Annotated in this window: 56 protein-coding genes (2 of these 56 only partly in view); 44 read left to right on the plus strand and 12 right to left on the minus strand. The window is 57.3% G+C overall.

What is annotated here, in order from left to right:
• The 3 genes in view from GQF03_RS11185 to GQF03_RS11195 are tightly spaced (at most 5 nt apart) and all read right to left on the minus strand, a layout consistent with a single transcriptional unit that may run on beyond the window.
• Positions 1–1200, minus strand: the 5' portion of a protein-coding gene (locus GQF03_RS11185; RefSeq protein ID WP_161339352.1) for an SAM-dependent methyltransferase. The gene continues 48 nt to the left of window position 1, outside the view; 1200 of the gene's 1248 nt are visible here — the first part of the coding sequence; it begins with the start codon at positions 1198–1200; its stop codon lies beyond the left edge, outside the window.
• A complete protein-coding gene (locus tag GQF03_RS11190; RefSeq protein WP_161339353.1) occupies positions 1201–2001 on the minus strand; it encodes a DUF1365 domain-containing protein in 801 nt (266 codons plus the stop codon).
• Between the two features lie 5 nt (positions 2002–2006).
• On the minus strand, positions 2007–3338 hold the full coding sequence (locus GQF03_RS11195; RefSeq protein ID WP_161339354.1) for an NAD(P)/FAD-dependent oxidoreductase: 1332 nt from the start codon (positions 3336–3338) through the stop codon (positions 2007–2009).
• A 161-nt stretch (positions 3339–3499) separates the two neighbouring features.
• Here GQF03_RS11195 and GQF03_RS11200 point away from each other — a divergent pair, with 161 nt between their 5' ends.
• The 28 genes from GQF03_RS11200 (at position 3500) to GQF03_RS11335 (ending at position 31745) form a co-directional block, all read left to right on the plus strand.
• The gene (locus tag GQF03_RS11200) at positions 3500–4093 is read left to right on the plus strand and encodes a sigma-70 family RNA polymerase sigma factor (protein ID WP_161339355.1); all 594 of its coding nucleotides are present in this window, start codon (positions 3500–3502) and stop codon (positions 4091–4093) included.
• Positions 4090–4761 (plus strand): ChrR family anti-sigma-E factor, encoded by a 672-nt coding sequence (locus tag GQF03_RS11205; protein ID WP_161339356.1) that lies wholly within the window; start codon positions 4090–4092, stop codon positions 4759–4761. The genes GQF03_RS11200 and GQF03_RS11205 overlap by 4 nt, the downstream gene beginning before the upstream one ends.
• Before the next feature lie 185 nt (positions 4762–4946).
• The gene (locus tag GQF03_RS11210) at positions 4947–5399 is read left to right on the plus strand and encodes a cache domain-containing protein (protein WP_161339357.1); all 453 of its coding nucleotides are present in this window, start codon (positions 4947–4949) and stop codon (positions 5397–5399) included.
• A gap of 77 nt (positions 5400–5476) precedes the next feature.
• Entirely contained in the window at positions 5477–7258 is a 1782-nt protein-coding gene (locus tag GQF03_RS11215; protein ID WP_161339358.1) for a methyl-accepting chemotaxis protein, read from the plus strand.
• A 179-nt stretch (positions 7259–7437) separates the two neighbouring features.
• The gene (locus tag GQF03_RS11220) at positions 7438–8931 is read left to right on the plus strand and encodes a thymidine phosphorylase family protein (protein ID WP_161339359.1); all 1494 of its coding nucleotides are present in this window, start codon (positions 7438–7440) and stop codon (positions 8929–8931) included.
• The gene (locus tag GQF03_RS11225) at positions 8928–9821 is read left to right on the plus strand and encodes a ribose-phosphate diphosphokinase (RefSeq protein ID WP_161339360.1); all 894 of its coding nucleotides are present in this window, start codon (positions 8928–8930) and stop codon (positions 9819–9821) included. Before GQF03_RS11220 ends, GQF03_RS11225 begins: the two co-directional genes overlap by 4 nt.
• Complete coding sequence (locus GQF03_RS11230) at positions 9818–11404, plus strand: MBL fold metallo-hydrolase RNA specificity domain-containing protein (RefSeq protein ID WP_161339361.1); 1587 nt, start codon at positions 9818–9820, stop codon at positions 11402–11404. The genes GQF03_RS11225 and GQF03_RS11230 overlap by 4 nt, the downstream gene beginning before the upstream one ends.
• Before the next feature lie 249 nt (positions 11405–11653).
• Positions 11654–12640, plus strand: coding sequence for an HlyD family secretion protein (locus GQF03_RS11235; protein ID WP_161339362.1), 987 nt, complete (start codon positions 11654–11656; stop codon positions 12638–12640).
• Entirely contained in the window at positions 12637–15393 is a 2757-nt protein-coding gene (gene rbbA / locus GQF03_RS11240; protein ID WP_161339363.1) for a ribosome-associated ATPase/putative transporter RbbA, read from the plus strand. Before GQF03_RS11235 ends, rbbA begins: the two co-directional genes overlap by 4 nt.
• A gap of 2 nt (positions 15394–15395) precedes the next feature.
• Positions 15396–16526 carry an ABC transporter permease gene (locus GQF03_RS11245; RefSeq protein ID WP_161339364.1) on the plus strand — a complete coding sequence of 377 codons (1131 nt, stop codon included), beginning with the start codon at positions 15396–15398 and terminating at the stop codon, positions 16524–16526.
• 142 nt (positions 16527–16668) lie between these two features.
• Positions 16669–17076 (plus strand): lipoprotein, encoded by a 408-nt coding sequence (locus GQF03_RS11250; RefSeq protein WP_206376131.1) that lies wholly within the window; start codon positions 16669–16671, stop codon positions 17074–17076.
• A 64-nt stretch (positions 17077–17140) separates the two neighbouring features.
• Positions 17141–17821 carry a beta-ketoacyl synthase chain length factor gene (locus GQF03_RS11255; RefSeq protein WP_161339365.1) on the plus strand — a complete coding sequence of 227 codons (681 nt, stop codon included), beginning with the start codon at positions 17141–17143 and terminating at the stop codon, positions 17819–17821.
• A complete protein-coding gene (locus GQF03_RS11260; RefSeq protein WP_161339366.1) occupies positions 17766–18587 on the plus strand; it encodes a lysophospholipid acyltransferase family protein in 822 nt (273 codons plus the stop codon). Before GQF03_RS11255 ends, GQF03_RS11260 begins: the two co-directional genes overlap by 56 nt.
• Positions 18580–18849 carry a phosphopantetheine-binding protein gene (locus tag GQF03_RS11265; RefSeq protein WP_161339367.1) on the plus strand — a complete coding sequence of 90 codons (270 nt, stop codon included), beginning with the start codon at positions 18580–18582 and terminating at the stop codon, positions 18847–18849. Before GQF03_RS11260 ends, GQF03_RS11265 begins: the two co-directional genes overlap by 8 nt.
• Positions 18846–19091 carry an acyl carrier protein gene (locus tag GQF03_RS11270; protein WP_161339368.1) on the plus strand — a complete coding sequence of 82 codons (246 nt, stop codon included), beginning with the start codon at positions 18846–18848 and terminating at the stop codon, positions 19089–19091. The genes GQF03_RS11265 and GQF03_RS11270 overlap by 4 nt, the downstream gene beginning before the upstream one ends.
• Positions 19072–19650, plus strand: coding sequence for a COG4648 family protein (locus tag GQF03_RS11275; RefSeq protein ID WP_161339369.1), 579 nt, complete (start codon positions 19072–19074; stop codon positions 19648–19650). Before GQF03_RS11270 ends, GQF03_RS11275 begins: the two co-directional genes overlap by 20 nt.
• Positions 19651–19653: 3 nt before the next feature.
• Positions 19654–21021 (plus strand): AMP-binding protein, encoded by a 1368-nt coding sequence (locus tag GQF03_RS11280; RefSeq protein ID WP_161339370.1) that lies wholly within the window; start codon positions 19654–19656, stop codon positions 21019–21021.
• 12 nt (positions 21022–21033) lie between these two features.
• Positions 21034–21414: a 3-hydroxyacyl-ACP dehydratase FabZ family protein gene (locus GQF03_RS11285; RefSeq protein WP_161339371.1), complete on the plus strand. Its 381-nt coding sequence runs from the start codon at positions 21034–21036 to the stop codon at positions 21412–21414.
• On the plus strand, positions 21411–23111 hold the full coding sequence (locus GQF03_RS11290; protein ID WP_161339372.1) for a glycosyltransferase family 2 protein: 1701 nt from the start codon (positions 21411–21413) through the stop codon (positions 23109–23111). Before GQF03_RS11285 ends, GQF03_RS11290 begins: the two co-directional genes overlap by 4 nt.
• On the plus strand, positions 23108–23518 hold the full coding sequence (locus GQF03_RS11295; RefSeq protein WP_161339373.1) for an acyl-CoA thioesterase: 411 nt from the start codon (positions 23108–23110) through the stop codon (positions 23516–23518). The genes GQF03_RS11290 and GQF03_RS11295 overlap by 4 nt, the downstream gene beginning before the upstream one ends.
• Positions 23512–24120 (plus strand): LolA family protein, encoded by a 609-nt coding sequence (locus GQF03_RS11300; RefSeq protein ID WP_161339374.1) that lies wholly within the window; start codon positions 23512–23514, stop codon positions 24118–24120. Before GQF03_RS11295 ends, GQF03_RS11300 begins: the two co-directional genes overlap by 7 nt.
• On the plus strand, positions 24117–26441 hold the full coding sequence (locus GQF03_RS11305; RefSeq protein ID WP_161339375.1) for an MMPL family transporter: 2325 nt from the start codon (positions 24117–24119) through the stop codon (positions 26439–26441). The genes GQF03_RS11300 and GQF03_RS11305 overlap by 4 nt, the downstream gene beginning before the upstream one ends.
• A 1-nt stretch (position 26442) precedes the next feature.
• Positions 26443–27675: an NAD(P)/FAD-dependent oxidoreductase gene (locus tag GQF03_RS11310; protein WP_161339376.1), complete on the plus strand. Its 1233-nt coding sequence runs from the start codon at positions 26443–26445 to the stop codon at positions 27673–27675.
• Positions 27666–28172 carry a DUF3261 domain-containing protein gene (locus GQF03_RS11315; protein ID WP_161339377.1) on the plus strand — a complete coding sequence of 169 codons (507 nt, stop codon included), beginning with the start codon at positions 27666–27668 and terminating at the stop codon, positions 28170–28172. The genes GQF03_RS11310 and GQF03_RS11315 overlap by 10 nt, the downstream gene beginning before the upstream one ends.
• Positions 28173–28174: 2 nt before the next feature.
• On the plus strand, positions 28175–29350 hold the full coding sequence (locus tag GQF03_RS11320) for a beta-ketoacyl-[acyl-carrier-protein] synthase family protein (RefSeq protein WP_161339446.1): 1176 nt from the start codon (positions 28175–28177) through the stop codon (positions 29348–29350).
• The gene (locus GQF03_RS11325; protein ID WP_161339378.1) at positions 29350–29769 is read left to right on the plus strand and encodes a hotdog family protein; all 420 of its coding nucleotides are present in this window, start codon (positions 29350–29352) and stop codon (positions 29767–29769) included. The genes GQF03_RS11320 and GQF03_RS11325 overlap by 1 nt, the downstream gene beginning before the upstream one ends.
• An 18-nt stretch (positions 29770–29787) precedes the next feature.
• Positions 29788–30513 (plus strand): 3-ketoacyl-ACP reductase FabG2, encoded by a 726-nt coding sequence (locus GQF03_RS11330; RefSeq protein ID WP_161339379.1) that lies wholly within the window; start codon positions 29788–29790, stop codon positions 30511–30513.
• Positions 30510–31745, plus strand: coding sequence for a beta-ketoacyl-ACP synthase (locus tag GQF03_RS11335; RefSeq protein WP_161339380.1), 1236 nt, complete (start codon positions 30510–30512; stop codon positions 31743–31745). The genes GQF03_RS11330 and GQF03_RS11335 overlap by 4 nt, the downstream gene beginning before the upstream one ends.
• A 2-nt stretch (positions 31746–31747) precedes the next feature.
• Here the strand turns inward: GQF03_RS11335 and GQF03_RS11340 are convergent, their stop codons facing one another.
• Positions 31748–32149: a PilZ domain-containing protein gene (locus GQF03_RS11340; protein ID WP_338401311.1), complete on the minus strand. Its 402-nt coding sequence runs from the start codon at positions 32147–32149 to the stop codon at positions 31748–31750.
• Positions 32150–32233: 84 nt separating this feature from the next.
• On the minus strand, positions 32234–32863 hold the full coding sequence (locus GQF03_RS11345) for a DUF6134 family protein (RefSeq protein WP_161339382.1): 630 nt from the start codon (positions 32861–32863) through the stop codon (positions 32234–32236).
• Positions 32864–33196: 333 nt separating this feature from the next.
• On the opposite strand from GQF03_RS11345, the gene GQF03_RS11350 reads away from it, so the two are divergent.
• From GQF03_RS11350 to GQF03_RS11365, 4 genes are all read left to right on the plus strand, one after another.
• Positions 33197–34963 carry an autotransporter assembly complex protein TamA gene (locus GQF03_RS11350; RefSeq protein ID WP_161339383.1) on the plus strand — a complete coding sequence of 589 codons (1767 nt, stop codon included), beginning with the start codon at positions 33197–33199 and terminating at the stop codon, positions 34961–34963.
• Positions 34963–39309: a translocation/assembly module TamB domain-containing protein gene (locus tag GQF03_RS11355; protein WP_161339384.1), complete on the plus strand. Its 4347-nt coding sequence runs from the start codon at positions 34963–34965 to the stop codon at positions 39307–39309. Before GQF03_RS11350 ends, GQF03_RS11355 begins: the two co-directional genes overlap by 1 nt.
• A gap of 84 nt (positions 39310–39393) precedes the next feature.
• On the plus strand, positions 39394–39537 hold the full coding sequence (locus GQF03_RS11360; RefSeq protein ID WP_161339385.1) for a hypothetical protein: 144 nt from the start codon (positions 39394–39396) through the stop codon (positions 39535–39537).
• A gap of 96 nt (positions 39538–39633) precedes the next feature.
• Positions 39634–40425, plus strand: coding sequence for an enoyl-CoA hydratase-related protein (locus tag GQF03_RS11365; RefSeq protein ID WP_161339386.1), 792 nt, complete (start codon positions 39634–39636; stop codon positions 40423–40425).
• 24 nt (positions 40426–40449) lie between these two features.
• Here the strand turns inward: GQF03_RS11365 and GQF03_RS11370 are convergent, their stop codons facing one another.
• Positions 40450–40860 carry a lipocalin-like domain-containing protein gene (locus GQF03_RS11370; protein WP_161339387.1) on the minus strand — a complete coding sequence of 137 codons (411 nt, stop codon included), beginning with the start codon at positions 40858–40860 and terminating at the stop codon, positions 40450–40452.
• A 97-nt stretch (positions 40861–40957) separates the two neighbouring features.
• On the opposite strand from GQF03_RS11370, the gene GQF03_RS11375 reads away from it, so the two are divergent.
• From GQF03_RS11375 to GQF03_RS11385, 3 genes are read left to right on the plus strand one after another with little or no spacing between them, the layout of a single operon-like run.
• Entirely contained in the window at positions 40958–41365 is a 408-nt protein-coding gene (locus GQF03_RS11375) for a VOC family protein (RefSeq protein WP_161339388.1), read from the plus strand.
• Positions 41366–41367: 2 nt separating this feature from the next.
• A complete protein-coding gene (locus GQF03_RS11380) occupies positions 41368–41844 on the plus strand; it encodes a hypothetical protein (RefSeq protein ID WP_161339389.1) in 477 nt (158 codons plus the stop codon).
• 21 nt (positions 41845–41865) lie between these two features.
• On the plus strand, positions 41866–42495 hold the full coding sequence (locus GQF03_RS11385) for a DUF2238 domain-containing protein (RefSeq protein WP_161339390.1): 630 nt from the start codon (positions 41866–41868) through the stop codon (positions 42493–42495).
• Here the strand turns inward: GQF03_RS11385 and GQF03_RS11390 are convergent.
• From GQF03_RS11390 to GQF03_RS11405, 4 genes are read right to left on the minus strand one after another with little or no spacing between them, the layout of a single operon-like run.
• On the minus strand, positions 42461–42949 hold the full coding sequence (locus GQF03_RS11390; RefSeq protein WP_206376122.1) for a GNAT family N-acetyltransferase: 489 nt from the start codon (positions 42947–42949) through the stop codon (positions 42461–42463). The genes GQF03_RS11385 and GQF03_RS11390 overlap by 35 nt on opposite strands.
• A complete protein-coding gene (locus GQF03_RS11395) occupies positions 42946–43581 on the minus strand; it encodes a LysE family translocator (RefSeq protein WP_161339391.1) in 636 nt (211 codons plus the stop codon). Before GQF03_RS11395 ends, GQF03_RS11390 begins: the two co-directional genes overlap by 4 nt.
• Positions 43582–43584: 3 nt before the next feature.
• Positions 43585–43965: a nuclear transport factor 2 family protein gene (locus tag GQF03_RS11400; RefSeq protein WP_161339392.1), complete on the minus strand. Its 381-nt coding sequence runs from the start codon at positions 43963–43965 to the stop codon at positions 43585–43587.
• A 27-nt stretch (positions 43966–43992) separates the two neighbouring features.
• On the minus strand, positions 43993–44847 hold the full coding sequence (locus GQF03_RS11405) for an alpha/beta hydrolase (RefSeq protein ID WP_161339393.1): 855 nt from the start codon (positions 44845–44847) through the stop codon (positions 43993–43995).
• A 160-nt stretch (positions 44848–45007) separates the two neighbouring features.
• Between GQF03_RS11405 and GQF03_RS11410 the strand changes: the two genes are divergently transcribed.
• Both GQF03_RS11410 and GQF03_RS11415 read left to right on the plus strand, forming a co-directional pair.
• A complete protein-coding gene (locus GQF03_RS11410) occupies positions 45008–46039 on the plus strand; it encodes a TAXI family TRAP transporter solute-binding subunit (protein ID WP_161339394.1) in 1032 nt (343 codons plus the stop codon).
• 20 nt (positions 46040–46059) lie between these two features.
• Positions 46060–47874: a sensor histidine kinase gene (locus GQF03_RS11415; protein ID WP_161339395.1), complete on the plus strand. Its 1815-nt coding sequence runs from the start codon at positions 46060–46062 to the stop codon at positions 47872–47874.
• Position 47875: 1 nt separating this feature from the next.
• Here the strand turns inward: GQF03_RS11415 and GQF03_RS11420 are convergent, their stop codons facing one another.
• Entirely contained in the window at positions 47876–48508 is a 633-nt protein-coding gene (locus tag GQF03_RS11420; protein ID WP_161339396.1) for a LysE family translocator, read from the minus strand.
• Between the two features lie 114 nt (positions 48509–48622).
• Here GQF03_RS11420 and GQF03_RS11425 point away from each other — a divergent pair, with 114 nt between their 5' ends.
• Complete coding sequence (locus GQF03_RS11425) at positions 48623–50008, plus strand: aminotransferase class I/II-fold pyridoxal phosphate-dependent enzyme (protein WP_161339397.1); 1386 nt, start codon at positions 48623–48625, stop codon at positions 50006–50008.
• A 6-nt stretch (positions 50009–50014) separates the two neighbouring features.
• Here GQF03_RS11425 and GQF03_RS11430 read toward each other — a convergent pair whose 3' ends face one another.
• On the minus strand, positions 50015–50407 hold the full coding sequence (locus GQF03_RS11430; RefSeq protein WP_161339398.1) for a YbaN family protein: 393 nt from the start codon (positions 50405–50407) through the stop codon (positions 50015–50017).
• A gap of 461 nt (positions 50408–50868) precedes the next feature.
• Between GQF03_RS11430 and GQF03_RS11435 the strand changes: the two genes are divergently transcribed.
• The 6 genes from GQF03_RS11435 to GQF03_RS11460 all read left to right on the plus strand — a co-directional run.
• Complete coding sequence (locus GQF03_RS11435; RefSeq protein WP_161339399.1) at positions 50869–52119, plus strand: branched-chain amino acid ABC transporter substrate-binding protein; 1251 nt, start codon at positions 50869–50871, stop codon at positions 52117–52119.
• 112 nt (positions 52120–52231) lie between these two features.
• The gene (locus GQF03_RS11440) at positions 52232–53182 is read left to right on the plus strand and encodes a branched-chain amino acid ABC transporter permease (RefSeq protein ID WP_161339400.1); all 951 of its coding nucleotides are present in this window, start codon (positions 52232–52234) and stop codon (positions 53180–53182) included.
• A complete protein-coding gene (locus tag GQF03_RS11445; protein WP_161339401.1) occupies positions 53179–54477 on the plus strand; it encodes a branched-chain amino acid ABC transporter permease in 1299 nt (432 codons plus the stop codon). The genes GQF03_RS11440 and GQF03_RS11445 overlap by 4 nt, the downstream gene beginning before the upstream one ends.
• Complete coding sequence (locus tag GQF03_RS11450; protein ID WP_161339402.1) at positions 54474–55226, plus strand: ABC transporter ATP-binding protein; 753 nt, start codon at positions 54474–54476, stop codon at positions 55224–55226. The genes GQF03_RS11445 and GQF03_RS11450 overlap by 4 nt, the downstream gene beginning before the upstream one ends.
• Complete coding sequence (locus GQF03_RS11455; RefSeq protein ID WP_161339403.1) at positions 55226–55921, plus strand: ABC transporter ATP-binding protein; 696 nt, start codon at positions 55226–55228, stop codon at positions 55919–55921. The genes GQF03_RS11450 and GQF03_RS11455 overlap by 1 nt, the downstream gene beginning before the upstream one ends.
• Positions 55922–55964: 43 nt before the next feature.
• On the plus strand, positions 55965–57671 hold the 5' portion of the coding sequence (locus GQF03_RS11460; RefSeq protein WP_161339404.1) for an indolepyruvate ferredoxin oxidoreductase family protein. The gene runs 1785 nt beyond the window's last position; 1707 of the gene's 3492 nt are visible here — the first part of the coding sequence; its start codon is at positions 55965–55967; its stop codon lies beyond the right edge, outside the window.

Genomic DNA, 57671 nt, shown 5'->3' on the forward strand with positions numbered 1-57671 from the left:
GCCGGCCTCGCAATATTGCAAATAGAATTCCCACATGCGCTTGAACCGCTCATCGAAGCCGAGTGGCTCGATCTGGTCCCATTTCTCAAGGAATTTCTCTTTCCAGATTTTTAGCGTTGCAGCGTAATCCGCGCCGAACTCCTCCGCAATATGTGCAGTAAGTCCATTCCTCGCGGCTGCATCGATGAAGGCGGTCTTGGACGGCAGCTGACCGCCCGGAAAAATATATCGCTGTATAAAATCAGCTGACTTTCGATAATTTTCGTAGCGGTCATCGGCGATGGTGATCACCTGGACGACGGCGCGTCCGCCGTCCTTGAGGTTGCGTTTTATTGTCTGAAAATAGCTGTCCCAGTTTTCTTCGCCCACCGCCTCGAACATTTCAATCGAGACAATGGCATCGAAACTTCCAGCCTGGTCGCGATAGTCGCGGAAATGGAATCTGGTTTGATCTTCCATTCTTAAATGGCGGGCTTGTGCTTTGGCGTAGCCGAGCTGTTCTTCGGAAAGCGTAATGCCATCAATCGTCGCGCCATAGTCCGTCGCGGCGAGACGGGCAAACCCGCCCCAGCCACATCCGATTTCGAGAATTTTCGCGCCATCACCGATGTTCGCGAGATCGGCAATGCGCCGATATTTTTGCAATTGTGCCTCTTCAAGCGGCTGGTCCGGATGATCGAACAAGGCCGCCGAATAGGTCATGGTCCCGTCAAGCCAGTGACGGTAGAAACTGTTCCCAAGGTCGTAGTGATAGGCAATATTTCGTCGGCTGCCCGAGCGGCTGTTGCGCGCGCGCAGATGCCGCATGAAATTGACGAAACCGGAGAGCCATTTGCCGACCATCGCGGATTTCAAGGCGGCTTCATTCCGGAGCGCCAGCTCTATGAGGCCCGTCACATTATCGCAAGACCAGTCACCGTCAATATAGCTCTCGCCAAGTCCGATCCCACCTGACTGAAGAATCCGCTTGGCGGCACGGGCGCGGTGAAGTTGAACCGAGACTTCCGGCAAATCGTCGTCTTTCTCGCCAAAGCAAATCTGCTGGCCCGAGGGCAGGGTAAGCGCTAGGCGGCCGACCGCGAGCCGAGACAGCGCCATCGTCAACGCCTTCAGCCACGGATCGCGCAATCGCAGTTGCGCAGAAATTCCATCCTGTTGACCGCTCCCTATGAGGCGGGTTTGCGACGTGACGTCAGTCATTCATTTCTCCTGAGTCTTTTCGATCAAAGGCGGGTTGACTTCGGGCAAGCGTATCGCATTCTCCGTTGATCGCTTCACAAGCTTCACTCCTTTCAGGAAGAGTTTTAACGCCTCCCAATGGATGCCGGCGATCACTTTGAGGCTGTTGAACGGCAACCTTACCAAGGCGGCGGCAAGATGGCGGCGATCAAGGGGGGCGCGGTCGCCGACGAAGGACGCGTTCAGGATCGGTTGTTCCTCGGTGAACTGGCGGATTGAAAGGGCAATCGTTTCGCCCGGCGGCAGGACGGAAAAGTCGTAGCGGCAGTTCATGGGCAGGAAGGGGGAGACATAGAATTCCTTCCGGCATGTCTGCCGTATCAGGCCATTTCTGCCTGCCGTACAGGCGGGAAGGACATAGCTGTGTCGCTCCCCAAAAGTGTTGCTCACCGCATAGACAAGGGCGACAAGATTCTCGTCCTTGTCGAAGCAGTAATATGTGCTGAGGGGGTTGAAGGAATATCCGAAAATTCGCGGAATGCAGAGAAGCCGGACAGAAGCAACCGCGCCATCGAGCCCGTTCTGCAGCAGGCTGTCGAGGACATATGCTTTCAGATCAGCGGGACTCCGGGCGCCGAAATCCTTCTCGGAAAAGGAAACAAGATTGCGGCGGTTTATCGAGAAAAAGGGAATATGCTCACTGATTTCCCCGAGTTCGTCGAGGTCTATCAGCAGATAGAAGATCTTGTAATTCAGGCTATGCCCCACAGGCTGAAGACGGCGGTGGCTGACGGTTCCGTTATAAAGGGCACTCTTTCGCATTGTCGTTACGCGACCTGTGAAAACGGAAGGCCGTTTCCATCCTTCGGAAGGTAGATGCGCGACGCTGCGGGATCACTTTGCCAGGGGCGCTTCTCTCCGCCCAGGGCTTCGGCGGCGGCAAGACCGGACTGGATGCCGTCTTCGTGAAAACCGTAGCCGAAATAGCTGCCGCAGAACCAGAGGTTCTTCTGACCCTGCAAATTCCACAGCATTTTCTGTGCGGCCATTGCGGCATTGTCGAAAAGCGGATGATCATAGGGAAAACTGCGAATCACGGTTCCCTCGCGAGGCTCATGGGCCGGGTTGAGCGTTACAAAATAGTCGGTGCCGGTCTTCAGGTTTTGCAGCAGGTTCATCCAGTAGCTGACGCATAGGCTTGCTTTGCCGCCCGGTTGGGCCGGCTGCGCACCAAGATAGTTCCAGCTCGCCCATGCCTTCCTCCGTTTCGGCATCAGGGTAGGGTCGCGATGAAGGATTGCAAGATTCTTCTCATAAGCGAAGGCGCCGAGCAGCTTCCGGTGCGCCGGCGTCGGTTCCGCCAACATCGCCAATGCCTGATCAGCATGGGTTGCGATCACCACGTCGTCAAATTTCTGAACATGGCCGTCCCGGCATTCGACGAGAACGGAATTTATGTCCGTGTGGATTTTGGCGACGGCACTATTGAGACGGATATGCCCCTTCAGAATGTCGGCTATGGCCATCACATACTGGCGGCTGCCGCCGGTCACGGTGCGCCATTCCGGTCGATCCTTCAGCTGCAGCAGGCCATGGTTGCGGCAAAACCGGATAAAGGCCGCCGCCGGATAATCCAGCATGTCGGCGGTCGGCGTCGACCAAATCGCTGCCCCCATGGGCAGCAGATGCTGGTCCGTAAAGGCCTCCCCGTAATTGCCTTTCGCAAGAACGTCGCGAAGTGTCCAGTGGTTGTTTTCCGCAAGCTCAAGCAGGTCCGGGGCCTCGCGGTAAAATCTGAGGACGTCGCGGATCATGCCCCAGTAGGCGGGTTTGAACAGGTTTGTCTTCTGGGCGAACATGGTTGCGAGTGACGTTCCGGCATATTCCGTCGCCCCGCCGTTCAGCGACACGCTGAAGGACATGCCCGTCGCCTCGGTTGCGATCCCGAGATGATCGAAGAACGCAACAAGGTTCGGGTAGTTCATCTTGTTATACACAATGAAACCGGTGTCGATCGCCACGCCTTCAACGTCAACAGTATTGCTGTGGCCGCCCAGACGGTCATCCTTCTCGAACAGCGTCACGTCGTGGTTGCGGGCGAGCAGCCAGGCCGCCGACAATCCGGAAATTCCGCTTCCGATCACTGCAATTTTTTTCATCTATCCATCCAGTGGCACATCTTTATTGTCCAATCCTACGCTGTTTGCGCCGGTGTGGATCACAAAAAGTTCGCCTGGAATGATCCGATTACGAGAATCGGCCGTAATAGGGTAAACTGAAGCGTGAAAGACAAAGGCGGCTGGAGTTGTTAAAGGCAAGCATGACGTCAGCGGACGGTATCAGGCAAGACGCGGCAGCGGACAAGGCTCGTTCAGAAGAACTTGAACGGGACCTTCTGGCTGTGGCGAACACGCGGGATTTGCAGGCATTCAAACGGCTGTTTGCGAATTTCGCGCCGCGTCTCAAGTTTTTCCTGGTGAAACGGGGAATGACCGAAAATACCGCTGAAGACGTTATGCAGGAAACCATGTTGAAGGTCTGGCGCAAGGCCATGCTGTTCGACGGGACCAAAGCGTCTGCGTCAACCTGGATCTATACGATCGCGAGGAATGTCAGAATAGACAGGCTGAGGAAGGAGCTGCGTCCAGAGCCCGATCCGAATGACCCTTGTTTCGTTCCGGATGATCCGGAAACCGGTGAGCAGGCGATGAGCCGCAAGCAGGACCGGGAGCGCATCAGGAAGGCGATGTCTGTTCTGCCGCCAGATCAGATGACGATTATTAAAATGTCTTTTTTTGAGGAAAAATCGCACGGAGAAATCAGCAGCGAGCTGAATATTCCCCTCGGCACCGTCAAGTCCAGAATGCGACTTGCCTTCGGGAAAATCCGTGCGGAACTGGAGGTCACATCATGAACATACGGCACCATGTTGGCGACGATACGCTGATGGCCTATGTCAACGGAACGCTTCCCGAAGCGCTCTCTGTGGTTGTCGCCACGCATCTTGCAATTTGCCCGGATTGCCGGCGAAGCGTTGCGATGATGGAAGATATGGCGGGACTTCTTTTAATGGAGTCCGAACCAGCGGAACTTTTGGCCGCCGAAAAGTCGCTCGCCGAGATATTCGAGGGCGGCGAGGAACAGGCCCCGGCCAGTGACGACAAGGCTGTGTCTGCCGACCGTTATCATACCGGTGTGCCCCGGCCGCTTGCGGACCGGATGCCGACGTCGCTCGATAATATTCCGTGGCGGTCGCTCCTTCCCGGGATAAGCCATTATCCGCTTGCGCGCGGCAGTGCCGGTAAGGGGAAGGGGACACTTCGCCTGCTGAAGATTGCGCCGGGCAAGACAATTCCGGTGCATAGCCACACAGGGCAGGAATTGACGCTGATTCTCCGCGGATCCTACATCGACGACCTCGGCCGGTTTCAGGAGGGCGATATCGCCGATCTTGACAGCGATATCCAGCACCAGCCGGTTGCGGATACGGCAGCCGATTGTATCTGCCTGATCGCAACAGATGCGCCGCTCAAATTCTCGGGCTTTTTCAGCCGCCTCCTGCAACCGGTTTTCGGCATTTAACCGAACCCTGAGCGCCAAATTTCACCTCGGCAGGCCTCTCTGAGGCCGCCCTCTTATACTCCTTTTTCGATAAGTTTTGCAGAAATGACAAATTGTCAATTTCATTAGCAATCTTTTAATAAATTTCTCTCTATTAATGATTTGTCCTCGCAAGGATCAATTAAATCTAGAATTAGGAGTGAAGCATGTTCCGTGTAATGTCTCTCGTTTTGAGTCTCGGTGTTTTTCTCGTTGCCGGCGTCGCGAATGCCGCTGACAAGAAAGAGACTGTCGTCGAAATGATGAACGGCGCAGTAGCGCATTATGAACAGGTAGGCCAGGATCAGGCCTTCCAGGATTTCGCAGTCAAAGGTAGTGACTACAATAAGGGCGAATATTATGTTTTTGTCACTGAAATCAAAGACGGTAATCTGATTTTCCATGGCGCCAACGAAAAGCTGGTCGGCAAGAATCTCGAAAAGCTGAAAGACACGGACGGCAAACCGTTTGTTGTTGAGATGCGTGAAGTTGCCGAGGGCCCGGGCGTCGGTTGGGTTGACTACAAATGGACCCATCCGGAAACCAAGAAAATTGCCCAGAAGCATACCTATGTTAAGCGCTCTGGCGATGTCTATTTCGGCATCGGCTACTTCGACTAACAGACATTTTTCTTAGTGCGGTCGCGTCACGCGGCCGTACTAAACCTTTCATTCGCGAGTTGAGAAGGTAGAGGCTCATGAGCGTCCAGAATCTGAAAATATCCACGAAACTATTTATTGCGCCGATGATTTTCGTCGCCTCCCTGATTGTGCTGGGCGTCGTCGCTTACGTCGGTTTGAAGGATACGCAGTCCACCATGGTTGACCTGCACAAGCAGGACACCCAGAAGATTGGCGCGGCCCTCCGCTTTCAGCGCGACCTGCAGGCTTTCAATGGTGGCCTGTTTCGCCTTATTTCGGAAACCACTGCCGGCGTAGACGAAGAAAAGCTCGCCAAAGAACGGGAAACCGACCTGGCAACGCTCGCCAAATTGACAGATGCCTTCAACGGTGCCGTTGAAAATGGCCGGTTTACCGAAGCTGAACTGGAAATCCTGACGAAAGCGCAGAAAGAGTTGAAAAGTTACAGCGTCGCTGCCGCTGAAGTTATCGAGATGACAGAGCTCGATACTTCGACGTCTGTGATTATGATGGTCGATACCGACCAGCAATTCCGCACGATGTACAAGACGCTGGACGAAATGACAGCGCTCTGGAGTGCCGCGGGTGAGGCGTCGATGGCACATGCCGTGTCCACGGTCGACAACACAGTTATCACCTTCATTATTATCGCCGCGATTGCGCTGGCGATCTCCGGGGCGGTTTCCTATGCCACGATGCGCATGATCACCCGGCCTATCGGCGGAATTACCCAGGTTATGGCGAAGCTCGCCGAAGGCGACAATACGGTTGAAATTGATGCCCAGGACCGGAAGGATGAGATTGGCGAAATGGCGCGGGCGGTCCAGGTGTTCAAGGACAACGCGCTTGAACGCCAAAGGCTGGAAGCAGATGCGAAACGCGCGGCCGAGGAACGGGCGGAGCATGAGCGTCTTGAGCTTGAGCGCAACGCCAAGCGAGAAGCCGATGAACGCGCCCGCGAGCAGGCAGAGAACGCGGCCAAGCAGGCTCGGGCCGAAAAAATCTCGAACCTGATCATGACGTTCGAGGGCCGGGTGCAAGAAGTCATGGAGACGGTGATCCGGGCAGTCCGCGAATTGCAGGACACGGCCAATTCCATGACGGCAACGGCCGGAATGTCGCAGGAGCTTGCTGAAGCCGTGGCCATGGCCTCAGGTGAGGCATCCGCCAATGTGCAGACAGTTGCCTCCGCGGCGGAGGAGTTGACGTCTTCGATCAACGAGATCAGCCGCCAGGTCCAGCAGGCGAATAATGTCTCTGAGCAGGCAGTGACGGAAGCGGCCAACAGCACGAGTTCGGTGTCGCGCCTTGCGGAAACGGCGAAGAAGATCAGCGATGTGGTCAACATGATCAATGACATCGCGGGTCAGACCAACCTTCTTGCCCTCAACGCGACGATCGAGGCGGCGCGCGCCGGTGAGGCGGGCAAGGGCTTCGCGGTTGTAGCGTCCGAAGTGAAGAGCCTCGCCACACAGACGGCGCGGGCGACGGAGGAGATCGGCGGCCAGATCAACGATATGCAGACGGCAACGGAAGAAGCCGTCTCGGCGATCGGCAATATCGACGGGGTGATCAACACGATCCGGGAAAGCACCGTTAGTATCTCCTCGGCGATTGAGGAGCAAAGCGCGGCGACGAACGAAATTTCCCGGAATGTGCAGGAAGCATCCGGCGGAACGACGCAGGTGTCTGCGAAGATCGGCGAAGTTTCGGCGAAAGCGGGAGAGACCGGCGCGGCGGCATCGCAGGTACTTGCGGCCTCCACCCGGCTCGAGGAACTCTCCGGAAATCTCCGTTCTGATATCGAAACCTTCCTCAAGGAAGTGCGGGCCGCCTAGCGACGCGACCGGAAAACTTCGACCAACAATAGAGAAGCGGTTCATGGTAATAATCCATGGGCCGCTTTTTTATGCACGCCCTATCCCGTCATCCAAAGTGGCGCAGCTTGACTCTGATCAAGGCGATCGATCAAATTGCGGGTTAAACAGAGGTGAAATGAAGGGGCGCCATCCGGACTATGCTGAAACTCAAGCGCATCGCCATCGATACTTACCGCGATAATGTCGCTTTTCTTGCGCGCAAGTGCCGTCATTACCGTCCGGAAGAGTTTCAGGCGTTGAAAAAAATCGAGATCATGAATGATCATCATCATCTCCTGGCGTCCCTGCTGGTGGTGGATGACGATCAGATTGTCGGGCCGGATGAACTCGGCCTGTCGGAGCAGGCCTTCCGCCGGATCGGGCTTGTCGAAGGGACAACGGTATCCATCGCGCCCGCGGAACCGCCCGAAAGCGTGGAATTCCTGCGCAACAAGATCCATGGTCATACGCTTGATTCAGGCCAGATTCGCGGGATCATCACGGATATCGCGAATTACCGCTATTCGGAGCGGGAGATCGCCGCCTTTCTAGTCTCCTGCGCCGGTTTCATGACGACCTCCGAAATGCTCTCCCTGACGAGCGCGATGGCGGAAGTCGGGACGCAGCTCCATTGGGACGCGCCGGTCGTTGTCGACAAGCATTGCATCGGCGGCATTCCGGGGAACCGCACGTCGATGATTATCGTGCCGATTGTCGCGGCCCATGGCCTGACCATCCCCAAAACTTCCTCGCGCGCCATTACGTCGCCGGCCGGGACGGCGGATACCATGGAAGTGCTGGCCAACGTTGATCTGTCATTGCCGGAAATGCGGCGCGTCGTCGAGGAATGCAAGGGCTGCGTCGTCTGGGGCGGTCATGTCAATTTGTCCCCCGCCGACGATATACTGATCTCGGTCGAGCGGCCGCTGGCCATCGATACGCGTGAACAGATGGTCGCCTCGATCCTGTCGAAGAAGCTTGCCGCCGGGTCGACCCATCTGCTGATCGATCTGCCGATTGGACCGTCGGCCAAAGTCCGGGGGCATGCCGACGCCATGCGGCTTCGCAAACTCTTCGAATATGTCGGCGATCAGGTTGGCCTGGCCATTGACGTCACGGTGACGGACGGCGAGCAGCCGATTGGCAATGGTATCGGTCCCGTGCTGGAGGCGCGCGATGTCATGGCGGTATTGCGCCGGGAGCCGGATGCGCCCAGGGATTTGCGCGAAAAATCGCTGCGGATGGCGGGGATGCTTCTCGAATCCGACCCGGCCCTTCGCGGCGGCGCCGGTTATGCGCGGGCGCAGGAGATTCTGGACAGCGGCGCGGCGCTTGAAAAGATGGAACAGATTATCGAGGCGCAAGGAAAAGCCGCGACGGCCGCCTGCGTCGGGGAATTGACCCAGGACGTGTTGGCGCCCTGTGACGGTTCGGTAACGGCGATTGACTGTTACCGCCTCGCGCGTCTCGCCCGGCTTGCCGGCGCGCCGATGGACAAGGGGGCGGGGATCGATCTATTCAAAAAGATCGGCGATGTGGTCAGCGAGGGAGAACCGCTTTACCGCATTCATGCCTGTTTCAAATCGGACTATAAATTCGCGGTTAATTTTGCGGGCGAGGGCAGTGGCTATAGGATCGGCGGTTCCGCATGAAGTCGCCGACCCTCCATTTCCTGCCGGGATTTCGAAGCAGTGCTTTAGATCTCGCGTCTCACTTGAATATTCCGTCATATCCCATTGAAATACATAAATTTCCCGACGGAGAGAGTAAAATTCGTGTGGAGCCCGTTGACGGTACCGTCATTCTTTACGCGAGCCTCGACCGGCCGAATGAAAAACTCATCCATCTGGCCTTCGCCGCCGCGACCTTCCGCGATCTGGGCGCGCAGCGACTGGTGCTCGTGGCGCCCTATCTTTGCTACATGCGTCAGGACAAGGCCTTTGTATCCGGCGAGGCCGTCAGCCAGCGGATTATCGGGCGATATCTTGCCAGTTATTTTGACAGGGTGATTACTGTCGATCCGCATCTTCACCGGATCGACAACCTGCAATCGGTTTTCGGAAATTGCCGCGCCGACGCCCTGACCGCGACGGGCATCATTGCGGACACGCTTGCCGCGGAGGGGGTCGAGAATATGCTGCTGGCCGGACCGGATGCGGAATCCGAGCAATGGGTCAGCGCAATCGCGGGTCCATTATCGCTTCCCTATGTTATCGGCGCTAAAGTCAGGAGCGGTGATCGGGATGTCGAGGTGAGTTTCTCCACCGACAGGGATATGCGCGCGGCACGGATTATTCTGCTCGACGATGTCATCTCAAGCGGGAAAACGATTTGCGAAGCCGCCGCGTCGCTTAAAAAAATGGGCGCGCAGGATATTGAAGCGGTTACTGTCCATATGCTGGCGAATAACCAGGATGTCGCGGCGATCCACGCGGCGGGCGTTTCCACCATTCGGTCGACGGACAGCGTCGCGCATGAAAGCAACAGCCTGTCACTTGCCCCGCTTCTTTGCGAGGCCCTGCTTGAGGAGAAGGAACAATGACGGTCCGTATCAAATTCTGTGGCGCGGCGGGAACGGTGACAGGCTCCTGTTACTGGATCCAGACGGCGGACCGGCAATTCCTCGTCGATTGTGGTCTCTTTCAGGGCACGAAAACCGTCAAGGAATTGAACTATGGTGATTTTCCGTTCAATCCGGTGGAGATTGATTTTGTCCTGGTGACCCATGCCCACGCGGATCATGGCGCGATGATCCCGAAGCTGATCAAGGCGGGCTTTGACGGGCCGGTTTATGCGACGGCGGCCACCCGCGATCTGCTCAGTTATATGTTGCCGGACAGCGGCTACATCCAGGAAGTCGAGGTGGAGCGGCTCAATCGCCGCAACCAGCAACGCGGTAAAGCGGCGGTGCAGCCGATTTATACCCGCAAAGACGCCGAGGCCTCGATTTCGCAGATTCACCCGGTTGAGTTCGAAGACTGGCTGACGCCGGAGACGGGTATCCGCGCGCGTTTCTGGAATGCTGGGCATATTCTCGGTGCGGCGTCAGTCGAACTTGAAATCGAGGACGGGAGAGATACCTTGCGCCTCCTGTTCTCCGGCGATATCGGGCCCGACAACAAGCTGTTCCATGATGATCCGGAAGCGCCAAGCGATTTAGATTATGTGTTTTGCGAATCCACCTACGGCGGCCGTTTTCGCGATCCCATCACGGCCTTTCAGCGGCGCGACATTCTGGCGCGCGAGATTTCGTCGGCCATGAGGGCAGGCGGGGCGCTGGTTATTCCCTCCTTCGCTGTCGAGCGGACGCAGGAACTTTTGTTGGATATCGACCATCTTCTCGATCAGAATGAAATAAACTGTTCCGCCGTTTTCCTGGATTCCCCTCTCGCGATCCGCATAACCTCTGTCTTTCGCGAGCATTTGGCCGACCTTGCGGATGTGGAAACGGGCGAACATCCCTTCAGGAACCCGAAGTTCCATTTCACCGAAAGCGTTGATGAAAGCAAGGCGATTGCCCGGTTCACCGGGGGTGTCATCATTCTGGCGGCGAGCGGGATGTGTGATGCCGGCCGGATCCGCCATCATCTCAAGAACCATCTCTGGCGGCCGGAATCGACGGTTCTGCTTGTCGGGTATCAGGCCGAGGGCACCTTGGGCCGGATGCTGGAGAAGGGTTTCAAGAAAGTCCGCATTCAGGGAGAGGAAATCAAGGTGCACGCCCGCATCCGTTCCATCGATACCTATTCCGGCCATGCGGACGGCCATGAACTTGTGGCCTGGCTGAAGGCGCGTGAACCGGTCCGGCAAGGCATCTTTCTCACGCATGGATCGCGGGAATCCCTTGCCGCACTCGCCTCCGATCTGCAGGAGCAGGGCGTCAAGAAGGATCATATTGTTATTCCAGAGCTTGACGATATGTATGAACTCACCAAATCCGGATATACGAAGCGACAGCGCGGGGTGTTTCGCCGTATTGCCGCGGAAGCGGTCGATCGGCCGGACTGGCATAACGATCTTGCCCAACTCACGCTGGACATCCGAAGCTCGCTCGAACATCTGCCGGACGCGCAGAAAAAGCGATTGCTCTCCCGTCTCAAGAAAGCGCTGCGCGGGGCGTCCTGACACTCTGGGCGGAGGGTGGCCGAGGGAGTGGCGGGCCTGAGGCGCAATATGCCCGCTCGGCCCGTCTGTCAGCAGTCACCAACACGCGTCTTTTTGCAATCGTCGGCTTTGAGGCGCTGTAGAATACGTGGTAAAACAAACCCGAAGGCGATGCTGCTTTGATCTGTGTCAATGCCTTGCCTGGTGTGATAGGTAGGTTGCTGGTTGTTGTGCAATGCAACATTAAAAGGTGAGGGGTGGTGGTTAGATATGAAGAACCTGAAAAAATGGGGTTTTATCCTGATCCTGATCGCGGTGTTCGCGGGGGGCGCATTTTTCTACTGGAAAAATGAGATTGCCGGCCGGTTGCCCGACGGCATTGTCATGAGCAACGGGCGTATTGAGGCAACCCAGATCAATATCGCCGCGAAACTGCCGGGCCGACTCGAAGAGGTGCTCGTCAACGAAGGCGAGATGGTGGAGCCGGGCCAGGTTCTCGCACGGCTTGATGCAAAGGAAGTGATGGCGCAGCTCAGAAGCGCGGAGGCGGAAGTGCGCCGTCTTGAGCGTAGCCGGGAAGAAACAGAAGCGGCGGTCAAAAGCAGCCGGAGCCAGTTGAAGCTCGCCGAACAGATGCTGGCGCGTGCGAAAAAGCTGGTGAAGGATAATTTTACCAGCAAGGAAACCGTCGAGCAGCGGACAACGGAATTTCAGGCGGCGGAGGCCAACTACACCTCGGCGCTTGCCCGGGTCGAGGAAACCGGCGAGCAAATCAACGCGGCCCGGGAGCAGGTTATCCAGATCGAGGCGCAACTTGACGATCTCGTACTGCGGGCGCCGCTGCGCGGGCGGATACAATACCGCCTCGTGGAACCGGGCGAAGTCGTTGCGGCGGGCGGAAACCTGTTCACGCTTCTGAACCTTGCCGATGTTTACATGACCGTCTTTCTTCCCGCCGCCGATGCGGGCCGACTGGCGCTCGGCAGTGAGGCCCGGCTAATTCTCGATCCAGTTCCTGAATATGTTATTCCGGCAAAAGTAACCTTTGTCGCCGCCGAGGCGCAGTTTACGCCCCGCACTGTGGAAACAGCAGACGAGCGGGAAAAGCTGATGTTCCGGGTCAAAATCAGCATTGATCCCGAGCTTCTCCGGAAATACGAGGATCGGGTGAAGGCCGGGGTGAGGGGCGATGCCTATGTGATGCTGCCGCCTGCCGAAAGCTGGCCGGAATTCCTGCAAGTCAAGCTTCCGGAATGAACGCCCCGGGGGAAAGTTCCGTTCGGCTTGAGAATGTCTTCCATCGCTACGGGGACGTTCTCGCGCTGGATGACGTGTCGCTGGATTTCCCCGCCGGTCGCATGATCGGGCTGATCGGGCCGGACGGCGTCGGCAAATCGACATTGCTGGCGCTTATTGCTGGCGTTCGAAAAATACAGACCGGCACCGTCGAAGCGCTCGGCGGCGATATGGCCGACAAGCGTCACCGGCGACGTTCCGTCTATAACATCGCCTATATGCCGCAGGGGCTTGGCAAGAACCTCTATGCGACGCTCAGTATTCATGAAAATCTGAGTTTTTTCGGTCGCTTATTCGATCAGAATAAAGCAGAACGTGAGCAACGGATTGACCGTCTCCTGGCGGCAACTGGCCTCACCCCTTTCAAGAACCGCCCGGCGGGCAAGCTATCGGGGGGCATGAAGCAGAAGCTTGGTCTTTGCTGCGCCCTGATCCACGATCCGGATTTGCTGATCCTGGACGAGCCGACGACCGGTGTCGATCCGCTCTCCCGGCGTCAGTTCTGGGACCTTATCTCCGATATCCGGCGCGAACGGCCGCAAATGACCGTGCTGGTCGCCACTGCCTATATGGAAGAGGCGGCGGTGTTCGACTTAATCGCCGCGATGGATGAGGGAAAGGTCATTGCACAGGGCACGCCGCAGTCCCTGCTTGAGAAGACCGGCGCCGCGGCGCTTGAGGAGGCTTTCATTCAACTGCTGCCGGCCGACAAGCAGGCAAGCCATCAACCGGTTGTCGTGCCGCCCCGGCCCGGCGATGGCGGCGACATTGCCATTGAAGCCATCGGGCTTACCAAACGCTTCGGTGATTTTACCGCCGTCGATCATGTGGAGTTCGCGATTGAACGCGGGGAGATATTCGGCTTCCTGGGATCCAACGGCTGCGGCAAAACGACGACCATGAAAATGATGACCGGTCTCAGCCCGGCGACGGAGGGGGAGGCGCGGCTTTTCGGCAAGGTGCTTGATGCCCGGGATATGCAGACGCGTCGGCGGGTCGGCTATATGTCGCAATCCTTTTCCCTTTACGGGGAACTCACGGTTTTCCAGAATATCGAGCTGCATGCCCATCTCTTTGACCTCTCAAAGGAAGAAATGGGGCCGCGCATTCGCGAGGTGCTGGAACGCTTCGAACTCGAGACCGTCAAGGACAGCAAGCCGGACAGCCTTCCGCTTGGCGTGAAACAGCGCTTGCAACTTGCCGTCGCGGTATTGCATCGGCCGGAGATGCTCATCCTTGACGAGCCGACGTCGGGGGTGGATCCCATCGCGCGGGATAATTTCTGGCGGCTTCTCATCACCCTTTCGCGGGAGGAGGGGGTGACCATCTTCATCTCGACGCATTTCATGAATGAAGCGGAACGGTGCGACCGTATTTCGCTGATGCATGCGGGCAAGGTGTTGGCCGTCGGCTCCCCTGACGCGCTGAAAGAAAGCAAGAAGGCGGATAGCCTGGACGATGCCTTTGTCGATTACCTGAAGGAAGCAAGCGGGATTGATGCGAAAGCCGTTTCCCCGTCCGAGCGGACGGGTCCGCTCGTGAGTTCCGGCGAAAGCGGAGAAAAGGCGGCGAAAGACGGCGCGGGCGGATTTCATCTGCGCAGCATGCTTGCCTACGCGCGGCGGGAGACGAAGGAGCTGCTGCGTGATCCCATCCGGCTCGCCTTTGCGCTTATCGGGCCGATCATCCTTCTGATTACCTTCGGCTATGGGATTTCCTTTGACGTGGAAGAACTTCCCTATGTTGCGATTGATCAGGACAGATCGACCCAGAGTCGCGAGTTTCTGGAGAATTTTAGCGGCTCACGCTATTTTGAGGAGCGACCCTCCGTCAGTACGCCTGCGGCGGCCCATGATCTGTTGCGCAGCGGAGATGTAAGTATTGTAATCGAGATTCCCGCCGGATTTGGTCAGGATCTCTTCGCGGCGCGCCAGCCGGAAATCGGGGTGTCGATAGACGGCGCTATGCCCTTTCGCGCGGAGACGGCCCGCGGCTATGTGGAGGGCGTCACGCAAGCCTATATCAGTGATCTGGCGCGGCGAAATCTCGGAATAGAAATTGTCTTTACGGAAGTCGATATAAAAATCCGGTATCTGTATAACCAGGCCTTCAAGAGTACCAACGCCATCACGCCCGGCATTATCATGCTGCTCTGCAGCCTGATCCCGTCGATGCTGACAGCCGTCGGGATTGTCCGGGAAAAGGAGCTTGGATCGATCACCAATTTCTATGCCACGCCGGTCACCCGAACCGAGTTCCTGCTCGGTAAGCAGATCCCGTATGTCGTTATTTCCTATATCAGTTTTCTGTCCCTTGCCACCGTGGTGATGAGCGTGTTTGCGGTGCCGATTAAGGGCTCGTTGCTTGCCCTCAATCTGGGGGCATTGGCATATGTCTGGGCGACGACGGGCCTCGGTATCCTGGTCTCGACATTTGTGAAGACACAGATCGCGGCCGTGTTCGCAGCGGCGATTGTTACAATGCTGCTGACGATGAACTTTTCCGGCTTCCTGACTCCGGTTTCGAGCCTAAGCGGCGGCGCCATTTTTATGAGCAAGTTGTTCCCGGCGGCCTATTTTCAGCAAATCAGTGTCGGCAGCTTTACAAAGGCGCTTGATTTCTATGATCTGTTGCCGGAGCTCATTGTGCTTGTTGTCTTCGCGTTCGTGTTCTTCTTCCTGTCGGTCCTTCTGTTAAAGAAGCAGGAGCGGTGATCATGTTCAGGCGGATTAGCAATATATATCGTCTGGGTGTGAAGGAACTTTATAGTGTCCGGTCGGATCCAGTGCTGGTTTTCCTGTTGATCTGGGCCTTTACCTTCATGGTCTACGAGGTTGCGGAAAATGCAAAGATAGAGGTTGTGAACGCCGCTGTCGGTGTGCTGGACGAAGATCAGTCGGCACTGTCGCGGCGGATTATCGACAGTATTCTGCCGCCCTATTTCAAACCGGCGGAGGAAATCGATGGTCGCGACATGGACCGACTTCTCGATAACGGCGACTATATCTTCATCATCGATATCCCGCCGCGGTTTGAATCAGATCTGCTGGCGGGAAAACGTCCGGAAATCCAGGTCAATGTCGATGCCACCGCGATGGCGATCGCCGGCAATGGATCCTCCTATCTCGCGAGTATCATCAATTCCGAAGTGTCGAATTATCTCGATGCGGATGGCGGAGAGTCGAGCCTGCCTGTCGATCTGATTGTTCGCGTTGCCTTCAATCCGAATGTGAACTCGACCTGGTTCATGTCGGTGATGGCGATTATCAACAATGTGACATTGCTTGCCATGATCCTGACCGGGGCCGCCCTGATACGGGAGCGCGAGCATGGCACAATTGAACATCTGCTCGTCACGCCGGTGACCAGCGTGGACATCATGATTTCCAAAGTCTGGTCGAATGGCCTGATTATCATTGTCGTGGCGTCGGTGTCGCTGGTGATGGTTGTCGAAGGGATCCTTCAGGTGCCGATCTTTGGATCGAAGCCGCTTTTTATTCTCGGAGCCGTCGTTTACCTGTTTTCGGTAACGTCTTTCGGTATATTGCTGGCGACCCTAGCGGGTTCGATGCCGCAGTTCGGCCTTCTGGTTGTCCTGACCTATATCGTTATGAACCTTCTTTCGGGGAGCACGACGCCGCTTGAAAGCATGCCTGAGTGGCTGCAATTCGTCATGCAGTTCGCTCCCTCGACCCATTATGTGAGTTTTTCGCAGAGCGTCCTTTTCCGTGGGGCGGGGATCAATATCGTCTGGCCGGAACTGTTTGCCATGGCCGGTATTGGCGCCGCTTACTTTCTTGCGGCCTTCTCTCGCTTTCGCAAAGTCCTCGACAGTTCGTCGGGATAAAATCCCACAAAACTTTCGGTTGATCAGAAAAAACTTGGTTTCTCACTGGCATTTCAGTCCTTTGGGTTGTAAATCTTTGGGCAGCCGGAAAGCCCGACCGGAGAATCGGGCGTCGAATTTCAGTCTTTGGAGGAACGATAGTATGAAAAAGTTTTTTAATCTTGCAGTGGTGGCGGTGCTGGCGGTTATGCTCAGCGGCTGCTTCGGGCGTGTTCAGCCTGTTTACAATGCCGAGGCAAACCCGATTCCGGTCAAACTACAGGAAACGTCGGTGGAAAATATCGGCAATATCATCCAGACATCTGCCATCAACCGTGGCTGGACCGTCAGTGATGTTTCGCCGGGCAAGATGAAGGCGACCCTGCATAGCCGGACGCATGTTGCCGTTATCGAAATTACCTATTCCAAGACGGATTATTCGATCAATTATGTTTCCAGCGTTGATTTGCTGTATGATGGGGCGAATATTCACCGGAACTACAATAAATGGATCCGGACCCTGCAAAATGATATCAACAAGAACCTGAACGTCGCCGCCCTCAAAGTTTGAGGATTACTTGATGGAGACGGGAGTTTCTTTCTCAGTTCAGCGATGGTCCGCCTGGGCACCATCGTTGGACAGTCCTGACGCCTGGCAGCGTTGGGCCGAAGGCGGCGCCCTCTTGCCGGATCAGGATGGGCTGCCAGATGTGAGGGATTTGCCGGCCGGGCTTCGCCGGCGTCTTTCCCGGCTGGGGAAAATTGCCCTAAGGGTCGCCATGGATATCGGCACTGATGAAAAGCCCCGGGTCGTTTTCTCATCCCGCAACGGCAATGTCACGCAGATGCTCCAACTGCTGGAGAGCCTTGCGGTGGACGAGCCTATTTCCCCCACCGGATTTGGCATGTCGGTCCATAACTCGCTCGCGGGGATGCTGTCGATCATGACGAAAAACCGGGAGGCGCAAACGGCGATTGCCGCGGGAGGAGAGAGCCTTTGCCTGGGCTTGATCGAGGCGACGGCCTGGCTCCGTGAAGATCCGTCGGCGCCGGTACTGCTGCTGCATGCGGACGAGACGCTTCCCGAATTCTATTCACCTTTTCGGGATCCGGACGTCCCGGTATGCGCGCTGGCGCTCCTGCTCGCACCGGCGGACGAGGGGTCGGGGGGTTATCGCTTCGGTTTCTCCGGCACGTCGACACGGGCGGCAGCGGGGGATCCGCTGCAAAGCTTCATCCGGTTCCTGCTCCGGGGCGAAATTGACTGGAACTGGTCCGGCGCGCAAGGTAACTGGTGGTGTCAGCGCCATGCTTGACCGTCTCAACTATATCTGGCGGCTGATCGGTACGGGGATCGCTTTCGCAAGCTTTGGCCTCGGCGGGCTGTTCATGAGTGTCTTCATTTTTATCCCTATCGCGCTGTTTACGAAAGACGAGGCGACGCGTATCCGGCGTGTCCGGGGTGTGATCTACCGGGCGTTTCGCGTATTCGTCTATTTCCTGCGCGTTGGCGGCATTATCGATTCCCGCTTTCACGAAACGGAGAAGCTAAAAGACGTGCGTGGTGCACTGATCGTAGCCAATCATCCGTCGCTGCTTGATACGGTCTTCCTGATGTCGCGGATGCCCGATGTCCAATGCATCGTCAAGCATGAGCTCTGGGACAATCCCTATCTTGGCGGCGTGATGCGGGCGGCGGGTTATATCCGCAACGATGGTGACGCCGAAATGATGCTCAGACAATGTGAAAAGGCCCTCGGCAGCGGGCAGAACATTCTGGTTTTCCCCGAAGGAACCAGATCGGTGCCCGGGCAGGCGCTCAAGTTCCAGCGCGGGTTTGCGAATATCGCCACCCATTTCAATGCGCCGATACAGCTGGTTACGATAAAATGCGAGCCGTCAACTCTGACGAAAGGAAGTCCATGGTATGCAATTCCGCCACGTCAGGCGCGCTTTGACATTACATTTAACGAACAACTGGACATGGCGGATTATCTAAGGCATGAACCCAGATCATTAAAGGTTCGAAAGCTCACGCGTGAGCTGGAGCAATATTATATTGGAAAACTCTGCAATGAATGAATTTGAACTTGAAATTAAAAAACTGGTGATCAAGACCCTCAATCTTGAGGACATCACTCCTGAAGAAATAGATAGCGAGGAGCGGCTGTTCGTCGATGGGCTCGGGCTCGATTCAATCGATGCGCTGGAGCTCGGTGTTGCCATCCAGAAAACCTATGGCATCAAGATTAACGCCAAGAATGAAGATTTGAAGGACCATTTTGCCTCTGTCCGCAGCCTCGCCCAATTTATTACTTCCGAAAGGAAGGAGATGGACGCATGAGCCGCGATGAAATTTATGACAAGCTCCGCGAGTATCTTGAGGATATGTTCGAAGTGCCGCCGGAGCTCATCACGCCGGATGCCCAGCTTTATGACGATCTGGATCTCGACAGCATTGATGCCGTTGATCTGGTGGTCAAGTTGCAGGATCTGACAGGAAAGAAAATCCCGCCTGACGAGTTTCGCACGGTGCGTTCCGTGGGGGATGTGGTGGACCGGGTTCATGCCCTTTTGGCGGCGTAAACTGCGGCCGCTGGACCTTCTGCTTGTCCTGATCAGCCTGGCCTATCCTTTCGTTGTGTATTTCGGCCTGATGAAATTCTCGCCCTTGACGGTCGGACTGGCCCTCGTGATTTTCCTGATCCTGCGCCTCGTTCTTCAGCGTCAGCGGCGAGAACGGCGGCCGGAAATCGGGATTTACCTGATCGTTCTGGCGGCAATTATCCTGCTGCTGTCCGTTGACGAGATGCTGGCGATCAAGGCGTATCCTGTGCTGATCAGCCTCTCCTTCGCGACCCTGTTCGGCTATTCGCTGATTTTTCCGCCGCCGATCATTGAACGCTTTGCCCGGATGACGGAAGGAGAACTCGACGCCCACGCGCAGCGCTATACCCGCCATGTGACAGAGGCCTGGGTGGTATTCTTCCTGCTGAACGCCGCTGTGTCGGTCTGGACGGCGCTCTATGCGAGCCTTGGCGTCTGGACGCTTTACAACGGCTTCGTTTCATATGTCTTGATCGGCCTGATGCTCGGCGGTGAATTCATTCTTCGCCAGTTCGTCAAACGCAGAAAAGTGAGTTGAGAATTGTACATTCCCGTATCGAAACTGCTTGCTTCCGACAGGTCTGGGGCTGCCGCTGTCGCCCGTATCGCCAGGCAAGATGTCACCTTCGCCGAATTCAAGGCGGAAGTCGCAGATTTACGTGCGCGGATAAAGAAAAGGGGCGTCACGCAAGTGGTTCTTGCGACGGAAAGCAGTTATGCCTTCGCAACTGGCATGCTTGCGGCCTTTGACGCCGGGTGTCGCGTTACCGTGCCGCCGAATGCTCTGCCGGGCATGCTTGCGCGGTTCGTCACGCCGGAGTGCCCACTTCTCTCGGACATCAAGGACGAGGCCCATAGTGACGACCACATTCTCATCGACGGTGCGAAGGCGGCGGAGGCGAGTTTTCGCGAGCTCGATCCTGACGCCTGCTCTCTTGATTTCTATACCTCGGGCTCCACGGGTGAGCCCAAACGCGTGCCAAAGAGCCTCGCGCAAATCGAAAATGAGCTGACGGTTCTCGACCAGGTATTTGGTGCGCGGCTCGGCGCCGCCGCGACACTCGGCACTGTCAGCCATCAGCATATCTTCGGCCTCTACTTCAAATGCCTCCTGCCACTCTCGGAGGGAAGGCTGTTTTTCCCGGAAACCTTCGAGATATGGGAGGAATTGCTGGCCTTCGCGCCGCCGGGCGCCTGTATCGTCTCAAGCCCCGCCCATTTGACCCGTATACCGCCGCTCGATCCCCTGCCGACGTCCGCACAGGCGCCCGTGATTTTCACGGCGGGCGGGCCGCTGCCATTTGAGGCCGCGCAAACCTCTGCCTGGATGTTCGGGCCGCTTCCAACCGAGATTTACGGCAGTACCGAAACGGGGGGGATCGCCCATCGCCAGCAGGAACGCGCCACAACACCCTTCCGGCCGCTTCCCGGAATGGAGACACGCGTTGATGAGCAGGGGAGTCTCTGGGTAAAGTCGAACTACACGGACAACGGTGACTGGGACAAGACAAATGATATTGCCGAGCTTTTCCCTGATGGCAGTTTTCTCCTCGCCGGTCGCGCCAACCAGTTCGTCAAGATAGAGGGCAAACGGATATCCCTTGCCGAAATCGAAAAATTTCTGACGGCATCAGACCTCGTGAAAGACGCGGCGGTGCTCGTACTGACCTCGCCGCGCGACACGCTTGCGGCGGTTGCGGAATTGACCGAGGAAGGATGGAGGCGCCATGCGGAGATCGGCGCTTTCCGGCTCGGCCGGTTCTTGCGCAAGGAGCTGTCGCCCAATCTCGAGAATGCTGCGTTGCCGCGCCGCTGGCGGTTTGTCGACCGGCTTCCGGTCAATTCGCAAGGCAAGCGCCAGCAAACCGCGCTTCATGAACTGTTTGCAGGTGGTGAAGGGGCGGACTAAACTGTGCTGGTCATGGAAAAATCTACCGAAATCACCTGGCCCGGCAGCCCGACGGAACCGGAAATCCGTTCCGAACGGAGTGACGGCGATATTGTTTCGCTTGAAATTTTCGTTGACGAAAAACTGTTCCAGTTTCAGGGCCATTTCCCGGGCGAGCCGGTTCTGCCCGGCGTCGCCCAGATCGACTGGGCGGCAAAATGCGCCGTCCGTTATTTCGGGGTTCCGGCGAGATTTTCGCGTATCGGCCAGCTTAAATTTTCGAAATTGATTGTCGCCAATTCGGTTCTGTCGCTCCGTCTTGAATATAAGCGGGACAAAGGCCGCATCATCTTTTCCTTCTCGGAAGGGGGGGAGGTATGCTCGTCCGGTTTTTTTGAACTGGCGGCGCAATGAGTTTTTCGCTTGCGGCGGTTGTGCCCACTTATAATCATTATCGTCATATCGACAGGGTAATAGACGCGCTCCGCGCCGAAGGCCTGCGGATTTTCATCATTGATGACGGCAGCGCGGAACCAGCGAAATCCGAAATTGCGAAGTTTGACGATCCGGCGCGGGGCATCAGTCTTCACCGGCTGGAAAAGAACGGCGGAAAAGGGGCGGCCGTCATGACCGGCTTTCGCCTAGCGGCGGCCGAAGGTTATACCCATGTCATTCAGATCGACGCGGACGGGCAACATGATCTGGACGCCTTGCCCGCGCTCATCCAGCTCGCGAAAATCCACCCGGATACGCTGATAAGCGGTCAGCCCGTTTATGATGCGTCCATTCCGACATCGCGGAAGATCGCCCGCTGGATCACCCATGCCTGGGTTTGGGTGGAAACCCTGTCGATGGCGATTACCGACAGCATGTGCGGCTATCGCATATATCCGCTTGCCGCGGCGCTTGCGGTGATCGAGACGGAAACCGTCGGCCATTATATGGATTTTGATACGGAAATCATGGTGCGGATGAACTGGCGGGGGACGCCTGTCCGGATGCTGCCGATCCGGGTGACCTATCCGGAGGACAACATCTCGAATTTCCGCCTCGGCGCCGATAACTGGCTGATTACGAAAATGCATACGCGGCTCGTTTTTGGCATGCTGGCGCGATTGCCGCAGGTACTCCGCAACCGGCCCGTGGCCAAAAGGGGAGTCCGCCATTGGGGGCGCATTAATGAGCGCGGGGCGACAATCGGCCTCAAGACACTTTTCGCCTTCTACCGGATCGCCGGAAAACGGATTTGCTGGTATGCGATGCAGCCTGTCCTGCTCTATTTCTTCGCAACCGGCGCGACGCAGCGTCGGGCCTCAAAGGAATATTGGCGGAGGCTTTACGCCGCGAGGGGGGAGGCGCGGGACGTCAGCCTCTGCCAGGTCTGGCTGCACTACCGGTCATTCGGGGCAATGGCGCTTGATCGGCTGGCAGGCTGGCTTGGCGATATTCGGCCGGCTGACTTTCTCGGTGACGATCTTTCCACCCTCGATACGATCGCCCGGAGAAAACAGGGCATCATGGTCGTCACCTCGCATCTGGGGAATGTCGACGTCCTCCGTGCTATTGGCGCCGCCCGCGGTATCGATAATGTGACGGTCTTCGCCCATACCCGTAACGCCGTCAAGTTCAGCCGCATGCTGAGCGATGCCAATCCCGCGGCCACCGTTGACATTATGGAGGTGGAGGATATCGGCCCCGCGACGCTGATTGAACTTGAGGAGAAACTGCAAGCCGGCAACTGGATCGTCATCGCCGGCGATCGTATTCCGCTCACCGGCGGCAAGCGGATCAGGTTGATGGAATTCCTGGGCGCCTCGGCGCCGTTTTCCGAAGGTGCCTGGATTATCGCGGCGCTTTTGCGGTGCCCAGTCTATCTATTGCACTGCCTGAGTGAAGAGGGGAAATACCGCATCCTGTTCAGCAAGATCGCGGACAGGGTGGAGCGGGGGCGGGCACCACGGGACGGCCTTGCCGCGCCGATGACCGCCTATGTCCGGAAACTTGAGGAAAGCTGCCAAAAATATCCGGAACAATGGTACAATTTTTATGATTTCTGGGCAAATCCCGACGACGGGCGAAAACAGGAAGAAAGGCATAGTGAAAAACCATGATATCCGCCGAAGTTGACGTGAAATGCCAGTTCTATGATCTCGACCCGATGGGAATCGCCTGGCACGGAAATTATGCCCGCTTCTTCGAACAGGCCCGATGTGCCCTGCTTGACGTCATCGATTATAATTATGAACAGATGAACGATAGCGGCTATGCCTGGCCTATTGTCGATATGCGGATAAAATATATCCGCCCGATCCGTTTCGGTCAGGTCGTGGCGGTGGCGGCGACATTGGCCGAATATGAAAACCGCCTGAAAATCAATTATCAGATCAATGACCGTGAAACCGGCGAGAAACTAACCCGGGGATTTACAATTCAGGTGGCGATTGATAAGAACGCGGGGGAAATGCTATTCCAGTCCCCACCAATACTTTACCGAAAAGTTGAAGCTCTGTTGTGCTAAGAACGATCCGTCTGTTAATCATTATCGTCATGGCCGCCGCCATATTTCCGGCCCAGGCCGCACCGGTGGCGCTGAAGGAGGGCGAAGGCCTGATGGGGCGCTTTCAACAGGCCCGGTATTTGCGCGGATTCGATAAACCCATCCTGTCAGAAGGCGCGTTCTATTTGCTGCCGAAATCAGCCTTGATCTGGCAGACAGAAAAGCCGTTCTTCAGCCGCATGGTCATTGACGAAACCGGCTTGAGCCAGGCGCTGAAAGGCGCGGAGGTGACCCGTCTCAGTTTCAAGCAGTTCCCGGGGTTCAAGCTGTTGCGCGACACCTTCGAAAACAGCCTTGGTGGCAACTGGGCGCCGCTTGAGGAGATGGCGGGCGCGAAATTGCTGCCGGTGGACGGCGGATATACGCTGCGCTTCGCTCCCAAGGCAAGTGGCCTCAACCTTCCTTTTGCCTATCTCAATTTTGAAATCGATGATTTCCTGAAAACAGTCGAGATCGTGAAAAGCAACGGTGACCGGGACGTGATCACCTTTTCCGACCAACGGGTGGCGTCGGCTGAGGATATTAACCAGGCGGCCCAGACAAACCGGGAAAAGCAGCCGTGAGCCGGGTCGGGCTCTGGGTATATGTCTCGCTGCTCTGCGCCGCCATTGCGGTTATCGGATGGCGGCTTCAGGATGGCCTGCCGCTTGATACCAATATCGTCGCGATGTTGCCGCAGTCGGACCGGGCGGAATGGGTCGCCCGCGCCGAAGCGGCTGAAAGAACACAGGGAACGGATCAGCTTATTGCACTTGTCGGTCACGCTGATTTCGAAACGGCGCGGGCCGCGGCGCTGGAACTCGGACAGGCGCTCGTCGACGGGGGCATTCTTAAATCCGCGCAGTCCGACACGGGACTGTCGACACTCAAGCATCTTAATGAAATCCTGTTCCCGCATCGCACCGAACTTCTTTCGGAGGGGGATCGGCGGCTTCTCGCCACGGGGCAGGAGCAGGTCCTCATCGACCGGGCGCTGGTACAGATCTTATCCCCCCTGTCCCTCGCAGACGCGGAGCTGATCCGCCGCGACCCGTTTCTCCTGCTTCCCAATTACCTCTCGGCAAGCACGGAGAATCGCTCGAAGCTTCTAAGCCGGGCGAATGTGCTGGCGGTTGAGGAAAAAGGGAAATGGTATGTCCTGGTCCGCGGCAAGCTGGTCGGGAATCCGTTCGATAAGGGGTTCCAGACCCGGACGCTGCAGGTTTTCGAAGATACTGCGCGTAAACTCGGTAAATCTCATGGCGATATAACGATCTTGAAGACGGGCGCGGTTTTCTATGGAGAGCATGCCTATCGCCAGGCGGAGAATGAAGCCGGGTTTATCGGCATGATTTCGCTGATCGGGATTATCGTCCTCAATTTTTTCGTTTTCCGAAGCTTCCAGCCGCTGGCCCTCAGTCTGCTCGCCATCGCTTCGGGGATCGCCGGTGGCCTCGCGGTTACGCTTCTCTTTTTTGGAACCCTGCAACTTCTCGCGCTCGTCTTCGGGGCTGGCCTGATTGGTATTTCGGTTGACTATGCCTTTCATTATTTTTGCGAACGTTTCAAAAAGGAAAACTCTGTTCCCGCCGCGCGCGCCCGAGCGATCCGGTCCGGGTTGACTCTCGGTCTGGTAAGTTCCGTGCTTGGCTTCATAACCTTGGCGCTGACGCCGTTTCCCGGGCTTCAGCAGATTGCCCTGTTTTCGGCATCGGGGCTGACGCTCGCCTATCTCACCGTGCTGTATGCTTTCCCTTATCTCGACCGCGCGAAGCCATTTACCCATGGCGATAAATTCCTCGCGTTCTCCATGCTGCTTCATCATTTTTGGTGGCGTCCGGAGCATCGGAAATGGCGGTATCTTCTCGTCAGCCTTTTGGTGCTTGCCGGGCTTTTTGGCGCCACGCGGATTGTCGTCGATGACGATGTCCGCCGGCTGCAGTCGTTGCCACAGGCCTTGCAGGCGGAGGAACAGGCGATCCGGCTCCTCGCCGGGATCGAGAACCAGACACATCGTTTCTTCGTCCGGGGCTCCAATACGGAGGAGGTCCTGCAAACAGAAGAGGCGCTGGCGATCGATCTTGCCGCGTTGCGCGCAAGCGGGAAGATCGGCAATTACCGGATGATATCGCAATTCGTACCGTCGCGGGTGCGGCAGCTTGAAAATCAAAAGCTGATCGACGAGACATTAATGCCGAAATTGGATGAGCAGATGGCGGTCATCGGTCTCTCCGGGGCTCCACCTTACCATCGCGCGGACGGTGTTTTAACGCTCGACCAGCTCAGCGCCGCCGCGTTGCCGGGCCTGTTTTCACAGCTTCGCATTTACACGACCCCCGGGATCGTCGTCCATGCGGTGACGCTTTCCGGGGTCAATGACAGAACGGCACTATCCGCTCTCGCCGAGAAATCGGAAAACATCGCCCTGATCAGCCAAGCTGACAGCCTTAGCAAGACCTTCGGCGCCTATCGTCTTCGCGCGTTGATCATGCTCGCAATTGCCTATTGCGTGGTCTGGGTTTTCCTTTCCCTGCGCTATGGAATTTTCGGGTCTATCAAGGTTATGATGCCGTCGATGAGCGCGGTGTTGCTGGCGCCCTGCCTCCTTGCGCTGACCGGTGAGCCCTTTACTTTTTTCAATGCCATGTCGCTGATGCTGATATTCGCCATCGGCCTTGACTATGCGCTTTTCAACCGAGAATCCTCGGGGGAGCGGCAGCGGCGGGCGATGCTGGCGAACGGACTTTCGACCATATCGACCCTGCTCGCCTTCGGCCTGCTCTCTTTAAGCGAAACCTTCGCAATACATGCCTTCGGGATTACGATCCTGGTCGGGATCACGCTTGCCTATGTGCTGGCGCCCCTGGCGTCTGACCTTGACCATCCGATGACGGAGCCTTTGTAGCATGGTGAACAAGAACGAGCGGTTTGATGTCGTCATTATCGGTGCCGGTCCGGCGGGTGCGCTCGCCGCGAAGCGGCTGGTGCAGGAGGGGCTCAAGGTCGCGATCCTCGAGAAAAGCGTCTTTCCGCGCTTCGTGATTGGCGAGAGCCTTCTGCCGCAATCGATGGTGTTTCTGGAAAAAGCCGGGCTTCTGGCGAAAGTTGCCGCCGCTGGCTTTCAGCACAAGAACGGCGCCAACTTTTCCGATGATCGGCGCTTCAGTTCAATCGACTTTTCGGAAAAATTCACGGAAGGTCCCGCGACCACCTATCAGGTGTCACGCGATAAATTCGATATGCTGCTGGCGACCGCCGCCAAAGACGCCGGCGCGGACCTCCGCTTTCAGCAGGATGTGACCGATGTCCGCTTCGACGGCGCGGGTGTGACTGTTCTCGGGACGGGCCCGGAGGGCGATTTCGAATTGTCGGCACGTTTTCTGGTGGACGCGAGCGGCTACGGACGGGTCTTGCCGCGATTGATGAAGCTGGACACGCCCTCCGATTTTCCGGTCCGGCATGCGTTGTTCACCCATGTCGAGGACCAGCTGGCGGCGCGGGACTTTGACCGCAATAAGATCCTGATCACCGTTCATCCGACATGCCGTGACATCTGGTTCTGGCTTATTCCATTTGCCGATGGGATATCCTCCATCGGTGCCGTTGTCCCACCCGAACAGCTGGCAAATTATCCAGGCGATAAGTCCGAAAAACTATGGGCGATAATCCGCGAGTCGGCGGATTTAACGACGCTTCTGCAGGGCGCGCGGGAGATACGTTCCGTCGGTGAAATTTCTGGCTACTCGACGAAAGTCTCCCGCATGGCCGGGCCGCAATTTGCGCTTCTCGGCAATGCCGGGGAATTTCTGGACCCGGTCTTTTCCTCCGGCGTAACCATCGCCTTCAAGTCCGCGGATCTGCTGATCGACCCGTTGATGCGCCAGCTGAATGGCGAGGCGGTTGATTGGGAGGCGGATTTCGTCGCGCCGCTTAAAATCGGGGTGGATTGCTTTCGCATCTTCGTCGAGGCCTGGTATCGCGGTGATCTGCAGGAAATTATCTTCAATCCGCCGGGTGATGCCAATCCGATCAAGCGGATGATTGTGGCGATCCTGGCGGGCTATGCCTGGGATGAGAAGAACCCCTTCGTCACGCAGGGTCGCCGGTATCTCGATATGGTGGCGTTGCAATGCTCGTAAGATGTCTGCTTGTGTTGATCGCGGTCATCGGCATCGCCGGTTGCGCGACGGAGTCGGCGCGGGAGTTGGAGGTCGCTCCCTGGCGCCTGCCGGAGGGGCCGCCGCGGGAAGTCGTGCAGATCCTGAATGGACATTATGGGGACAAGGCGTTCGCACTCCAGGTGCGCCTCAGCATGTCAGAAGAAAAAATGCTTGTTGCCGGGCTTGATTCGCTTGGTCGCCGCGCCTTTGATATCCTCTGGGACGAAACAGGCGTTCGCGCGGGCAAGGCGGACTGGGTGTCGGAGGACCTGAACGCCGCCGATATCCTGAAGGTGATCGTCGCGACATACTGGCCCGAGGACGACCCGATGCAGGCTTATGTGAGGGACAGGGCGAAGGACCTCGAGATCAGCTATCAGAGCGAACGGGCGAATGCCTGGAATGAAACCGTTGAAATCCGCAATCCCAGGTCGGGTTACGAAATGACAATCATTTCCTACGAACTGAAGCAATGATGATGACCTTTTATCTTAATGCGCTCGGCCTGATCAATGCGCTGGGACAGGGCAAAGAGGAAATTAGCCGCCGCCTGTTTACCGGTGATACCGGCGGTATGACGCGTAAAGACGGGTATCTTGCGGATCGTGCCGTTATGGCGGGGGCGATTGAGGGGGAGTTGCCGCCGATTTCCGCGGACTTAGTCCGTTATGACAGCCGGAACAACCGGATGCTGCTTGCCGCATTGTTGGAGATCGAGCCGGATATCAGGGCGGCAATCGCAAAATACGGCGCCGAGCGCGTCGCCGTGATCCTTGGCACCAGCACGTCCGGTATCGGCGATAATGAACCGGGAATTGCAGAGAAGGTTAAAGGCGGTTCCTTCCCGGAAGGTTTTGACTATGACCGGCAGGACAATGCGTCGCTCGCCTATTTCGTCCGCAGCTACTTCGGTCTCACCGGGCTGGCCATGACGATCTCAACCGCCTGCACGTCGAGCGCCAAAACGCTTGCATCGGCGCGGCGGATGATTGCGGCGGGCTTTTGCGATGCGGCGATTGTCGGCGGGGCGGACACGCTCTGCCGCCTGACGATGAACGGTTTCGCGTCGCTTGATCTGGTTTCCGGGGACCTCTGCAACCCGTTCAGCCAAAACAGGGGCGGCATTAATATCGGTGAGGGGGCCGCCGTTTTCTTGATGAGCCGGGAGAAATCGGGCGTGCGCGTCGCCGGAATTGGCGAGACGTCCGACGCCTATCACATGAGCACGCCGGATCCGGATGGAAGAGGCGCCTTCACCGCGATGGAGCGGGCATTGACCGAAAGCGGCCTTGCGCCGAAAGAGATCGCCTATCTCAATCTTCACGGCACGGCGACGGAATTGAATGACAGCATGGAAGCAAAGGCCGTCTACGAACTACTGGGCCCGGTTCCCTGCAGTTCAACCAAACCCTTGACGGGCCATACCCTCGGCGCGGCCGGCGCAACCGAGCTTGCGTTCCTTTATCTCGCTCTTGGATCGGAGGACGGACTGCTGCCGCCCCATGCCTGGGATGGCGCAACGGATCCGTCTTTACCTCCCCTCCATCTGGTGGCACCGGGAGAAAGAGTGCCGGGCGCCCGGGCGATGATGACGAATTCCTTTGCTTTCGGCGGCAACAATATTAGCGTTATCCTCAGCAAAGAGAGCGATTGATGCAGCCTTGTCTCTACGATATCACCGAAATACTCTATCACGCGCCGCCGATGATCCTGATTGACCGGATCGAGGCCTACGATGATACGACAGTGATGTCGTCGGTTGAAATTACCGAGACCTCTCCCTTTATGGCGGAGGGAGAGGTGCCCGCCTATATCAGTATTGAATATATGGCCCAGTCGATCGCCGCCTATAGCGGGATAAAGGCGCGCAACGCCGGTGGAGAGGTGAAAATCGGTTATCTGGTCAGCACCCGGAGCATGACGCTCGGCTGCCCGGCCTTCCATCCAGGAGACAGGCTGAGCGTGACCGTTCACCTTGTTTATGACGAGACGCCCATGGCGGTCTTTGATTGCGCGATAACCCGGAATGAAAAGCTTGTCGCTGAAGCGCGGCTTAATGTATATCAACCCTGAAATCACAGGTGAGAATAGATGCAAAGAAGAATTCTGGTCACCGGAGCAAGCGGCGGCATTGGCCGGGCGATTGCGCTTCGGCTGGCGAAAGACGGCTTCGAGATTGTCGCTCATTGCGGCCGCAATCGGGAAGCCGGAATACAGACGGTGGAGCTGATTGAGGCCGCTGGCGGAACCGCGCGGCTGGTCCAGTTCGATATTGCCAACCGTGACGAATGCCGCAATATTCTCGAGGCGGACGTCGAGGAGTTCGGCGCCTTCTACGGGGCTGTGCTGAATGCGGGGATCACCCGCGATACCGCTTTTCCCGCCATGACGGACGATGAATGGGACGCGGTCATCCATACCAATCTCGACGGATTTTACAATGTTCTCAAGCCGATCACCATGCCGATGGTCTCGGCCCGCAAAGGCGGCCGGATCGTCGTTATTTCATCTGTCTCCGGTGTTATGGGAAATCGCGGTCAGGTGAATTACAGCGCGTCGAAATCCGGTCTGATCGGAGCGGCGAAGGCGCTTGCGCTTGAGCTCGCGAAACGCGAGATTACGGTAAACTGCGTTGCGCCGGGCCTGATCGACTCGGCGATGACAGAAGATCTGCCGCTGGAGGAGATCATGAAAATGATACCGCTTCGCCGACTTGGCGACGTTGATGACGTGGCGGCGACAGTTTCCTTCCTCTGCTCCGACGGGGCCGCCTATATCACGCGTCAGGTCATCTCGGTGAACGGGGGGATGGCATGACTAATCGCGTTGTTGTCACCGGCATGGGCGGAGTCACCTCCCTTGGCGAGCGCTGGGAGGATATTTCGGCAAATATGCGGGCCGGAAAGACCGGTATCCGGCGGATGGAAAGCTGGGATTTCTATGACGGCCTCAATACGCGGCTCGCGGGCCCGGTTGAGGGTTTTGATATCGACGGCCGGTACCCGCGAAAGGCTATGCGAAGCATGGGGCCGGTCTCGAAAATGGCGGTCTATGCCACGGAAAAGGCGCTGGAAATGGCCGGGCTGCTCGGCGATCCTATCCTGAAATCGGGCAAGATCGGCGTTGCCTATGGTTCCTCCTTCGGCAGTACGAAACCGGTGGTCGCCTTCACCGACCTGATGCGGGACGGGCATTCGCGCGATCTGACGGCGACGAGCTACGTCAAGATGATGAGCCATACGACGGCGGTCAATATCGGCGTCTTCTACGGGCTGAGCGGACGGGTCATCCCGACGTCGAGCGCCTGTACGTCCGGCAGCCAGGGTATCGGCTATGCCTATGAGGCGATCAAATACGGCCTGCAGGACATGATGGTTGCCGGCGGAGCGGAGGAACTTTGCCCGACCATGGCGGCGGTCTTTGACACGCTCTATGCGACGAGCATCCGTAATGACGAGCCGCATCGATCCCCCAGGCCGTTCGATCGCGATCGCGACGGGTTGGTGATCGGAGAAGGGGCGGCAACGCTGGTGCTGGAATCCTATGAGCATGCCGTCGCCCGCGGCGCGCCGATCCTCGCCGAGATCGTCGGATTCGCGACCAATTCCGATGGTCGCCATATCACCAATCCGACGCAGGCGACGATGGAGGTGGCGATGCAGGCCGCGCTTGATAATGCAGGGCTCACGGCATCGAACATCGACTTCATCAGCGGCCATGGCACGGCAACGGAGCAAGGGGACGTCGCGGAAAGCCATGCGACGAATAACGTGCTCGGCCCCCATATCCCGATCCATTCGCTGAAAAGCTATTTCGGTCACAGTCTCGGCGCCTGCGGCTCGATCGAGGCCTGGCTCGGCATCGAGATGATGTGCGAAGGATGGTTCGCGCCGACCGCCAATCTGGAAAATGTGGACGAGAACTGCGCCGATATCGATTATGTCATGGGGGAGGGGCGGACCATCGCCGTCCGCCACCTGATGAGCAATAACTTCGCCTTTGGCGGCATCAACAGCTCGCTGATTTTCAGGAATGCGGCGGAGATTTAAGCTTAATGTACGGGATTGGGATCAAGCGAGATCCCGGGTAGCGCCGAATTGACCGTGTTGTAGATAAATTCCGGCGGGTCGATGAAGCTCAACCCGACGATATGGCCATTCTGCCAGACGAGATGGCAGTTGAAGGCGCCAAAACGGGGAACTTCCAAAATAACGTCGTTGGTTGGCCGGAAATCCTGTTTCGTCTGGAACCGCGCGCCGCTTACCGACATGTCGCGGACCACACCCGGCACACTCTGCTCATTTCCCATGAGGCGTGCGCCCCACAAAAGCGACAGCTTGCCGTTCCACATAACGGTTTTGCGTTTATACTTCCGTTTTTCAGCCCCGGAAGCCCCGGCGTCATTTACATCAGAAATTGTTCTACCCAATCCAGCTGTTACCTGTGCAAACACTATAAACGAGAAGCCAGTAAATCGAAAAGAGATTAATATGGATTAAAAAACCCGGCGCAATTTTGTTCAAATCCGGCCCATTTCTCAATCCAGAACAACGGTTACCTGACGGCCGGAGACGTCGTATTCGCCCTTGACGAATTCCTTGTTTTCATCGAACCAGAGCTTGGCTTCCCAGTCGCCGGTGAAGGTGAATTTCTCGGTCTTGATGTCCTTGTCATTGATTTTTAAGGTCTCTTCGGCCCTGGCGATCTTGACGTTGAGGAGCTCGAAATCGACGATATTGAACAGCAGCGTGTTTTGCGTGATCGCGTAATGCCACGGAGAGGTCGGGAAGGCATTGAGTGGCAGGATCAGGTCCTTGCCATTGTAACTGGCCTGATAGTCTTCGGCATTGCGGCTCAGTGATATTTCATGCGGCGTGCCGTTGTCATCCGTCTTGCCTGACATCTTCTGAAGCTCGCTGCTCGCCCAGGTTTCCTTAAGGTTCTGATCGAAGCCATATACCTGCATACCGAGGAATGAGACGGAGGCGTTGGCGCGAAGTTCCTCAATCTCTCCTTTTTCGTTATGCACCGTGGTGAGATGCACATAGCCGATCTTGTCGTCTTTGAGGAAGACGGAGGCGAACTGGTTCTTTTGGATATGCTCAGCCGCGGCTGCCCCAATGGAGAGCGGGAGGAGGGCGAGCAGGATGATAATAGTGCGAAACATAGTTCTTCTCCTTAACAGAAGCCTGTATTATACAGGCCGGACCCGATCAGTATCCGGAAATATTAAATATCGGAATGAGGCACTACTATCGCATTCCAATTGGCGGACAAGCGCAATAAGGATATGCGAGTGACCGCGACTATCCACTCTAAATATTTGGCGATGACCTAGACTCCAGCAAGTAAGGACATTAATTAAAGTAAGCATATTATGCCGCGAAAAACAATTTTTGACTCACGTCCGGGGCGCATTTCCGGGCCATTTCCGGGAAGCTGACAGGTGCTGCCTCGCCGATTTACATATTTTTGCCGGTTGATGGGCCTGGGGGCCTTCTTGGCGGCAACGGGGGTATCCCCTGCTTTCGCGGCTGAGGCGACGAATGACGCGTCCGAAGAACCCGATTTGCGCTATGAAGTGACGATCAATGGCGCCCCGACGGACGAGGTATTGGATTTGCTGGAACAATCCTCGCGCCTCGAGCAGTTGTCGGACAAACTTCCGCCGAGTGAAGCCGCGCTTCGCCGGCGCGCCGACGTGGATGTCGAAGGGTTCAAAAAAGTTCTCCGCTCGGAAGGATATTACGCCGGCGACGTCAAATATACGTTGGACAAGAAGCAAGAGCCGATTGCAATCTCCTATGACATAACGCCGGGGCCGCTATTCCGGATCACGAAATTCGAGATCAAATTCACCGAGGGAGCTGACATCCCGGTGCCGCCCGCGCTCTCTGATCTTGGTATCGAGATCGGCATGCCCGCCCGGTCCGAGCCGATCGTGAATGCCGGAACACAGACAATCGTCGATCTTGGCTACCGCGGCTTTCCCGGCGCGACAATTGAAAAGCAGGATGCCATCGTCGATTTCGCGACGGACGGGATGGAGGTGACCTTTGTCATCAATGCCGGCCCGAAGCTCTATATGGGGGAGTTGCGCGTTGAGGGGCTGCAGGAGGTCGAAGAAGACTATATCCGGCGCATTGCCGCGTGGACACCGGGGAAACTCTATGATACCCGCGTGCTCGACGAACTCAGGCGCCGCTATCTGCGAAGCGGTTTGTTTGACGCCGTTCGCATCAAGCAGCGCGAGAATGACCAGCCGGACAGCACGGTGCCGATCACCTTTGTCTTTACCGAACGGGACCGCCGGTCAATCGGCGTCGGGGCGAGCTTTTCGACCAGCGAAGGATTTGGCACGCAATATTACTGGGAAAACCGGAATTACTTTGGCCAGGGGGAAAAGCTCCGCGCTGATCTCACCCTCGCCGAAATCCGCCGCGAAATCAAAGTCACCTTCGTGAAGCCCAATTTTGTCCGTCTCGACCAGAACTTCAACGCGAGCTTTGATATTCGCCAGGAGAATACGGAGGCTTATGACGAAGATGCGGTCACCGCCTATGTCGGTCTGGACCGCAGGTGGCGCAAGAAATGGGTCCTCGGTGCCGGGGTCTCGCTGGAATATGCGAAGATTGACGATAGCGGCGTAACAGAGAATTACGCCCTCGGCGGGCTGCCGCTTACCGCGCGGTATGATTCAACCGATGACCTGCTCGATCCGACCAAGGGCCGGCGGTTCAATACGTCGTTGGTGCCGTATGTCGGGCTTAACCAGAACACGCCGGATTTCCTGCGTCTGGAGATGGATGGCTCAACCTACTATTCCGTTCTCGACGATGACCGCCTGATATTGGCTGCACGCGGCAAGATCGGCCTTATGGCGGGAGACAGCGCCAATGAGATCCCGGCAAGCAAGCGGTTCTATTCGGGCGGCGGCGGTTCCGTGCGCGGCTATAAATATCAGACGGTCGGCCCGCTGGATTCCAATAACGATCCCGTCGGCGGCCGGTCGCTTCTCGAAGTCGGATTTGAGGCGCGCGCCCGGATCACGGACAGTATCGGCATCGTTCCCTTTATCGAGGGCGGTAATGTCTACGAGAGCATGGCGCCCGATTTTTCCGGGGAATTTCTGTGGGGAGCGGGTCTGGGCTTTCGCTATTACACCGCCATCGGGCCGATCCGTTTCGACGTTGCGCTGCCGCTCAACCGCCGGGACGGTGTTGATGACGCCTATCAGTTCTATATCAGTATCGGCCAGGCTTTCTGATGTCACGGAAATCACTCATTCTCACGGCCCTCCTCGCGCCGTTCCTTGTGGTTATCCTGACGCTCGCCGGGATCTATGCCTACCTTCAGACCGATAGCGGCCGGGCTTTTCTGATCTCGCAGGTGGAGGCGGCCGCAAGTGATGCCGAGGGCATCAGTCTTGATCTCGGACAACTCGACGGAAATATTTTCAGTGAATTTTCGATCGACTCAGTTCGCCTGCGCGATCTGGACGGCGAATGGCTGAGCGTGGAAAATATCACCGCGTCCTGGTCGCCCTTCGATCTCCTGTCAGGGAAACTCGTCATCGGCTCCATAATTGCGGATCGCCTGGCGGTGGAACGGGAACCGCGGCTTGCGCCGTCCGAGGAGAGTGAAAGTGCCGGTATCACGGAACTCCCCGTCGATATTCGCCTCGGCAAGCTGGAAATCCGGGAAATACATATTGCCGAGCCCGTCGTCGGACTGGCGGCAGATCTCTCGCTGCTTCTGAACCTCAATGCGAAGGTCGATGATGTCATTCACAGCGAAATCAAGCTTAGCGAAAGGAACGACAAGAGCCGGCTTCTCGGCAGCGTCGATTTCGATCCCGCACGTGAGACCCTCGCCATCGACATTAGCCTCGATGAGCAGGAAAACGGTCTGATTTCCCGCTTTCTTGCGTTGCCGGGCTATCCGGCGATTAAGGCGAATGTTGTCGGTAACGGCGTTTTCAATTCCTGGCGCGGGCAGATGAGCATGAGCGCGGGCAAGCTGTTCGATGCGGATTTCGCCGTTGCAACCCGCGGAGAGAAGCAGATCACCATCGACCTCAAAGGGGGCGGGTCGCTGGATCGGTCACTTGCGGATGATTTTCCGCTCATCGACGATTCCCGGATTACCGTTACCGCGACGCTGGTTTACGATACCAAAAGCGATGACGTCACGCTTTCTGCGGCCGATATTGAAAACGGCACCTTCAATGTCAAGGCGGAGGGTCGGGTAAATCCCTATGACGAGACGATTAAACTCTCCCTGAAATCGGCACTTCGTGATGCGGCGCCGCTCAATGATCTCATGGCACCGGCCGCTGTGACTTCCGGAAATCTCGATCTCGATCTTGACGGGACCTTCAACAAGATCAACGTGAATGCTCTGTTGAAAGCAGGCGGCCTTGACGTCGATGGCAGTTTCGCGGCGGCGGAAGTGACCGGAACATTTACCTCCGCGTTGGACCTTTCGGCGCTCACCGATATACCCGTCAAGGGATCGGCGGCGCTGGTTAGCCTGTCGAAGCTTCCGGCCGAGGCGGCCGCCCTTATCGGCGAAAATCTCGATATCGATTTCGAACTGGTCTATGGCGTCGAGACGGAGCGGCTTACGGTCACGGCACTGCGGCTCCTTGGCGCACAAGCGAGCGCCAAGGGCAAGGGAGAGCTCGATTTGGCCAATCTCGGCGCCACCGCCGATCTATCGCTAAATCTGGGCGACCTCTCCAAGGTTGCGGCAATCGGTGGATCCCTTGCCGCTGATGTGACCTTGTCGAGCAGCGATGTCAGCCAAATTCTCGAAGGTAAAATTGCCGCGCGTGCCGCAGACATTGATCTTGGCGATCCACGTCTGACGCCGATAATCGGCACCGATCCCAAGCTTGCCCTCAATTTCAGCCTTGCCGGAGACGAACTGCGCCTTTCGGACATCGACATGAGGTTCGCAAGTGGATCTGTCGCCGGAATGGCACGGCTGCCGGTTTCCTTCGAGACGGTGGAGGCGAATTTGACGGCATCACTGCCGCAACTCGCCCGGTTGAGTGAAATCGCGGAAACGGAAATTGGCGGGATCGCCGCGCTCACGGCAAATTTGGCGGGTGCGCTTGCCGATCCTGACGTGAAAGGCACGTTTGACATCACGAAACTCGTGGTCGACGGCAACTCCCTCGGCGCATTGACGGGAAGCTATGCCCTATCCACCCTCGCGGCGTCACCATCAGGAAATGTCGCGGCTCGGCTTCTGCATGACCGGGTGACGGTGGAGGCGTCGAGCAAGGTTGCGTTGCCGGATTATGAGTATCTCACGCTTTCGAACCTCTCGGTGACGGAGCAGAAAAACCGGCTGTCCGGGGATTTGAAGATACCCTTTGACGGAACGCCGATTTCGGGATCGGTGAAGGGCAGGGTTCCGGATCTTGGAACACTTACCGCGCTGTTGGATCAGGACACGTCCGGCGAACTCGATTTTTCCGCAAGGCTCGCGGATCGGAAAGGCAGTCAATCCATTGAGGCAAGGATCGCCGCAAAGTCGTTGCGCATCACCGCGGCGGACGTCACGGCGGCGAACCTCTCGGTGTCGGCGGCGATGACCGGCAGCTTCGATGCGCCGACGATTGACGGTACGGCGACCGCCGACAACCTGGCGATCGCCGGCCAAAAGCTGAAAAAAGTTGCGACCACGGCCGAAGGCAGTTTGGAGGCTCTTGACTACACTTTTGATATCACCCGCGGCGAGGATCCCGATCTGACTCTTACAGGGAAAGGTCAATTGACGCAGAAGAGCGGGGTCACATCTGTACGCCTCGCCACCATGGACGGCGATTTCGCCGGGCGAAAAATCGCGCTGACATCGCCGCTGTCCCTCCGTGTGGAGGGAGAGACCCTAGAGCTTGACAGATTTACCCTTTCCTTCGGGGAGGGAAAGTTGCAAGGGTCCGGCCGTCTGTTGCCCGCCTCCGTCAACGCGGAGTTCAGTTTCAATGACCTGCCGGTCGATCTTGTGGAACTTGTCGATCCGGGGTTCGATTTTGCCGGTCGCCTCAATGGAACGGGCAGTTTGGCGGTCACCAAGGGGGCGTCCGCCACCGGAGAGATGAACCTGAAGGCCGTGGACCTGCGCCTTGTGGGAGAGGAATATGCCGAACTGCCCTCTTTCGCGAGCACTGTCACCGCCCGCCTCGGGAAGGGGGAACTCACCTTTAAAGGAGACGTGACCGGGCTCGAGGCGACGCGCATCGATGCCACGGGCCGCCTGCCGTTCGATATCGCGCTGGACCCAACCAATATTCTAATTAATGAAAATAAACCGGTTAATATAAAATTAGAAATAGACAGCGATATCAATAAGATATGGGCGCTTCTTGCTCTCGATACTCAGCAAATGAAAGGCCAGCTGACGGCGGATCTCGCGGTGGAGGGTACGATTAACGCGCCGCAGCTCGTCGGTGCCGCCCGCATCAATAACGGATATTTCGAGGATGTTGAACAGGGAACGATCCTTAAGAAACTGACGGTCACTGCCGAGATAGCCGACGGCGATGTCCTTAAACTTGACGCTAAGGCAGTCGATCCGCAGGGCGGCGAACTGGCCTCTTCGGGAACAGTGAATTTCGCGAAACTGACCAATCCGCGCGTCGATATCAATGTCGCGCTCACCAATCTTCTTGTCGTCAATCGGGACGATTTTTCCATCATCACCGATGGGAAGATCGATCTTGAGGGAAATACCAGCGACCTTTATGTCGACGGTCAGGTGACGACGCGCAATGTCGAGATCAATATCGGTGGTTCAGTCGCGCCAAATGTCGTCGATCTGAAATATGAGGAAGTGAACAGACCGGGCGCCGAAAAGGTGGAGAAAACCATAGAACAGGCAGAACCATCGCGAATCTCGCTCGATTTGGATCTGCATATGCCAAGCCGGGTGTTTATTCGCGGCCGCGGGCTCGATTCCGAATGGAAGGGTAATTTTGTTATTCGCGGAACCGCCGACGATCCTCGCATTGAGGGATATATCAGTCCTGTGCGCGGGCAGTTCACCTTTGCGGGAAAAAGCTTCAAGCTTGAGGAGGGGGAAATTTCCCTGCTCGGCGGGGAGACCATTAATCCGGAGCTGTCGCTGACGGCGCGCTATGACGGGCCGACAGTTGCCGCGATCGTCACCATTTCCGGCACAGCCTCCAATCCGGAGATCAGCTTTTCGTCGCCCGACGGATTACCGCAGGACGAAGTTCTGGCTCAGGTTCTGTTCGGCAAGTCGTCGGGCAAACTCTCGGCGGTGGAGGCCGTGCAACTTGCAGAAACGCTTGCGGCACTCTCTGGGAAAATGGGCAGCGGGGGCGGCATTACGGGTTTCGTGCGCGACACCCTCGGCGTCGACGTCGTTAGCGCCAGCACCAATGAACAGACCGGTGAAGCCGAGGTCAGCGTCGGCAAATACGTCTCCGACAACATCTATGTCGGCGTCGATCAGGGCACCCAATCGGGCGGCACACGCGCCAAGGTCCAGATCGAACTCACGCCGAATATCTCGGTGGAGAGTGAAATGGGCCAGTCCACGGACAGCAGCGTCGGCATTTTCTGGAAATGGGATTACTGAGTGCGTATTCATCATTCCCGTAGGTATTGATACTGACAGGTTCAACTGCGCGTTTCTGGGCATTTCCCTTTTCAGGTCTATGAGGTGAGCCCGGAAAAGACTTATCAACAGAATAACGGCGAATATTGCCGGGAATACACAGCTCAGTCAGACATTAACGGGACGAAGCAGACGACCTATGGGATTGCCTGCCGCCAGGTCGACGGCAGCTGGAAAATCAAGAGCTGATCGACGGCCGCTTTTTTCTGATGGGCTTCTCTTCCGCCCTTGCTATGATGGCGGGAGAAAAAGAACAAGCCACAGATGTCAGGGAAGAGGGCCTTCATGAGCTATGAATTCATCTCCGTCAGGGCGGAGACGCATATTACCCGGATCACGTTCGAACGGCCCGAGGTGATGAACGCCATCCACAAACCGATGCATGACGAGATGCAAACGGCGCTCGATGCCTTCGCGGACGATCCCGATCAGTATATCTGCGTTCTGACGGGCCGCGGTGGGCGCGCCTTCTGCGCGGGCAGCGATCTGAAGGCCATTGCCGCAAGCAAGGATCCGAAGGCGCGGGAATATCCCAAGAACGGCTATGCCGGACTGATCGAGCGGTTCGATCTCGACAAACCGGTCATCGCGGCGGTGGATGGCGTCGCGCTTGGCGGCGGGTTCGAGATTGCGCTCGCCTGCGACATCATCATCGCCACGGAAAACTCCCGCTTTGGCCTGCCCGAACCGCTGGTCGGCGCGGTGGCCCTGGGCGGCGGGCTGCATCGGCTCGCCCGACAGATCGGCCTGAAAAAGGCAATGGGGATGATATTAAGCTCCGAAAGCGTCGATGCGAACAAGGGGGAGGAGCTTGGCTTCGTCAACGAGGTTGTCGCTCCCTATGCGCTGGAGGAGGCGATCGAGCGTTGGTGCGAGATTATCCTGCGCGGCAGCCCGCATGCGATCCGTGCCTCCAAGGCGACGGTGATGCGGAGCCTCGACGAACCGTCGCTCGCAGAGGCCATCAAAAACCAGAAAGATTACCCGGCCTTCAAGGCCTGGTACGCCTCCGACGACCGGATCGAGGGCCCGCGCGCCTTCGCCGAGAAACGCAAGCCCGACTGGAAGGGCAAATAACGAAGACGCGTAACGGGGCTTGACTCAGGCGCCGATCCGCTCCCACAGGAGATGATGTTCATAGGTATTGCCCGACGACGTAGTTTCCGGCTTGGTTTTGAGGAGGACGTCTTTCCCCTGTAGAACCACCTTGCGGATCAGGGGCCCGCCGATCCAGTAGGGGACCGTCGCGATATCGACATCGTGAATGACTTCATCGCCCTCAACGCGGAAATCGCCGCCATAGGCGAGGCAGATATCCGGGCTCGCGGCCTTGTCGCGCGGCTGATCGGCGAAATCGGTGCGCATCAGAAAGCCGCTCATTCGGCCTTCAGAACTGTAAATAATCTGGCCCTTGGCATCTTCGCCCATCGGGTAGCCAATCGGCTCTCCGTTCTTGAGGCTTGTCCAGCTTTTCAGGCGCCAGGTGCCGATCAGGTCGTCGCGGGTAATCATTGGAAATCTCCTGTTTTTGTTATTATGTATGCAGGGTAACAGCTTGGCGGACGTGGCAAAAGCTGTAATATCACGTCTTATCAAACGGGAGTGCGACATGTTCAAAATCAAGCATATCGATCACCTGGTCCTCCGCGTGACGGACCTTCAAAAAATGATGGATTTCTATATCAAGGCACTTGGCTGCACATTGGAGAAAACGCAGGAGGAAATCGGCCTCTATCAGCTGCGCGCCGGCGGCTCGCTGATCGATCTGGTGACCATCGACGGCACGCTCGGTCGGATGGGCGGCGCGGCGCCGGGGAAAGAGGGGCGCAATCTCGATCATTTCTGCCTGTCGCTTGAGACGTTCGATGAAGGCGAAATCCGTGCGCATCTCAAATCCCACGGTATCGATCCTGGCGAGGTCAAGAGCCGCTATGGCGCGGACGGGCAGGGGCCATCCTTCTATCTCTCCGATCCGGAAGGGAATGTCGTGGAACTGAAAGGCCCGCCCGAAAGATGAGCATGAAAGGATTTTGGGCGGCATTGTTGGCAATAATTGCGGTTGCAGGATCGACCCCGGCGCTGGCCTCTGCAGCGCAGGACGGAAACAACGAAGCCGCCCTCCGCCAGGTTATCGAGGCGGCAGAGGCGGATTGCCAAGGCTATCAGGATGGCAAGCTGATCCTGACCAGAAAGGCCTGGCCAACGGTTGATCTTACCGGGGATGGCCGCCCCGAGATGATCGTTAACGCGGGGGAGTTTCGATGCAGCACCGCGGCGACGCTCTGGTGCGGGACTGGCGGCTGCCCCATCACCGTGATCGTTGATGGCGAGGCGCATATGCTCTTTGGCCGGGGGTGGAAAGTGGTGGACTGGTCCAACCTGCGCGTTCTGCTGCTGGAGGTGCATGGCAGCGAGTGCGGCGGCACGAACCTGCGCAAATGCGTCCGCGCCGTCGTCTGGAGCGAGGGCGCGTTTCGAAGCGTCGATCATAAATAGCGGTCTTCGAGGGGGAAGATTATGCGCATACTCTGGCTTGGCATCTATTTTGCCGTCCTGATCTGGTCGGCGATTGAACCCAAGGGATATTTCATCTGGATACTGGAGGTCGGTCCGGCCTTGATCGGCCTTGTCATCCTGGTGCTGACCTATAAGAAATTCCCTTTAACGCCGCTTCTTTACACCCTTATTCTCATCCACTGCATTATCCTGATGGTGGGCGGGCATTACACCTATGCCGAGGTGCCGCTGTTCGATACCATCAAGCCCTGGTTCGGGTTCGAGCGGAACAATTACGACCGCGTCGGCCATCTCGCGCAAGGCTTCGTGCCCGCGATTATCGCCCGCGAAATCCTGATCCGGCTGGAGGTTATAAGGGGGGCGAACTGGCGGAATTTTATCATCGTCTCCATCTGCCTCGCCTTCAGCGCCTTCTACGAGCTGATCGAATGGGCCGTCGCCCTCATGACCGGCGAAGACGCCGACGCCTTCCTCGCCACCCAAGGCGATATCTGGGACACCCAGAGCGATATGGCGCTCGCGCTCCTCGGCGCGATATGCGCGCTGCTGCTGCTCTCGCGCGTGCATGACCGGCAACTGGCGCGCGTGGGGGGCGTTATCCCAGTTCTCCAAAAGCCTCCGCATAGATAACCGGCGCGGGTGCCGTTTTTGCCTCCCCCAGTTCCATTGCCATAAAATACGGTCCGGCGTAGGCGCAGTCGAACCGCGTGGCGGTCTCTGTGGTGAAGCCGAAGCGGGTGTAGTAGGCGGGATCGCCGAGGACGAAGATCAGCGCGTCGCCGTCATCGCGCGCGCGGGCGATGGCCGCCCGGATCAGCGCGCCGCCGATGCCCTCTCCCTGCCGGTCCGGCGCGACGGAGACGGGCGCAAGGGCGAGGGATTGCGCCGGGGACTTCAGCCGCGAGAGCGCGATATGGCCGACGATCTCCCCCTTTTCCTCCGTCACCAGCGAGTGCGTGAGATCACCGCCCGCCCGGAGCGCGTCGACAAGGTCGGCCTCGTCCGGCCGGCCGAAGGCGGCAGTGATGATTTCGCGGATTTTCGCCGCATCCATTGGCCGTTCCGCGCGGAGGATGGCGCTCACGGGCTCAGCGGGTTCCGCGCATCCAGCAGCAGCTTGCCGCCGATGGCGATGAAGCAGGCGCCGGCGGCGCGCTCGATGATATGGCTGGCCCGGGCGAAGCGGTTCATGACCGGGCGGCTCGACATGAACAGGCTGACGATCGAATACCAGACAAGCGCGCTCATAAAAACAAGCGCTATCATCAGGACGAGAAGCCAGACGGGTGTCTCCGCGGTGACGGCGGTGGCGAAGACACTTGAGAATAGGACGACCGCCTTCGGGTTGGTGAGCGTCACCGTGAAGCCGAAGAGGAAGGCGTTCCTTGCAGGCTTTGCCGCCTCCGGATGGCCGAGGGCGACCTGTCCTTTTTTGGCGAAGAGGAGCCGGAGCCCGAGATAGATCAGGTAACTCGCGCCCGCGACGCGCACCGCCCAGGCGAGCCATTCATACTGGGTGAGAATGGCGGAGAGGCCGAGCAGGCTGAGGCTCGCATACATAAGGAGGCCGAGCGAGACGCCGAGCGTCGTCAGCAGGCCGCTTCGCGCGCCGCCGGTCATCGAGGAGCGGACGACGCCAATGAAATCCGGACCCGGCAGGATCAGCGCCGGGATGAAAATACCGAAAACCGACAGGAGGATAAAGGCCGCGTCCATTGCTCACCCCCGCCGGTAGGTAGTTTTGGTCACCAGCTTGCCGCCCGCGAAATACAGGAGATCGAGGCCGGTCATGCTTGCCTCCTTCTCCGCGCCTTCGCCCATATGCATGCGCAAGGTCCAGCTGTCCATCACCTTGCCGGTATCCGCGTCGATAAAGCGGTCCTCGCCCTTGAAATGGATCTTGCCGAGCTTGCCGTTGAGGACGGGCTCGAACGCCGTGCGGATGGCGGCGGGGCCCTTATGTTCCTTGCCATAGGCGTCGCGATACACCGCAGTCTCGGCGAAAAAACTCATGACGCCGTCGAGGTCCTGGCGGTTGAAGGCGGCAACGAACTGATCGGTGAGGGTGGAAAGCTCTTCGCGGGTACCGGATGTTGTCATGGCTGTTTTCCCTAATGCATTGCCAAATTAGATCCCCATCAGCCGTTTGAGGGCGCGGGTCAGCGGATCCCCGGGACGGTGCAGGCGATCGGTGATATCGAAGTGGTTATCCTTGTCCAATTCAAGATAATCGCACGGGAGCCCTTCCGCACGACATTTTTCCGTAAAATCCTTTGACTGGCGATGGAACGACGCACTCTCACCGCCGCCGACGGCGCAGATCACCGGGCAGCGCGCGGTCAGCGGGAGGTTTTGCGGGCTCAGGGCGGCGGCCTCCTGTTCCGTCAGGCGGATATCGGCCTGCAGGTCCGTATGTCGATGCGGCTCGATATCGAAAAGACCGCTGATCGGTGCCGCGCCTTTCAGAAGATCGCGGGGCAGGCCCTCCGCCTGCCAATCCGTTGCCATCATCATGCCTGTCAGATGGCCGCCGGCCGAATGACCAGCGACAAAAATGCGCGCCGGATTGCCATGAAAATTTGCGATATTCGCGTAGGTCCAGTTCAGGCAACGCCGCATTTCGTCGACGATTTCCGCGATCGTCACCGTGGGGCAGAGATCGTAGTTCGGGATAACCACGGTTGCGCCGGCGGCGACGAAGGGTTCGGCAATATCGCTGTAGACGCTTTTATCGAGGGCGCGCCAGTATCCGCCATGGATAAAGATCAGGACAGGCGCATCCGGGTTCGGCGCCGGGAAAATATCAAGGCGCTGCAATTCCGTCGCGCCGTAAGGAATGTCGATATGACAGGTCATCCGGTCACGTGCATCGGCACTCCTGCGGGCCGCCGCGTCGAAATATTCCTCGGCATTGGGCACCGTAAGCCTGGGAAGATATTCGAGATTGAGATGTTTAATTTCCTCGGGTGATTTGCCGTTCATGTCCGTCCGTTTTTCCATGCCCTCATAGTTTGTATAAATTTTTGTTATCGTTTACCGGTCATTAACACGCCGATGCTAGTTTTAGTGAACAGAATGTGCATCTTACCGGGACGCCCGCGCCCGGGGAAGCACTAATGACGGAGTTGGAGAGGACGGCGTTATGCGGCGTAAGGTTTCGATTATCCTGCTGACGGTTTTGGCGGCGCTTGCGGCGGCTATGTCCATACCTTCTGCACAAGCCGATCAAGAGACAACTCTTTTCCGGATTGGAACAGGCGGTATGGGTGGAACATATTATCCCGTCGGCCAGGCGATCGTCCGGTCAATTTCGAACCCGACGGACGCGTCAGTTTGCGCGCCCGATCCCTGCGGCGTACCGCATCTTCTGGCAGTGGCCCAGACATCGAACGGTTCAGTCGCCAATATCGAGGATATTCAAAGCCGGAAAATCGAAAGCGGGTTCTCGCAATCCGACATCGCCTATTGGGCACATACCGGGACCGGCGTCTTCGCCGATCAGGGGGATTTCCATGACATAACCGCCATCGCCAGCCTCTATCGCGAAGACATTCATCTGGTCGCCCGCAAGGGTTCCGGAATTGAGCGGATTACCGATCTTCGCGGCATGCGCGTGTCACTCGATGATCCGGGGTCGGGAACGCTGGTCGATGCGCGGATTATTCTCGATGCCTATGGCATCCAGGAAAGCGATATATTGGCGCAGTATGTCAAGCCATCGGATGCCATAAAGAAAATCCGCGCGGGCGAACTCGATGCATTTTTCATCGTCGCCGGCAGTCCGTCGAAATCGATTTCGGAACTGAGCGCGGAGGGGTTGATCACTCTGGTGCCGATCGATGGCGCGGTGGCGTCGCGGCTGACCTGGGAAAATGCCTTCTTTTCATCGACAACCATACCCGCCGGAAGTTATGATGGCATCGGCACGGTACGCACCCTGAGTGTCGCCGCACTTTGGGTTGTCAGCAAGGCGCAGAGTGAAGAACAGGTATATCAGATCACAAAGACCTTCTGGGAAAATCTCCCCGAAATCCAGTCGCTGGGCCTGCATCCGAAGCTGAAGAATATATCGATGAAGATGGCGTTATCTTCGATGAGTGTTCCGTTGCATCCGGGAGCGCTCAGATATTATCAGGAAATCGGCCAGACGGTCGCCCGTACCAACGAGCAATGAGCGAACCAGAGCTAATTTGAATGTCAGATTCTTTCTTACCCCAACTCGCGAGGAAGCTCCGGATCGCCAATCTACTGAGACGGCAGAACAGCTATATCATTGCGATTCTCGGCCTGACGCTGTTTGTGATCGGTACCGTTCGCTATGTTCAGGTAACGCTTTCCGAAATTGAGGAATCCATTCCGCTCAAGGTGATCGAGGATTCACAGGCGATGTCGGCGATCCTTTTCGACATCAATGAAATCACGCAGGGGATTGCCGTCGCGAAGCTGGCGCGGGGTCCTGAGCGCGCCCGGAAAATAACCTCGGTTCGCCAGAATATCGATGAAGTGAATAACCTTCTGGAAGTCAAGCGTGTCGAATACGGGTTCGACAACCTGATCGGGACGGCCGCGATTTACGGGGTTCTTCGTCCCGCACTATTCGATATTCAGGGGTGGCTTGATGACGGTATCAGCGGTCTGCCGCCGACATCGGACATTGTCTTGAGAACCGCGCTTGAAAGAGCGCGGTCGGCACTCGCCAAGGCGGACGGGCTGCACGCGCATTCCAACAGCGCCGCTATCAGCCTGCTGCGGGTCCAGGCGGAGAAGATTGGCGTCTTCCGCGATGCCGTTCTTCTGGTGCTTCTGGGGCTCGCGGGTCTTGCCGCCGTGTTGATCTATTATATCTACAACCGGCGGGCGTCGGAGATCGCGCTTGAACAGAGCGAGCTCAAGCATCGGCGCATATATGAGAACGCCACGGAAGGCATTTTCCAGGCCTATGCGAACGGCAAACTGATTGACGTCAATCCGGCGATGGCCATTTTCTTGGGTTACAATTCCGCCGAGGAGATGAAAAAATCGGTAACCGCGCTGCAAAAGGATGTGTACATTGATCCGGAAGTCGCCCGTAAACATTACATGCTTCTTTCCAAGAAGCAGCATCTGATCGACGAAGTCTATCAGTGGCGGCGCAAGGACGGCTCCCTGACCTGGGGCGCGATCAACTGCCACGGCGTATTCGATGACAACGGCAAATTCCTCTATCTGGAGGGAACGCTCACCGACATGAACGACCGTGTGCGGGCGGAAGTCAACCTGCGCAAGGCAAAGGAAATGGCTGAACTTGCGAACCGCGCCAAATCTGAATTCCTGGCCAATATGAGCCACGAACTCCGCACCCCGCTAAATGCCATCATCGGTTTTTCGGAACTTCTGACCTCTCAGGCGTTCGGGGAACTCGGGCATCCGAACTACAAGGAATATGCGAGCGATATCCACGGCGCCGGCCGTCACCTTTTGGGCCTGATCAACGACGTTCTGGATGTCGCCAAGATCGAATCCGGTCATCTGCAATTGTCAGAACGCAAGATCGATCTTGCGGTGATCATCCAGTCCTGCTTCCGCATGATATCCGTCCGCGCGCTGGAGGCCGGGGTCAGCCTGGTGTCGGAACTGCCCGACCGGCTGCCGATTTTCCTTGGCGATGAAACCCGCGTAAAACAGATCCTCGTCAATCTCGTCTCCAATGCCGTTAAATTCACCAACAGCGGCGGCAAGGTGACGGTTGCCGTTGAAATCCGCGACGATAACGGCATCAGCCTTCGCGTGACGGATACCGGAATCGGCATCGACAGCGCGGATATTCCGCGGGTTCTCGACCGGTTTGGCCAGGTCCAGACGTCCTATGCCCGCAACAATGAGGGAACGGGCCTCGGCCTGACGCTGGTCCAGATGCTGGCCGAAGTTCACGGCGGCCAATTCACATTGGAAAGTGAAGTCGGCGTCGGCACGGTCTGCACCGTGCATTTCCCGCCCGAACGCACCATGCGGCTTGCCGAAGCCGGCTAAGTCAGGTCGAAATGGAGGCCAGCAGGGGTTTAAGAACATCTGCCTGCAGAAGCGCGAGGCCCACCGCCAGCAGCATCAGAAACGCCAGAGTGACATTGATCGCGCGCTTAAGCTGCGGCGAGGTGACAAGCCTGCGCAGGAGATTCCCGCCGTAACACCAGAGCGAATTGAACGGCAAACTGACAATCAGGAAAATCAGGATGATGATGGCGACCTGCGTCGTGTAGTCGGTTTCCGGCGAAATGAACTGGGAATAGGCGGCGACAATGGTTACCCAGGCTTTCGGGTTGAGCGGATGCAGGATCAATCCGGCGAGATACCCCGGTTGCTCCGCGCTTTCTGACAGGGTCGGGTTGGCCATCGCCACCCGGTAGGCAAGGTACAGGATATAAAGAAGCGACGCGCCGAGGAAGACAAGCTGAAGGACGGGGGAGGTCGTAAACAGCGTGCCCAGCCCCAGCGCCGTCGCCATGCAGACAAGTAGAAAGCCCGAAATGCTTCCGATCAGGAAGGGAAACGACCGGCGATAACCGAAATTCGCGCCGGACGCCATAAGAAGCATGTTAACGGGGCCCGGAGAGCCAACCATCGAGATGGCAAACAGGGTAATCAGGGCCATTTTTCCGTATTCCATGGGCCTATTCCACAACTGCAAGGAAAATAAGACAATTTACATTGTATCAATATTGTTATAAAAATGTAGTCGTCAAATGCTATATTGTCATAGTGACAATTTAACGGGGATGTCGTGAAAAAATTCGAGGAAATCGTCGCGCTGATCATCAGCAAGATAGAGCAGGGAAGCTACCGGCCCGGCGATCGCCTGCCGACCCATCGCGACCTCGCCTATGAATATGGCTGCTCCATCGGGACCGCCAGCCGCGCCTACGCGGAACTGGAGCGGCGCGGCCATTGCTATGGCCGGATCGGGCAGGGAACCTTTGTATATGGCACCGCCGGTGACGAGGCGGCAATCGGGAAGGGCGCAATTTTTCCCAAAGAAAGCTGGAGCGAGGGGGAGAGCGGCCTTACGGATCTGTCGAAGAACAGTTTTTTCCATGCCGAGACCGAGAGCCGCCTCCGGGATGCCGCGCAGCGACTGCTGAGGCGGAACGACCCCGTCGCCTATTTCTCCTATTCGGACAGTCGCGGCCGTCCGCGCGACCGGGACGTGGCAGCGGGCTGGCTGTCCGCTTTGGTGGACCGGGCGGATCCCGAAAATATCATCATCACGCAGGGCGCGCAGTCCGGGCTTTATCTCGCCATGGCGACCTTGGCAAATGCCGGTGAAACGGTGGCGACGGAAGCCTTCGGATATCCCGGCATCCGCGCCGCGGCCTATGAGCTTGATCTCCGTCTTGCGCCCGTCGCCATGGACCGCGATGGCATGATTCCGGCGTCGTTCGCCGAGATATGCCGTCGCGGCAACGTCAAGATGCTGATAACGGTGCCGACCAATCACAATCCGACCGGGGCGACGCAGCCCGAGGCGCGCCGTCGGGAGATTATCGATATCGCGCGTCGCCATGGGGTGACCATCCTCGAAGATAGCGCCTATGCGCCGCTTCACAGCCGGGAAATTCCGTCCTATTACGACCTGGCGCCGGATATCGCCGTGTATCTTACGACCTTCTCGAAGGTGATGAGCCCGGCGCTGCGCGTCGGCTATATGATGGCCCCGGACAATCTTGTCCCGAGGCTGGCGACGAAAATGACGACCATCACTTGGATGACGTCGCCGTTGCTTCTGGATATGGTGAATTTTCTGATCCAGTCAGGGCAGGTGGCGGCGCAGGGGCGGCTCCTTGTGGATATCTGTCACCGGCGCGAAAAGCGCGCGCGGGAAATACTGGCCCCCTGGCTGGAGAGATCTTTGTCGCCCCCGGATTCGCCGCTCGCCCATCTCTGGGTCCGGCTGCCCGCCGGTAAGTCGATGTCGGAATTCGTAGCCTCGGCGCGGCGCGAGAATATTGTCGTTATCGCCGGATCGACATTCGCCATGAACAAATCGGTGGACGTGGGTCATATCCGTCTCTGCCTGATGGGAGAGCCGGAAGAAAAGCGTCTATACAAGGCATTGGGACGGCTTGCGACACTTCTTTCGCAGGAAAATTCTCCGCTGATGGTGACATGAGGACCGTTACGCCGAGTCTTTTTCCTTGCGCCTGCTCGGTCTGGAAAGAATAAATCCCGCGCCGATCAGCATCAGGATAATCATCGCGGCCAGCCCGTACCACGGGGTGCTCGAGAAGCTGATAACGAGGGTCGCACTCACCGTCATAGTGGCAATCGCCATGATTTTGGCGCGCAAGGGAATGACGCCATATTTCGACCATTCCTGCAAGGGCGGCCCGAATGTCCGGTGGTTATAAAGCCAGTAATGAAACCGTTCCGAACTTTGCGAAAAGGCCCAGAGCGCAATTAGCAGAAAGGGCGTCGTCGGCAACACCGGTAGAAACAGGCCGATTGCGCCGAGGATGACGAAAAACCAACCAATCATCAGCAGCATAAATTTTTTGGTTTGATCCGTCATCTGTCGGACTTTCCTTGAAGAATCGATTCCCGCACAGGTGAATCAGGGCCTCTGATCGTAGAATATAACCGAAATCATGAAAGGCCGATTAAAAATAAACAACAAAGCTCGCCGACATGGAATAGTCCGAAATTGGAAAACAGTTAAAGTTATCTACCCAATCAGATTGTGTTCTTAACACCAGATTTCCGCTAATTCGCGTATTTATTTGTTTTTTCGCATATTTCTCTAACGGGCTGGGAAGAGTGGTCATTGCGGGTCTTCTGTCTTCAATATGCGGCACTGAATTCCGGACAATACGGAAAATTTATTTGATCTTGCGGGCGACTTGGTCTTTCATAACTGCCGACAGAAAGCAAATGCCACGCTTAGGGTGTTTGCCGTATTCCCGATCAAAAAATCAAAAACGGGACTACAGCGTCGGCTATACATATAACTCAATTTAGTCTTGGGAGGATAAATTGAAACTCAAATCAACCATACTTATCGGTGCGGCTCTGGCTGCGCTCAGCGCATTCACCGCGCAGGCGGCGGATACGATAAAAATCGCATTTATCGACCCGCTTTCCGGCCCGTTTGCGGCAACTGGCACCAGCGGATATAAACAGGCGCAATATGCGGCTGATGTCCTAGTCAACCAGAAAGGCGGCGTTCTCGGCGGCCAGATGTTCGAGATTGTCGGCTTCGATAACAAGATCAGCCCCAAGGAAAGCCTCGTCCAGTTGAAGCGGGCGATCGGCGAAGGGATCCACTATATTATGCAGGGCAACAGCTCCGGTGTTGCCAACGCGCTGACCGATGCCGTCAAGAAGCATAACGACCGGAATCCGGATAACCTCGTGCTCTTCCTCAACTATTCCGCTGTCGACCCGGCGCTGACCAACGAGAAATGCAACTTCTGGCATTTCCGCTTCGACGCCAATGCCGACATCAAGATGAACGCATTGACTGACGTGATTGCGGCAAATGACCAAATCAAGAAAGTATATATCATTGGTCAGGACTATTCCTTCGGTAAGGCGGTCGCGGCCGCAGCCGTCAAATATCTTGGCGAAAAGCGTTCGGATATTGAGATCGTCGGCAACGAGCTTCACCCGATCGGCAAGGTAAAGGACTTTACGCCTTATGCCACGAAGATCCGCGCATCCGAAGCGGACGCGATTATTACCGGTAACTGGGGCGCCGACATGGTCGGTCTCGCCAAAGCCATCGGTGACGCCGGTATCGATGCGCCGGTCTATACTTACTATGCCGCCAATGACGGTATCACGAAGACGATTGGCGCGGCCGGCAAAGACAAGATCCGTCTTATTCACGAAGGCCGCGTAAATCCGCCGCCTACGGAAGAGTATCTTGCCTATCACCTCGGTTTTAAGGAAAAATATCCGGAAGCCGATATCACGCAGTTCCGTATTGCCAACGCGCTTGCGATGCTGGCGAGAGCGATGAACGAAACCAACAGCACCGATCCGCTCAAGGTGGCCGGCGCGCTGGAAGGCATGGAATACACGACGATCCAGGGTGACAAGGTTGTAATGCGGGCGGAAGACCATCAGTTGATGCAACCGATCAGCATTTCCGTCCATACGGATGAAAATATTGTTCTGGATGCGGACAACTCGGGGTACGGTCTGGTGACCGAGAAAACGATTTCCGCAGAAGATGCGGATATTCCGCCGGTGGGTTGCGCTATGGAGCGTCCGTCCAGCTAGACGGTATCCATCATGAAATACTGGCCGGGCAAATGTCCGGCCAGCTATTTTGCGGCCGGGCACAGATCCGGTAAAAATACCAATTATTCCGTATAAAAAAGAGATTCAGCCGATGCTAGAACTGATCTTCTTTTCCCTGCTGAACGGCATCGTGACCGGATTGCTGCTGTTCATGCTGGCGAGCGGCCTGACGCTCATCTTCTCGATGATGGGCGTGTTGAACTTCGCTCATGCAAGTTTCTACATGCTGGGCGCCTACTTCGCCTATACCGTGAGCATGTATCTCGGTTTCTGGGTGGGGCTGTTTGTCGCGCCGGTGCTCGTCGGTCTGATGGGGGCAGTCGTAGAGAGGTACGGTCTTCGCTACGTCCATCGCTGGGGGCATGTGGCAGAGTTGATCTTCACCTTCGGCCTTGCTTTCCTGATTGAGGAAATCGTGCAGTTTGTCTGGGGCAAGGATACGAAGGCATATCATGAGCCGGAAATCCTGCAATTCCCGCTCTTCACCTTTTTCGGGCAGAATTTCCCGGCCTACAAGGCCTTTATGCTGCTGGTTTCCATCGCCATTTTCGTCGTGCTGCTGCTGATCCTGACCCGTTCGCGCATCGGGCTGATCATCCAGGCGGCCATTCACAAGCCGAACATGACGGCCATGCTCGGCCATAATGTGCCGCTTGTCTTCATGGGCGTGTTTGGTGTCGGCTGTGCGCTTGCCGGGCTCGCCGGCGTTATCGCGGGGCCGGCGCTTGGAACCTTTCCCGGCATGGCCGTAGTGCTCGGCAGCATCGTCTTCGTGATTGTCGTCATCGGCGGGCTCGGGTCGCTGACCGGGGCCTTTGTCGCCTCGCTGCTGATCGGGCTGCTGCAGACATTCGCCATCGCGCTTGATTATTCGGTGAACGACTTCCTTCACCTGTTTAACATCTCGTTCGACGCCGATGGGGCGCTCCGCGATCTCTGGACGTTATCGCTTCCGCAGATAGCGCCGATCCTGCCCTATCTTCTGTTGATCCTGATCCTTATTTTCCGCCCGACGGGCCTGTTCGGGAATCGTGAAACATGAGTGAAATTACAAAATCCGCCGTGTCGGAACTATCCCGGCCGCTAAGAAAAACCCTGATGCCCTGGATCGGTTTTGTCATCCTGCTGCTGGCGTTGCCGAACATCTTCTCGTCGAACGTCGGCCTGTATACGATGAACCTGATGGGCATCTTCATCATCTTCGCGCTGTCCTACAATATGCTGCTCGGGCAGGGGGGCATGCTGTCCTTCGGCCACGCCGTCTATTTCGGACTTGGCGGCTTCATGTCGGTCCATTTCATGAATTATATCGAGGATGGCCTGTTCGTCTTTCCGATGTATCTGGTGCCGATCTTCGGCGGGATCATCGGCCTTGTCTTCGCCATCATCATCGGCAGTTTCTCGACCCGGCGCGCGGGCACCGTCTTTGCCATGATCTCGCTCGGCGTCGGGGAGTTGATGGCGGCGAGTTCCCTGATCTTCGTCGCCTTTTTCGGCGGCGAGGAAGGGGTGAGCGGGGATCGCACGACCGGACCCGAGCTTGCGGGGATCGATTTTGGCAAGGATATCCATATCTATTATCTGATTGCCGCCTGGGTGTTCGTGACCGTCGCACTGATGTATCTCTTTTCGCGCACACCCGCCGGTCGGATGGCGAATGCGGTCCGCGACAATGCGGAACGGGCGGAGTTTATCGGTTACAGCCAGCGCAAGGTGCGGTTCGTTTCCTTCTGCGCCTCCGGGTTCTTCGCCGGGATTGCCGGTGGCCTCTTCGCCCTCAATTTCGAGATTGTGACCGAAGAGAATCTCAATGCGCTCACCTCTGGCGTCGTTCTGCTGATGGCCTATATCGGCGGCGTGGGCTTTTTCATCGGCCCCATCGTCGGTGCCGTGGTCTTTACCCTGCTGCAGAGCATTCTCAGCAACTATACGGATATCTGGCAGCTTTATGTCGGTATCCTGTTCGTCCTGACGGTCATGTATGTGCCGCAGGGCCTGACCGGCATTATCATGATGCATACGGCGGCCTGGCGGATGAAGCGGCTGGGGATTCTCATACTGCCCTATTTACGGATCGGAATACCGGCCCTTGCGATGCTGGCGGGGATAGCGGCCTTTCTCGAGACGGTGCATCACATGCGGACCGCGGTCGAGGGCGAAACGCTGATGAGCCTGATGGGGATTGAATATGACAGCCATGGCATTGTTACCTGGATCGTCATCCTGGTTCTTACCTTTGTCGGCGGATATTTGACCCGCACGCAACTGCCGCAGCTCAGGGAGGCGTGGGAGACAGCGAACAAACCTCCTGCGTCGACGAAAGGAGCGGCATCATGACGGCGGCCATTGAACTCAAGGGCCTTCGCAAGAGTTTTGGCCCGACGGAAATTATCCGCGGCGTCGATCTGACGATCGGCGAGGGGGAGCGGCATGCGATTATCGGCCCGAACGGCGCCGGCAAATCGACGCTCTTTCACCTGATCAGCGGCCGTTACAGCGTGAGCGGCGGGACAGTCTCGCTGCATGGCGAGAATATCAGCAATCTGCCGCCCTACGAAATCTATCGCAAGGGCCTGTCGCGCAGCTTTCAGGTGACGAATATCTTTCCGAACATGAGCGTTTTCGAGAATGTCCGCTGCGGCCTGATGTGGGTGCGGGACTATAAATATTCCTTCTGGCATCTCGTCGACCGGCAGAAGGAACTGAACGCAAGGGCGATGGAGGTGATCGAGGAAATCGGCCTTACCTCGCGACGGAATATCCCGGCCGGGGTGCTCACTTACGCTGAACAGCGCGCGCTCGAGATCGGGATCGCCGCGGCAGGTGGCGCCGACGTCATCATGCTCGATGAACCGACGGCCGGCATGAGCCATAGCGAGACCGACCAGGCGATCGAGCTGATCCGCAAGATCACGGTCGGGAAGACGCTGGTAATGGTCGAACATGACATGGGCGTCGTCTTCGACCTTGCCGACCGGATATCCGTGCTCGTCTATGGCGAAATTATCGCCAGCGACACGCCGGAGAATATCAGGAATTCAAAAGCGGTGCAGGAGGCCTATCTGGGCGCGGAGGCGGAAGAGTGATGCTTGAAGTAACCGATTTGCATGCCTTTTACGGCAAGAGCCATATCCTGCAGGGCGTCAATTTCCACGTCGGCGAGGGGGAGATCGTCTCGCTTCTGGGCCGCAACGGCGTCGGCCGCTCAACGACAATTAAATCGATCATGGGCGAAGTCCCGCCGCACGGCTCAATCAAGTTCCGCGGCGAGGAAATTGCTGGGCTGAAGGAACATGAGATTGCCCATAGGGGCCTCGGCTATGTGCCGGAGAACCGTGATGTCTTTCCGGGCATGACCGTGCGCCAGAACCTGATCATGGGCATCAAGAACATGAAGAAGCAGGGCCGCTGGGCGATGGAGGATATGTTCGAGATGTTCCCGAACCTGCGCGAGCGTGCCGATGTCGATGCCGGTGTGCTATCAGGTGGGGAGCAGCAGATGCTGACCATGTGCCGCACGTTGATGGGCGATCCCGATCTCGTCATGATTGATGAACCGACGGAAGGGCTGGCCCCCAAGATCGTGACGCAAGTCGGCGATTTGCTGGCGGAAATTGCCCGGCGCGGCGTCTCGATCCTGCTGGTCGAGCAGAAGCTCGCCATCGCCCTTCGCATATCTCACCGCTTGTATGTCATGGGCCATGGGCATATGGTATATGAAGGAACGCCCGACGAATTGAAAGCCAACGATCAGGTCCGTAAAGAATGGCTCGAAGTCTGAGCGGGTTCTGGCAATAACATCCCGGGGCGCGGGAGAATAAGAAATGAACGAAGCGGCGAAGATCAGCCTCGACGACAAGTATGAATTGCAGGAAGGCCAGGTTTTCATTACGGGAACCCAGGCACTTGTGCGTATTCCGATCATGCAGCGTCAGCGCGACGCGGCGGCGGGCCTCAAGACCGGGGGGTTTATCTCCGGCTATCGCGGATCGCCGCTCGGCCTCTATGACCAGAGCCTCTGGAAGGCGAAGCCGTTTCTCAAGAATAACGACATCCATTTCCAGCCCGGCGTGAACGAAGATCTGGCCGCGACCAGCATCTGGGGCACGCAGCAGCTGCCGATGTTCGGCAAGACCGATTTTGATGGCGTCTTTGGCATATGGTATGGCAAGGGGCCGGGCGTTGACCGCTCCGGTGATGTCTTCAAGCATGGCAATATGGCCGGCACATCAGAGCATGGCGGCGTTCTCGTCCTGATGGGCGATGATCATATGGCGAAATCCTCGACGGTTGCCCACCAGAGCGAGCAGGCGCTGGTCGCCGCGATGATGCCGATCCTCAATCCGGCGACCGTGCAGGAATATCTCGACTACGGCCTGTATGCCATTGCGCTGTCGCGCTACAGCGGCGCCTGGGTCGGCATGAAATGCCTGACCGATACGGTGGAAAGCTCGGCGACGGCCTATGTTGGGCCGGACCGCGTGACGATTGAAATCCCCGAAGATATCGAGCCACCGGCGGATGGCGTCCATATCCGCTGGCCCGATAACTCCCTCGCGCAGGAAACGCGGCTGATGCGGCATAAGCTGCCGATGATCAAGGCCTTCATTCGCGCCAACCGGCTCGACCGCGTCACCCATGATTCCACGCACCGCCGCTTCGGCATCGTCACGACCGGCAAGTCCTGGCTGGATGTGGAGCAGGCGCTTGGCGACCTCGGCATCCACGAAAAGGAAATCGAGGAAATTGGTCTCTCGGTCTACAAGGTAGCCTGTCCCTGGCCGCTGGAGCCGGAAGGCCTTGTCGAGTTCGCGGTCGGGCTCGATGAAATCCTGGTGATCGAGGAAAAGCGCAGCCTCATCGAGGATCAGGTCGCCAAAATCCTTTACGGAATGGAAGCGCATCCGATGCTCGTCGGCAAGGAGGACGAGGAGGGGGAAATGCTGCTCCCGTCCGATGGGGAATTGACCCCGGCGCTGGTCGCCCGCGCCATCGCCTCCCGTCTCAAGCTGCGCGATCTGTCCGACAAGGTCATGGAAGGGATCAGCGTCGCCGAGGCGCGCGAGGACGGCAATGCCATGCCCGCCGCGCCGGTCACCCGGTCACCCTGGTTCTGCTCGGGCTGTCCGCATAATTCCTCAACCAACGTGCCGGAGGGAAGCCGCGCCATGGCCGGGATCGGCTGCCATACCATGGCCGTCTATATGCCGAACCGGCGGACCGAAACCTATACCCATATGGGGGCGGAGGGGACGAACTGGATCGGTCAGGCGCCCTTCACCAACGAGAAGCATATCTTCCAGAATCTGGGCGATGGCACCTATTATCATTCGGGCCTTCTGGCCATTCGGGCGGCCTGCGCGGCGAATGTGAACATCACCTACAAGATCCTGTTTAACGATGCTGTCGCCATGACCGGGGGCCAGCCGTTCGACGGACCGCTGTCGCCTTGGCTGATCAGCCAGCAGGTGCATGCGGAAGGCGCTAAGAAAGTCGTCGTTGTCACCGACGAACCCGACAAATATCCGAGC

This window comes from Sneathiella chungangensis (genome assembly GCF_009882935.1).
In the GTDB taxonomy this organism is placed as follows: Bacteria; Pseudomonadota; Alphaproteobacteria; order Sneathiellales; family Sneathiellaceae; genus Sneathiella; species Sneathiella chungangensis.

What these genes read in the sequence shown, in the direction of transcription:
- GQF03_RS11210 (WP_161339357.1), top strand. Translation starts at nt 4,947, where the DNA reads ATGTTCCGTGTAATGTCTCTCGTTTTGAGTCTCGGTGTTTTTCTCGTT.
- GQF03_RS11290 (WP_161339372.1), top strand. Translation starts at nt 21,411, where the DNA reads ATGAGTTTTTCGCTTGCGGCGGTTGTGCCCACTTATAATCATTATCGT.
- GQF03_RS11220 (WP_161339359.1), top strand. Translation starts at nt 7,438, where the DNA reads ATGCTGAAACTCAAGCGCATCGCCATCGATACTTACCGCGATAATGTC.
- GQF03_RS11395 (WP_161339391.1), bottom strand. Translation starts at nt 43,581, where the DNA reads ATGGACGCGGCCTTTATCCTCCTGTCGGTTTTCGGTATTTTCATCCCG.
- GQF03_RS11415 (WP_161339395.1), top strand. Translation starts at nt 46,060, where the DNA reads ATGTCAGATTCTTTCTTACCCCAACTCGCGAGGAAGCTCCGGATCGCC.
- GQF03_RS11325 (WP_161339378.1), top strand. Translation starts at nt 29,350, where the DNA reads ATGCAGCCTTGTCTCTACGATATCACCGAAATACTCTATCACGCGCCG.
- GQF03_RS11455 (WP_161339403.1), top strand. Translation starts at nt 55,226, where the DNA reads ATGCTTGAAGTAACCGATTTGCATGCCTTTTACGGCAAGAGCCATATC.
- GQF03_RS11335 (WP_161339380.1), top strand. Translation starts at nt 30,510, where the DNA reads ATGACTAATCGCGTTGTTGTCACCGGCATGGGCGGAGTCACCTCCCTT.
- GQF03_RS11330 (WP_161339379.1), top strand. Translation starts at nt 29,788, where the DNA reads ATGCAAAGAAGAATTCTGGTCACCGGAGCAAGCGGCGGCATTGGCCGG.
- GQF03_RS11365 (WP_161339386.1), top strand. Translation starts at nt 39,634, where the DNA reads ATGAGCTATGAATTCATCTCCGTCAGGGCGGAGACGCATATTACCCGG.
- GQF03_RS11405 (WP_161339393.1), bottom strand. Translation starts at nt 44,847, where the DNA reads ATGAACGGCAAATCACCCGAGGAAATTAAACATCTCAATCTCGAATAT.
- rbbA (WP_161339363.1), top strand. Translation starts at nt 12,637, where the DNA reads ATGAACGCCCCGGGGGAAAGTTCCGTTCGGCTTGAGAATGTCTTCCAT.
- GQF03_RS11320 (WP_161339446.1), top strand. Translation starts at nt 28,175, where the DNA reads ATGACCTTTTATCTTAATGCGCTCGGCCTGATCAATGCGCTGGGACAG.
- GQF03_RS11400 (WP_161339392.1), bottom strand. Translation starts at nt 43,965, where the DNA reads ATGACAACATCCGGTACCCGCGAAGAGCTTTCCACCCTCACCGATCAG.
- GQF03_RS11215 (WP_161339358.1), top strand. Translation starts at nt 5,477, where the DNA reads ATGAGCGTCCAGAATCTGAAAATATCCACGAAACTATTTATTGCGCCG.
- GQF03_RS11265 (WP_161339367.1), top strand. Translation starts at nt 18,580, where the DNA reads ATGAATGAATTTGAACTTGAAATTAAAAAACTGGTGATCAAGACCCTC.
- GQF03_RS11430 (WP_161339398.1), bottom strand. Translation starts at nt 50,407, where the DNA reads ATGACGGATCAAACCAAAAAATTTATGCTGCTGATGATTGGTTGGTTT.
- GQF03_RS11375 (WP_161339388.1), top strand. Translation starts at nt 40,958, where the DNA reads ATGTTCAAAATCAAGCATATCGATCACCTGGTCCTCCGCGTGACGGAC.
- GQF03_RS11370 (WP_161339387.1), bottom strand. Translation starts at nt 40,860, where the DNA reads ATGATTACCCGCGACGACCTGATCGGCACCTGGCGCCTGAAAAGCTGG.
- GQF03_RS11450 (WP_161339402.1), top strand. Translation starts at nt 54,474, where the DNA reads ATGACGGCGGCCATTGAACTCAAGGGCCTTCGCAAGAGTTTTGGCCCG.
- GQF03_RS11380 (WP_161339389.1), top strand. Translation starts at nt 41,368, where the DNA reads ATGAAAGGATTTTGGGCGGCATTGTTGGCAATAATTGCGGTTGCAGGA.
- GQF03_RS11200 (WP_161339355.1), top strand. Translation starts at nt 3,500, where the DNA reads ATGACGTCAGCGGACGGTATCAGGCAAGACGCGGCAGCGGACAAGGCT.
- GQF03_RS11205 (WP_161339356.1), top strand. Translation starts at nt 4,090, where the DNA reads ATGAACATACGGCACCATGTTGGCGACGATACGCTGATGGCCTATGTC.
- GQF03_RS11190 (WP_161339353.1), bottom strand. Translation starts at nt 2,001, where the DNA reads ATGCGAAAGAGTGCCCTTTATAACGGAACCGTCAGCCACCGCCGTCTT.
- GQF03_RS11345 (WP_161339382.1), bottom strand. Translation starts at nt 32,863, where the DNA reads ATGTTTCGCACTATTATCATCCTGCTCGCCCTCCTCCCGCTCTCCATT.
- GQF03_RS11440 (WP_161339400.1), top strand. Translation starts at nt 52,232, where the DNA reads ATGCTAGAACTGATCTTCTTTTCCCTGCTGAACGGCATCGTGACCGGA.
- GQF03_RS11225 (WP_161339360.1), top strand. Translation starts at nt 8,928, where the DNA reads ATGAAGTCGCCGACCCTCCATTTCCTGCCGGGATTTCGAAGCAGTGCT.
- GQF03_RS11195 (WP_161339354.1), bottom strand. Translation starts at nt 3,338, where the DNA reads ATGAAAAAAATTGCAGTGATCGGAAGCGGAATTTCCGGATTGTCGGCG.
- GQF03_RS11420 (WP_161339396.1), bottom strand. Translation starts at nt 48,508, where the DNA reads ATGGAATACGGAAAAATGGCCCTGATTACCCTGTTTGCCATCTCGATG.
- GQF03_RS11385 (WP_161339390.1), top strand. Translation starts at nt 41,866, where the DNA reads ATGCGCATACTCTGGCTTGGCATCTATTTTGCCGTCCTGATCTGGTCG.
- GQF03_RS11275 (WP_161339369.1), top strand. Translation starts at nt 19,072, where the DNA reads ATGCCCTTTTGGCGGCGTAAACTGCGGCCGCTGGACCTTCTGCTTGTC.
- GQF03_RS11250 (WP_206376131.1), top strand. Translation starts at nt 16,669, where the DNA reads ATGAAAAAGTTTTTTAATCTTGCAGTGGTGGCGGTGCTGGCGGTTATG.
- GQF03_RS11285 (WP_161339371.1), top strand. Translation starts at nt 21,034, where the DNA reads ATGGAAAAATCTACCGAAATCACCTGGCCCGGCAGCCCGACGGAACCG.
- GQF03_RS11270 (WP_161339368.1), top strand. Translation starts at nt 18,846, where the DNA reads ATGAGCCGCGATGAAATTTATGACAAGCTCCGCGAGTATCTTGAGGAT.
- GQF03_RS11310 (WP_161339376.1), top strand. Translation starts at nt 26,443, where the DNA reads ATGGTGAACAAGAACGAGCGGTTTGATGTCGTCATTATCGGTGCCGGT.
- GQF03_RS11245 (WP_161339364.1), top strand. Translation starts at nt 15,396, where the DNA reads ATGTTCAGGCGGATTAGCAATATATATCGTCTGGGTGTGAAGGAACTT.
- GQF03_RS11295 (WP_161339373.1), top strand. Translation starts at nt 23,108, where the DNA reads ATGATATCCGCCGAAGTTGACGTGAAATGCCAGTTCTATGATCTCGAC.
- GQF03_RS11355 (WP_161339384.1), top strand. Translation starts at nt 34,963, where the DNA reads ATGTCACGGAAATCACTCATTCTCACGGCCCTCCTCGCGCCGTTCCTT.
- GQF03_RS11230 (WP_161339361.1), top strand. Translation starts at nt 9,818, where the DNA reads ATGACGGTCCGTATCAAATTCTGTGGCGCGGCGGGAACGGTGACAGGC.
- GQF03_RS11410 (WP_161339394.1), top strand. Translation starts at nt 45,008, where the DNA reads ATGCGGCGTAAGGTTTCGATTATCCTGCTGACGGTTTTGGCGGCGCTT.
- GQF03_RS11315 (WP_161339377.1), top strand. Translation starts at nt 27,666, where the DNA reads ATGCTCGTAAGATGTCTGCTTGTGTTGATCGCGGTCATCGGCATCGCC.
- GQF03_RS11445 (WP_161339401.1), top strand. Translation starts at nt 53,179, where the DNA reads ATGAGTGAAATTACAAAATCCGCCGTGTCGGAACTATCCCGGCCGCTA.
- GQF03_RS11235 (WP_161339362.1), top strand. Translation starts at nt 11,654, where the DNA reads ATGAAGAACCTGAAAAAATGGGGTTTTATCCTGATCCTGATCGCGGTG.